Source organism: Solirubrobacter phytolaccae (genome assembly GCF_027587195.1).
GTDB lineage: Bacteria > Actinomycetota > Thermoleophilia > Solirubrobacterales > Solirubrobacteraceae > Solirubrobacter > Solirubrobacter phytolaccae.
The window spans coordinates 1-55,293 of record NZ_JAPDDP010000035.1 but is presented as its reverse complement, the minus strand read 5'-3'; the positions used below and the strand labels follow the sequence as shown (position 1 = coordinate 55,293).

The following is a 55,293-nucleotide window of genomic DNA, read 5'->3' as shown; positions in this document are numbered from 1 at the left end:
GTCACTCGTGTTCGCCGCGCCGGCGTTCGGCGCGCAGAAGAACGTGGAGCTCGTGAAGCAGATCACCGAGGCCAAGAACGCCACGGCGATCAACTTCCTCGAGTACCGCGACGGCTGGCGCGGGAAGCGCACCGTCATGCTCGTAACCGGTCGGTTCGGTCTGAAGTCCTACGACATCGACAACCCGGCCAAGCCGCAGCTGCTCGACGAGCTGTCGGCGGAGCGGCTCAAGCTCGAAGGCGACCCGGACGTCGACTTCGGTCCGCCCGACACGTCGGCCCCGCGCTCGACCTTCTGGCAGAACGAGGACATGGACGTCGACCAGGACCGCAAGCTGGTCCTGCTGTCGCGTGACCCGCGGGCGTACGCGGGCTCGACGACGCGCGAGCCGGGCGAGCCGGACCCGAACGGCGCCACGAACATCGCCGGCGTCTACATCGTCGACGCCAAGGACCCGGAGGCGCTGCGCCTGCTCGCCTTCCAGCAGCTCCCGACCGGCCACACGACCACCTGCGTCAACGGGTGCCGCGCGCTGTGGTCCGGCGGCCCGGCGGCGACGACCACCCAGCAGGCCAACGGGTGGGTCGGCGGCCGGCCGATCATCGTCACCGACCTCAGCGACCCGAAGCGGCCACGCGGCTACCCGCTGCAGCCCGTGGACCTGTTCCGGCGCGACGGCGTGACCGCCTACTCGCACGACGTGCAGGTCGACGACGCCGGCATCGCCTGGGTCTCCGGCGACGGCGGCACGCGCGGCTACTGGACCGACGGCGTGCACTACGACCCGCTCGACCGGCGCCACCGCCACGCCACGGCGCTCAAGCCGATCCCGTACGGCGGCGGCGGGATCGGGCCGGAGCACACGAACGACGAGAACGGCGGCTTCATGCACAACGCGTGGCGGCCGATCGGCAAGGACGCGCCGCGCGACGAGCGCTACCGCAAGGGCGAGCTGCTGCTGATGACCGAGGAGGACTTCGGCCCCGCCACCGAGGCGTGCAGCAAGCAGGGCAAGTTCACGATCGCGTCGATCAAGGGCAGCCTGAACGGCGAGGCGTGGAAGTCGACGCCGACGAACAAGTTCCGCATGCCGGTCGTCGGCTCCTGGTCGCCGTACGGTCAGGAGGGCTCGCGCCCCGCGGGCCAGTACACGCCGCTGGCGAACTTCTGCTCCGCCCACTACTTCGACGTGGACGGCAGCACGGTCACCTACGCCTGGTACGGCGAGGGCACCCGGCTCCTGGACATCTCCGACCCGGCGAACCCGCGTCAGTTCGCGTACTGGCGGCCGGATGACGGGATTGTCTGGGCGTCGTACCTGCGCGACGGCTACATCTACACCGCCGACCGCACGCGCGGCGTCGACATCCTCCGGCTGACGGGCGGCGCGAAGGCCGCGCGGGCGGCCAAGCGGGAGGTCACGGCGCCGTCGCCGTCGGCCAAGCAGCGGGCGTTCATCGCCGCGCAGGCGTCGGAGCTGATCGCCGACCCGGCCACGGCCGGGCTCTGCTTCCTGCCCGCGACGTAGGAGACGCTGCTAGACAGTCAGACCATGAGCGGCCCCTTGACGCGACCCGTCGAACACGACGGAGTGGATGACGAAGTCGCGATCGAGGAGCCGCTCGAGATCCGCGTGGACGGCGCACCGCTGGCCGTCACGATGCGCACGCCCGGCCACGACGAGGAGCTCGCGCTCGGGTTCCTGTACGGCGAAGGCCTGATCGACGGGCCGCGCGCCGCCGGGCCGACCGAGGACTTCGCGGGCAACATCGTCGTCGTCACCGGGCCGCTGACGCGCGATCCGTCCGCCCGCTCCTTCTACACCACGTCGTCCTGCGGCGTGTGCGGGAAGGGCGCGCTGGAGGAGGTCGCGGTCCACGCGCCGGACCTCCCGCCGGGTCCGCGGATCTCCCGCGCGCTGCTCGCCGACCTGCCGGAGCGCCTACGCCAGCCGGGTTTCGACCGCACAGGCGGGCTGCACGCGACCGGGCGGTTCACGCCCGACGGCGAGCTGCTGTGCGTGCGGGAGGACGTCGGGCGCCACAACGCGATGGACAAGGTGATCGGCCGCGCGCTGCTCGACGGCGCGCTCCCGCTGCACGGCGCCGTGCTGTGCGTGAGCGGGCGACTGTCCTTCGAGCTCGTCCAGAAGGCCGCCGTGGCGGGGGCGCCGATCCTCGTCGGGGTCGGCGCGCCCACCTCGCTGGCGGTCTCGCTCGCCGAGGACCGCGGCCTGACGCTCGCGGGCTTCGCGCGCCGCGGCGGCGTGAACGTCTACACGCGGCCGGAGCGAGTGCTCTAGTCCTTGGGGGCGTAGCGGTGGTGCAGGTTCAGCGGGTTGCCGTCCGGGTCGGCGAAGAACGACTGGTGGCAGACGCCGGAGTCGAGGATCTCGCCGCGGAACTCCACCCCAGCCTCCTCCAGCCGCTTGCGCGTGGCGGCCACGTCGTCGACCTGCAGCGCGATCATCGTGGCGCTCGGTGACCACTCGAAGCCGAACGCGTCCGGCTGCATGACCGCGAGCGTGAGGTTGCCGGCCTGGAACTCCGAGCCGGGCATGTTGCCCCACTTCTTCAGGAACGGCAGGCCCAGCGTCTCGCCGTAGAACTTCACGGCGGCGTCGTGGTCCTTGGTCATGATGGCGACGAAGTCCACCCCGGTGATGTCGGTCATGCCGCATATGACTACACACGGCGGCCCGATTCATCGGTCAGGGGTGCAGAACTTCAACGCGATCGCGACGCGTGACCAGTTCCCACACGAGGTCGGCGAGCTCGTCGGGCTGCACGACGGGGAACTCGGTGGTCCCGAGGTCGAGCGCGCCGCTGGTCCAGGCCGTGTGCGCGGCGCTGCTGGCGATCATCGCCGTGATCGCGATCGTGCCGACGTAGACGCCGCTGTCGGCCAGCTCGGCGTTCAGGGTGTGCACGTAGTTGCGGGTCGCGGCCATCGGGAGGCCGGGGCCGCTCATCCCCGGCATGGCGTGGACGGCGCTGGCGCCGTGCCCGACGAGGATCGCGCCGCTCCCGCGCTCGACCAGCTCGGGCAGCACGGCGTGGATGACCTCGATCGGCGTGAGCGTGAGCAGCTCGAGCAGCGACCGCACGTGCTCCGCGCGCAGCTCGCGGGCGGGGACGAACCCCACCTCGGCGTTGACGGGCGCGTAGTAGAGCGTGTCGATCCGGCCGAAGCGCGCGCGGATCGCATCGACCGCGTTGAGCGCCGCGGCCTGGTCGGTCAGGTCCGCGCTGAACGCGGCCGCCTCGATCCCCTCCGCGGCGAGCTCGGCGACGAGCGCCTCCAGCGGGGCAAGTCGCCGAGCGACGAGCGCGACGCGGTAGCCCTCCCGCCCGAAGCGACGAGCGACGGACGCGCCGAGGCCAGGCCCGGCACCGAACACGGCGATAACTTGAGACATGTCTCAACTTGTAGCAGAGAACCTGAGGCTATCCTCAACTTCGTGCTCCGCGCCGACGCGCAACGCAACCTGGATCGGCTCAAGGCCGCGGCCCTCGAGGTCTTCCGCGAGCGCGGCCTCGGCTCCCCGCTGGAGGAGATCGCGAAGCGCGCCGGCGTGAGCGTGGGGACGCTCTACAACCGCTTCGGCTCGCGCGAGGCGCTGATCGACGCGGTCATCCCCGACCTCATGGCGGCCAACGTCGAGCGCATCCGCCTCGACGCGAACGCCGCCACCGACCCCTGGGAACGCGTCGAGCGCTATTTCAACGGCCTGCTGGAGATGCAGATCGCCGACCCGGCCGTCAGCGACGCCGTGGCCCGCGCCTACGAAGGGTCCCCTGACGTGAGCGCCGTCTGCGCCGCCGCCCTCGACGAGGGCGCGCGCCTGCTCGACGCGGTCCGCACGGGCGATCCGTCCTTCACCCGCGACGACCTCGGCGCGCTCCTCGTGGCGAACAGCGCGCTGATCGCGACCGGCGGCGCGGACGCCGCCCGCCGAATCGTCGCCGTGCTGCTCGCCGGCCTGCGCCCCGCCTAGGAGCGACGCGTCACATGTCGGCGGCGATCTCCGCGGCCGACAACGCGCGGTCGTACACGGCGACCTCGTCGATGTGCCCTTCGAACCACTCGTTCCAATAGATCATGTTGCCGCCGATGCGCAGCGGGCTCGAGCTCGTCGGCAGCGTGCCGGTGAGCGCTTGAGCGCCGATCTCGACGCCGTTCTTGAACACCTTGAGCGCGGTGCCGTCGTAGGTGGCAGCGATGTGCGTCCAGGTGTTCGCGGCGATCGTCTGCGAGCCGATGATGCGCTCGACGCCGGAGCTCAGCGGGTCCCCGACCTCGGCCGTCGGGTGCGACGCGCCCTCACTCGCGTACAGCGAGTACGCCTGCCGACTGTTCGCGCCGTCCTCCTTGAAGATCACGGACCGGTACTGCGAGCCCGACAGCGACGTGGGGTACACCCAGGCCTCGAGCGTGAACGTGTCGAGGTCCAGCAGGGTGTCGTCCGGAACGTTCACGTAGTCGTCGGTGCCGTCGAAGGTCGCCGCGCCGCCGTATTTGCCGGAGGCGGTCCAGGCGGCGCCGTTGGTGAGCGTCCCGTCGAGCCCATTGATCGAGTCCGCGGCGGTCGTGCCGCTCGTCTCGTTGAGCGCCCACTTGGCGACCGCGGGCTCGTACTCGTACGGCCCGGCGTCCGGTAGGGCGTCACGGACGCGGCCGTCCTTGTCGAGCGCCGGCGCGTCGCTCGGGTCGGCGGCGTCGATCGCGGGCGACGTCGGCTTGAGCCGATAGTCGTCGTTCGCCGGATCGATCCACTGGTCGGCGAGGCTCGCGATCGAGACGTTGTCGTGGTCATCGCCGCCGGAGCACGCGCCTCCGCCGCGCACCATCGTGTTGTGCACGAACGTCGCGTCGTTGCAGTTGAAGCCCTGGTAGAGCAGGTTGCCGGTGACCAGCGGCTCGGGCGACGCCGTCGGATCCAGCTCGAGACCCTGCTCGAAGGCGTTGTTGCGGAACTGGACGTCGACCCCGCAGCTCTGGACGTACCCGGCGTAGTAGCCCTGCTTGCCGCCGACGGTGATGTCGTCGGAGGCCTCGAACACACTGTTCTCGATCAGGATGTCCGACGGGCAGAGGTCGCTGCCGATCTTCCCGATGCCGAAGTTGTAGACCGCGCAGTTCCACCAGTGGGTGTTGCGGATCGTCATCCCCTGCACCGCGATCAGGAACGCGCACTCGGTGTGGACACTGCCGCTGGTGCGGGTCGCGGTGTGGATGTCCGTGCCGTCGATCAGCACGTCCGTGTTGGCCGTGTTCGCGGGATCCCCGCCGATCTGCCCGGCCATGTTGATGACCTTCGTGTCCGCACGACAGCAGATCTCACCACCGATGATCGCCGTCTGATCGGTGTTCTGGAGGTACAGCCCGCCCACCATGCGGACATCCTCGAAGCGATTGCCGATGGCCTTGTTGTTCGCGATGGTCGAGACGACGCCGACGCCGCCGGTCGTGATCTCGAACCCCTGGAACGTCGTCCAGTCGCCGCCGGCGTCCAGCGCGCTGACCTCGACGTCGCCGCCGCTCTCCCGGAAGACGACCGGCGGACCGGACCGCGTGCCCTCCGGCGTGGACTGGAATCCGTAGCTCCCCGCCGCCACTTCGACGACGTCGCCCGGGGAGGCGGCGGCGTACGCGGCCGAGAACGACCCGCACGGCGTACCCGATGTGCAGGCCGTTCCGGATCCGGACGGCGAGACGTACCACGTGGCGGCGTGCGCGGACGCGGGAGCGACGATGACCAGCAGGAGAACCAGCAGAGCACGGGCGAACATGCACCGATGCCTAACCGACTCACCAGTCGCCGTGTTGATTTTGTTTGCGCCTACTGAGTGCGGAAGCGACGTAGCCGGAGGGCGTTCGTCACCACGCTGACGCTCGAGAACGCCATCGCGGCGCCCGCGATCACCGGGTTGAGCAGGCCGAGCGCCGCCAGCGGGATCGCGGCGACGTTGTAGCCGAACGCCCAGGCGAGGTTCTGCTTGATCGTGCGCAGCGTCGCGCGGGAGAGGCGGATCGCGTCGGGGGCGGCGCGCAGGTCGCCGGAGACGAGCGTGAGGTCGGAGGCCTCGATCGCGACGTCGGTGCCCGTGCCGATCGCCAGGCCGAGGTCGGCCTGGGCGAGCGCGGGCGCGTCGTTGACGCCGTCGCCGACCATCGCCACGACGCGGCCTTCGGCCTGCAGGCGCTTGACGACGTCGGCCTTGTCGGCCGGCATGACCTCGGCGATGACCTCGTCGATCCCGACCTCGGCGGCGACCGCGCGGGCGGTCGCCTCGTTGTCGCCGGTGAGCAGGACGGGGCGGAGGCCGAGCGCGCGCAGCCGCTCGACGGCTTCGCGCGACGTCGGCTTGACCGTGTCCGCGACGGTGAAGACCGCGACCGGGCGACCGTCGATGGCGCCGACGACCGCGGTCCGGCCGGCGGCGGTGGCGGCCGCGAGCGCGTCGGCGAGCGGGCCGGCCGCAAGCGCGGCGGCGGCCGACGAGCCGGGAACGGCGGACGCCGACGAGCCGGGGACGGCGGGGGCCGACGAGCCGGGGGCGACCTGCGCGGCGAACATGCTCGGGCGGCCCGCGGCGACCGCTCGACCCTCGACGACGCCTTCGACGCCCAGGCCCTCGCGGCTGGAGAACGCGACGATCGCCGCGTCGGACTCCGCCGCGGCCGCGATCGCGCGGCCGACCGGGTGCTCGGACGCGCTCTCGAGCGCGCCGATCAGGCGCAGCGCCTCCTCGCGCGCCACGCCGTCGACGGTCACGTCGACGAGCGTCATCCGGCCCGTGGTGACGGTGCCAGTCTTGTCGAGCACGATCGTGTCGACCTTCCGGGTGGACTCGAGCACCTCCGGCCCCTTGATCAGCAGGCCGAGCTGGGCGCCGCGCCCGGTGCCGACCATCAACGCGACCGGCGTGGCCAGGCCCAGGGCACACGGGCAAGCGATGATCAGGACGGCGACGGCCGCGGTGAACGCGAACGTCGCGCTCTCGCCCGTGCCGAGCCAGAAGCCCAGGGTCGCGACGGCCAGCGCGATCACGACCGGGACGAAGACGCCCGCGACGCGATCCGCGAGCCGCTGGACCGGCGCCTTGCCGGACTGCGCATCGGTCACGAGCCGCGCGATCTGCGCCAGAGCCGTGTCGGACCCGACCTTCGACGCGCGCACAACCAGCCGCCCGCCGGCGTTGACGGTCGCGCCGACGACATCGTCGCCCGGCCCCACCTCGACCGGCACGGACTCGCCCGTCAGCAGCGACAGGTCCACGGCGGAGTGGCCTTCGACCACGACGCCGTCAGTGGCGATCTTCTCGCCCGGGCGGACGAGGAAGTCGTCGCCGACCTGGAGCGCGTCCACCGGGACGACGCGGCCGTCGGCCAGGGAGACCTCTTTGGCGCCGAGCTCCAGGAGCGCCTTCAGCGCCGAACCCGCGCTCCGCTTCGCGCGCGCCTCGAAGTAGCGGCCGGCGAGGATGAACGTCGTCACCACCGCGGCGGTCTCGAGGTAGATGTGGTCGGCGCCCTCACCCTGCTCCGGGATGAGGTCGAAGCTCATGCGCATCCCGGCCATGCCCGCCTCGCCGAAGACCAGCGCGTACAGCGACCACAGCCACGCCGCGAGCGTGCCGACGCTGATGAGCGTGTCCATGGTCGCCGTGCCGTGGCGCAGGTTCAGCCACGCGGCCCGGTGGAACGGCCACGCGCCCCACAGCACGACGGGCGAGGCCGCGGTCAGCGCCAGCCACTGCCAGTTGTCGAACTGCAGCGCCGGGATCATCGACACGAGCAGCACGGGCAGCGAGAGCACGGCGCTGAGCAGCAGGCGCTGACGCAGCGCCGCGAGCTCGTCCACGGGCTCCGCCGCATCCGGCTCATCAGCGGGCAGCACCGCGTGGTAGCCCGCGGCCTCGACCGCGCCGACGAGCGCGTCGGGCTCGACCGCCGCCGGGTCGTACTCCACGGTCGCCTTCTCGGTCGCGTAGTTGACCGAGGCGTTGACGCCCTCGAGCTTGTTGAGCTTGCGCTCGATCCGGTTCGCGCACGACGCGCACGTCATGCCGGTGATCGGGAGCTCGATCGTGCTCATCGGACGAGCTCCGCCGTGTGGACACGGCCCTCGTGCTGGAACTGCAGGTAGAGCAGGTAGCGGGTGCCCGGCTCCAGGTCGGCCTCGAAGGACACGCCGTCGTCGTTCGGATGCACGTGCAGGAACGCCAGGTCGCCCTCGCGCAGCGCGACGAGGTGCCCGCCGGCGCCGAGGTACTCCTCGGTCTCGACCGGCGCGCCGCCGCGGGTGATGTCGAACCGCAGCTGCTCACCGTCCGCGCGCATGCGAACGTCATACCCATCGGTGGTATCCGCGCTCGCCGGCGCCGGGAAGCTCCGGTACGTCGCCGCGCCGTCCACGGTCACGTCCGCCGCGAGCGTGTAGGAGGTGCCGTCGTGGTTGAAGTCCGCGAACACGCGGTACGCGCCCGGCTCCGGCAACGTCAAGGGCGTGCGCCACGCCCCGTCCGCGCCCAGCTCGGGATGCAGATGCTGGAAGCCCGTGCCGTCCCGGCGGACGACGATCAGGTGCATGCGGCGCTCGTGCTCGACCTCGAAGTCGCGCACGGCCTCGCCGTCCTCGCCGCGGATCGTGAACACGAGCTCCGGCGAGGTCTCCGCGACCTCCAGCGAGAGCCCGCCCTCGGCGATCGACAGCCCGCGGATCGGGTCGACGGCCCCGTGCTCACCCATACCGGGTTGGGGTATCTCCGAGGCCTGCCGATCCGGGCCGATCACGTCGCCGGCCGCCACGGCCACGCCGAACACGAGCACCAGCAGCGCCGCGAACCCGGCGAGCTTGACGGGCGCACTCATAGCGGCGCCGCGTCGTAGCCGGCCTCGTCGATGGCCTCGACGACCGCCGACGCGTCGATCCCTGCACCATCGACGCGAACGAGCTTCGTGTCGAGGTCCACATCGACCGTGCTCACCCCGGGAACCCGGCCCACCTCACCACTCACCGCGACGACGCAGTGGTTGCAGGACATGCCATCGACGCGGTAGGTGAGGGTGTCGGCCATACCTTCACCATACCACCCGGGGGTATCTGGAGAAACCTAAACGAACCTAAAGGGGTCTGACCCCTTTAGGTGGCTTTAGGTTCGCTCGACGCGCATCGCCTGGGCGAGCGTGCCGCCCAGGACGTGGAGGTTGTCGCCGAAGCGCACGGTCAGCGGGCCGTCGAACGGCTGGCGTTCGAGCACCTCGAGGTCGTCGCCCAGCTTCACGCCGCGCTCGTCCAAGTAGCGGAGCATCGCCGGGTCGGAGTCCGAGACGCGCACGAACCGGCCGCAGTCGCCCGGCTCGAGCTCGGAGAGCCGCAGCGAGTCCTCTTCGACGATCTCCAGCTCCGCGGTCGGGATCGGGTCCCCGTGCGGGTCGTGCGTCGGGTGGCCGAGCACGGCCGCGATCCGCGCCTCCAGGTACTCGGACAGCACGTGCTCGAGCGCCTCGGCCTCCTCGTGCACGCGATCCCACGGCACCCCGAGGTGCTCGGCGAGGTAGGTCTCCAGCAGCCGGTGGTGGCGCATGACCTCCAGCGCCACCCGCTCACCGTCCGGCGTGAGGGCCACGCCCTTGTACCGCACGTGGCGCACGAGCCCGCGCTCGTCGAGCTTCTTGACCATCGCGGAGACCGAAGCCGGCGTGACGCCGAGCCGCTCGGCGAGCGCGTTGGTCGTCGCCGTACCGTCCCCCTGGCGGGCCAGGGAGTAGATCGCCTTCGCGTAGTCCTCGATCGCCTCCGACGGCCGCGCCATGCCTCTAGGTTACGGTTCCGGGTCATGCTCGCCGCTGTCGTACTCGCTTCCGCCTCGATCTTCCACGGCACACCCGCGGAGTTGCCGGCGTTCGTGTCGCTCAGCGCGGGCGGTGGACACTTCTGCGGCGGCAGCCTGATCGCGCCCGACCGCGTGCTTACCGCGGCGCACTGCGTCCAGGGCGCGAGCCCGAGCACGTTCGACGTGATCGTCGGCGGCCGCGAGCGTCCTGCGCGGGGGATCTACTTCTCGCCGCGCTACCGGGTCATCCCGAGCCCGGCCGCGCCCGAGAGCTACAGCGCGTCGGCCGCCGTCCGCGACGCCGCGATCATCGTGCTGCGCGCGCCCGTCACGGACGTGGCGCCGCTCGTCCTCGCCACCACCGCGCCCGCCGACGGCGAGCCGACCACCACGATCGGCCGCGGGATGACGGGGGCGGAGACCGACGTCGCCGACGCCCCGCGCGCCGCGAGCCAGGCCGTGCTCCCGTCGGCGACGTGCAAGGGCTACTTCAAGCGCCTCCTGCACCCGTCCTTCCACCTGTGCACGCAGGACCCGACGCCGAACAAGTCCCAGTCCTGCCCGGGCGACAGCGGCAGCCCGGTGATGGTCACCCGCGACGGCGTGCTGCAGGTCGTGGGCGTGGTCAGCTGGGGCGGCGAGACGCAGCTCAGGGAGTGCGGCGAGGGACCGGCGGACGTCAGCGAGCGCGTCCTGCCGCACCTCGCCCTGATCACCGGCGCCCTCCCGGCGCGTACCGCGCCGTACGCGACCCGCCCGCCACGGGCGACGAGCGCGGGCTGCAACCGCGGGCGCTGGCGGCCGGCGGGCACGAAGCTGAGCGTCCGCAAGGGCCGCGCCAACGGGCGCCGCACGTGCATCGTGACCGCCCGCACGGCGGGCGGCTGGGCGGAGTTCGAGGTCGCCTACACGCGGTGAAGGCGCACGCGCCCGCCGCCGACGGCCTTCGCCGAGTACATCGCGCGGTCGGCGGCGGCCAGCGCCTCGGCGGGCACGTCCCCGGCCTCGACCGCTGAGATGCCGATCGACGCGGTGACGCCGCGCTCGACGCCGTCGAAGACGAACCGCTGCTCGGCCACGAGCGCGGTCAGGTCGGAGGCCACGCGGGTGGCCTCGTCGAGCGGGCAGCGCGGCAGCAGGACGGCGAACTCGTCGCCGCCGAGGCGCGCGAGCACGTCGTCGCGCCGCAGCCGGCGGGCGATCGCGCCGGCGATCACGCGCAGCAGCTCGTCGCCCGCCTCGTGGCCGTGGGCGTCGTTGATGTCCTTGAACCCGTCCAGGTCGAGCATCAGCAGCGCGCCGACCGGCGAGCGCTCGAGCTCGACGTGGAACGCGCGCCGGTTGAGCGTGTCGGTGAGCGGGTCACGCGACGCGAGCCGGCGCAGCTCGGTGATGTCCTGGAACTGGCCGAGCCAGCAGACCGGCCGGCCGTGGCCGTCACGGACGAAGGTGACGCTGGCGAGCACCCAGCGGTGCTCGCCGTCCGGCAGCACGTAGCGCTTCTCGCCCTGGAAGTTGTGCATGTCGCCGCGCAGGATCCGCCACGCCGCGTCGATGTCCGCCTGGCGGTCGTCGGGGTGCGTGAACTCCTGGTCGCGGCGACCGAGCAGCTCGTCCGCGGGCCGCCCGACCAGGCCGCACATCGCCGCGTTGAGGCGGATGAACTCGCCGTCGGTGTTGAACAGCGCCATCCCGACCGCGGCGTGGTCGAACGCGAAGTCCAGGGCCCCGTGGTGCAACCGCTGCAGCTCGCGGAACACGCACAGCAGCGCGCCTCCGTCGAGGGCGCGCACGCTGGCGTCGATCGCGAACGGCGTCCCGTCCTCCCGCACGCCCTCGAGCGCGACCTGCGGGAGGAAGTCGAAGCGACCGAGCTCCGCGACGGCGACGGCGAGCACGTCCGGGTCGGCGACCAGCTCGTCGAGCCCGAGCCCGACCGGGTCGCGCCGGAACATGTCCCGGGCCGGCGGGCTGGCGACGAGCACCTCCCCGTCCGGGGAGAGGATCACCGCCGCCTCGGGCAGCAGCGACAGAGGCAGCAGCGACGATGCAGATGCAAAAGACATGAAGCGCCCCGTGTGATCGACGTTTTCATGCTGACCTTGAGCTGGGTAGCCTCGACTCGATGCTCCGGACCGTAAGCCGTTTGCCGCTCTTCAAGGTCATTGCCGCCCTCCAGCTGGCCCTCCTGGCGCGCCGCCATCTTGGCGCGCTCACACCCACCGAGCGCCGGCGGGCCGCGCACCTCGTGCGCCGCGCGCGGCACCTCACGCCGGCCGAACGCCACGAGCTGATCGACATCGCGTCCAAGCTCGAGCCGCGCGCGTTCGCCGGCGCGGTGGCCGACCGGATGTCGCCCGTGCCGCTCCCGCGCCGGGTTACCGGACGCGGATCGCAGTCGAAGACTGCGCGCTCGCGCTGAGCGAGACGGAGAGCGTGTAGGCGCCGCGCTTGAGCGTCTTGCCGGTCGGCAGCTTGCGCGTGAGCGTGAACTGGTTGCCGCCGCGGTGCGCCTGCTTGGTCCAGGTCGCGAGCGCCTTCGACTTGCCCTTGGCGTGCACGGCGAAGCGCACCTTGGCGGAGCGCGTGAGCTTGAAGGAGACGCGCAGCTTGCCCTTGACCCCGGAGAGCGAGCCGCCGACGTTGACGTCGGTCAGGCGCGGCGACGCGGGCTCCGCGGGCGTCGGCTCGGGCGTGACGACCGGGGTCGGCGTCGCGATCGCGACCGGCGGGGGCGGCGGCGGGGGCGTGACGACCGGCGCGTCGGGCGTCGGCGTGACCGTCGGCGTCGGGGGAGCGACCTCGACGGGCAGCGTGCCGTTGATCGCGGCGACGGCGGCCGCCGTGTCCAGGCGCCCACCCGTGACCGTCGTGCCGACGAGCGCGGGGGTGATGTCCGTGGAGGACGTGAGCGCCCACTTGAGCTGGGCGGCGGTGACGCCGGGCCGGGCGGAGAGCACGTCGGCGGCGGCGCCGGCGACGTGCGGGGAGGCCATCGACGTGCCCTGCGTCGTCGCGTAGGCGTTCGACCCGGTGCTCCAGGTGGAGACGATGCTCACGCCCGGAGCGGAGAGGTCGACGGTGGTCGCGCCGTAGTTGGAGAAGCTCGCGCGGGCGTTGTCGCGGTCGTGCGCGGCGACGCACAGGACGTTGGCCTGCGGCAGCGCGCACGGGAAGCTCGCGATCGCGGGATCGTCGTTGTTGGCGTTCGAGTTGCCGGCGGCGACGACGTACAACGTGTTCGGATGCGCGGCGACGACGCGCTCGAGCACGGTCGAGTAGCCGCCGCCGAGCGAGGCGTTGACGACGGGCAGGCCGAGGTCGCCGGCGTAGTCGAGCGCGCTGGCGATCGTGCTCATGAAGCCGTTGCCGCTGTTGTCGAGCGCGCGGAGCGGGACGACCTTCGCGCCAGGAGCGACGCCGGCGACGCCGCGGCCGTTGTCGGCGAGGGCGGCGATCGTGCCCGTCACGTGCGTGCCGTGGCCGTTGCCGTCCTGCGGCAGGTTGTCGGCGGAGATGAAGTCCCAGCCGCGGAAGTCGTCGATGAGGCCGTTGCCGTCGTCGTCGAGGCCGTTGGTCTCGCGCCCGCCGCCGATCTCGCCCGGGTTGCCCGTGAGCTGGCCGGCGAGGTCGAGGTGGTCGGCGCGCACGCCGGTGTCGACGACGCCGACGGTCACGCCGGCGCCGGTGGTGCTCGTCCAGGCGGCGGGGACGGCGCTGTCGGGCAGGCCCCACAGCGACGCGAAGTACGGGTCGTTCGGCGCGTCCAGGCGGTTGATCGAGACGCGGCGGTCGGGCTCGGCCAGCACGACGTCGTCGTCGGCGCGCAGCTCGGTGACCGCCTCGGCGACGTCACCGTCGCGCGGCTTGACCAGCTCGGCGTGCTCGAGGCCGAGCGGCTTGACGATGCGGACGCCGGCGTCCTCGCGGATGTCGCGGGCGTCGGCGCCCGGCTCGCGGATGACGATGATGTCGCCTTCGCCGGCGTGCGCCGCGGCCGGAGCGGCGAACAGGAAGACGGCGATCAAGGCTGAGACGCGGCGCATCACTCCCCTATCGGCTACCCGGTGCGCAACCTTGAGGAGTGTGTTTCTGCACACATACCGGCATATAAATTTATAGGTCGGTAACCATGGGAGCATGAGCACCGCCGAAACCCTGCGCGCCCTGCTCGACGGCCCCTACACGCAGACCCGCGATCGGGTCCGCTGGTGGCTGTCGCAGCCCGGCAACGAACCCGTCGACGACCTGCCGCTCGAGGAGCACCGCGCTCGTGTGCTCGAGTGGAGCCGCGAGCTCGCCTCCCAGGGCGACACCGCGATCGGCTACCCCGCCGAGTACGGCGGCAAGGACAACCCGGGCGCGGTCGTGGCCGCGTTCGAGACGCTCGCCCTCGGAGACCTGTCGCTGCTCGTCAAGTGCGGCGTGCAGTTCGGCCTGTTCGGCGGCGCGATCCTGCACCTGGGCACCGAGAAGCATCACGCTCGCTACCTGCAGGACGTCGGCTCGATGGAGCTCCCGGGGTGTTACGCGATGACGGAGACCGGTCACGGCTCCAATGTGCAGCATCTGCGCACGACCGCGACCTACGACCCGGACACGCAGGAGTTCGTCGTCAACACGCCCGACGACGACGCGCGCAAGGACTACATCGGCAACGCCGCCCGCGACGGTCGGCTCGCCGTGGTCTTCGCGCAGCTGATCACCGGCGGCGAGTCGCGCGGCGTGCACGCGCTGCTCGTCCCGATCCGTCATGAGGACGGCGAGGTCTGCGACGGCGTGCGGATCGAGGACTGCGGCCCGAAGCTCGGCCTCAACGGCGTCGACAACGGCCGCATCTGGTTCGACAACGTGCGGATCCCGCGCGAGAACCTGCTCGACAAGCTCGCGCAGGTGCACGAGGACGGCACGTACTTCAGCCCGATCGAGAGCTCGACCCGGCGCTTCTTCACCATGCTCGGCACGCTCGTGCAGGGCCGCGTGAGCGTCGGCGGCGCGTCGATCAGCGCCTCGAAGGTCGCGCTCACGATCGCGATCCGCCGCGGGCTGGAGCGCCGCCAGTTCGGCGTCCCGGGCGCCGAGCAGGAAGCGCTGCTGATGGACTACCGCACGCACCAGCGCCGGCTCCTGATCCCGCTCGCGAAGACGTACGCGCTGTCGTTCACGCAGCTGCGGCTGATCAAGGACCTGCACGCGGTGTTCACCGACGAGAACACCCCGGAGCGCGAGCGGCGTGAGCTCGAGACGCTCGCCGCGGGCGTGAAGGCGCTGGCCACCTGGAACGCCACGGACACGATCCAGACCTGCCGCGAGGCGTGCGGCGGCGCGGGCTACCTGCGCTCGTCGCGGTTCGCGGCGCTCAAGGCCGACACCGACGTCTTCACCACGTTCGAGGGCGACAACACGGTCCTGCTGCAGCTGACGGCCAAGAACCTGCTGACGGACTACAAGGACTCGTTCGGCGACCTGAACCCGATCGCGATGGTCCAGTTCGTCGCCGGCCAGGCGCTCAGCGTGCTGAGCGAGCGGACCGCGCTGCGCAAGGTCGCCGACTCGGTGCTCCCGGGCCGCGACGACGACGCCGACCTGCTCGCCCACAAGACGCAGCTGGACCTGTTCCGCTGGCGCCACGAGCACCTGCTCACCGCCGCCGCGCGACGGCTGAAGGGCGGGATGGACGCGGGCAAGGACCCGTTCAGCGTCCTCGTCGACACCCAGGACCACGTGCTCGCGGTCGGTCGCTCGTGGGTGGACCTCGTGATCCTCGAGTCGTTCGTGGCCGCCGCCGAGCAGAATCCGCTCCTCAGCAAGCTGTGCTCGCTGTACGCGCTCTCGACGATCGAGGACGAGCGCGGCTACTACCAGGAGCACGGACGGCTCTCGGGCGCCCGCTCGAAGGCGGTCATCAAGGCCGTCAACACCCTGTGCGGCGAGCTGCGCCCGCACTCACGTGAGCTCGTGGACGCGTTCGGCGTGCCGGAGACCGCGCTCGGCGACGCGCGCGTCGTCGCGAACGAGCAGGAGCGGGTTCCGGCGTGAGAACGCGTCTGCCCCGCGCCGAGCGGGAGCAGCAGACGTTGGACACGGCCCGTGCGCTGTTCGCGGCGCACGGGTACGCGGCCGTGACGATGGACCAGGTCGCGGCCGCGGTCGGCGTCACGAAGCCGCTCCTCTACAACTACTTCGGCAACAAGGAACAGCTGTTCCTGGCGTGCATGAAGCCCGCCGCCGACGCGCTGACCGAGCACGTGGTGAGCGCCGTCTCGGCCGCCGCCAGCGCACCCGAGGCGCTGCGTGACGGCATCCACGCGTTCTTCGCGTTCCTCGACGCGGACAAGGACGCGTGGCGGATGCTGCACGACGACTCGCTGCCGTCGGGCGGGGACATCGCGGTGCGTGCGCGGGAGTACCGCGACGACATGGAGGCGATGGTTACCGCCGCGCTGTCTGAGCGCACGGAGTCGCGCGCCGTCGAGCCGCTCTCGGTGGCCATCTTCGGCGCCGCGGAGGCGCTGGGCCGCTGGTGGCTGCGCTCGGGCGCAATGAGCGCGGAACGCACCGCCGAGCTGTTGATTCGCACGATCGAACCCGGACTGAGGTCACGATGAACACACGTCGCGTCGCCATCGTCGGCGGCAACCGGATCCCGTTCGCGCGGTCGAACGGGCCGTACGCACACGCGTCCGACCAGGACATGCTCACGGCGACCCTGGACGGGCTCGTCGAGCGGTTCGGCCTCGAGGGCGTACGGCTGGACGAGGTCGTCGCCGGCGCCGTCTTGAAGCATTCGCGCGATCGCGATCTCACGCGCGAGGCCGTGCTCGGCTCCAAGCTCGCGCCGGACACGCCCGCCTACGACATCCAACGCGCGTGCGGGACCGGGCTGGAGACCGTGATCGCGGTCGCGAACAAGATCGCCCTGGGCCAGATCGACGTCGGGATCGCCGGCGGCGTGGACACGGCCTCCGACGCGCCGATCGCCGTCAACGAGGACCTGCGGCAGGTGCTGCTCGACCTCAATCGCGCGAAGTCGCTGCCGTCGCGGGCGCGCACGCTGACGCGGCTGCGGCCGGGGCAGGTCGTGCCGGAGGTGCCGCAGAACAGCGAGCCGCGCACCGGACTGTCGATGGGCGAGCACACGGCGCTGATGGCCAAGGAGTGGGGCGTCACGCGCGCCGAGCAGGACGAGCTCGCGGCGCAGTCGCATCAGCGGATGGCGGCGGCGTACGAGCGCGGGTTCTTCGGGGACCTGATCACGCCGTACCTCGGGCTCGAGCGCGACCAGAACCTGCGGCCGGACTCGTCGGTCGAGAAGCTCGCGAAGCTCAAGCCGGTGTTCGGCGGGGCCGACGGCACGATGACCGCCGGCAACTCGACGCCGCTGTCGGACGGCGCCTCCTCCGTGCTGTTGGCGAGCGAGGAGTGGGCCAAGGAGCGCGGCCTGCCGATCCTCGCGTACTTCGCCGACGCGCAGACGGCCGCCGTCGATCACGTGCACAAGGGCGAAGGGCTGCTGATGGCGCCCGCCTACGCGCTGCCGAAGCTGCTCGACCGGGCCGGGATCGGCTTCGGCGACGTGGACCTGTTCGAGATCCACGAGGCGTTCGCCGCGCAGGTGGCGGCGACGCTGAGAGCGTGGCGCGATCCGGTGTTCGCGCGCGAGCGGCTCAGCCAGGACGCGCCGCTGGGCGAGATCCCGTCCGAGAAGCTGAACGTCAACGGTGGGTCCTTGGCCGCCGGGCATCCGTTCGCCGCGACCGGCGGGCGGATCGTCGCCTCGCTGGCGAAGGCGCTGGACGAGCGCGGCTCGGGCCGCGGCGTGATCTCGATCTGCGCGGCGGGCGGCCAGGGCGTCGTCGCGATCCTGGAGAAGTAGACGATGGCCGATCTCTACTCGCAGCTGATGCGGATGCCGGTCACCTCGACGGTCGGCAAGAAGATCGGGCTGCCGCAGCCGGTCGAGCTGGCGCGCGGGTCGTCCGAGGTGGGCGGGCGCGTGCTGCTGGGCGGCGCGGGGCGCGTGGCCGAGGCGGCCGCGCGGGTCCTGAAGGCGATGGGCGCGGACTCCGCGACCGCGCTGGACGACCCGGTGCGCGAGTCCGCCGCCCGGGCCGGCCTGGACGCGGCCGTGTTCAACCCGGAGGCGCCGGCCGATCAGAAGTTCCGCGCGCTCGTGTTCGACGCGACGGGCATCGTCGACTCCGCGGGGCTCGTCGAGCTGCAGCGGTTCTTCTATCCGACGGTGGGACGGCTGCAGCGCAGCGGCCGGGTCGTCGTGCTCGGCGACGGGCGGCGCGCTCTGGAGGGCTTCACGCGGTCGCTCGGCAAGGAGGTCGGGCCGCGCGGCGTCACGGTCAACCTCGTGCACGTCGACGAAGGCGCCGAGGACCAGCTCGCGCCGACGCTGCGGTTCCTCCTCACGCCGCGCTCCGCCTACGTCTCCGGCCAGGTCATCCAGGTCGGCAGCGGTTCGGAGCGGCCCGTCGCGGGCCGGACGGCGTTGGTGACCGGCGGCTCGCGCGGGATCGGCGCGGCGATCGCGGACGTGCTCGAGCGCGAGGGCGCGACAGTCGTCCGGCTCGATCTGAAGGATGCGGACGTCGAGCTCGACATCACGGCGCCCGAGGCTCCGGAGGTGCTGGCGGAGCGCTTCGCGGACGGCCTCGACATCCTCGTCCACAACGCGGGCGTGACCAAGGACCGCACGCTGGCGAAGATGCCCGAGGACCGCTGGCAGTCGCTGATGGAGGTCAACCTGCTCGCGCCGGAGCGTCTGACGGACGCGCTGCTGCCGGTCCTGCGCGACGACGGGCGGATCGTGTGCGTGTCCTCGATGGCCGCGATCGCGGGCAACGCGGGGCAGACGAACTACGCGACGTCCAAGGCGGGGCTGATCGACCTCGTGACGGGGCTTTCGCTGGAACGCGGGATCACCGCGAACGCCGTGGCGCCCGGCTTCATCGAGACCGCGATGACCGCGGCGATGCCCGTCGGCGTGCGGGAGGTCGGCCGCCGGCTGAACTCGCTGCGCCAGGGCGGGCTGCCGGTCGACGTGGCCGAGACCGTCGCGTGGCTGGCGGGCTCCGGCGTCGATCGCAACGTCGTCCGGGTCTGCGGCCAGTCGCTGCTGGGGGCGTGAACATGCTGACGACGTTGAAGGCCGCGCTGCCCGGCCGCGGTTCCGGCTTGCCGGGTGACCTGCTGACGCGCGAGGTGACGGTGGACGCGGACCACCTCGCCGACTACGCGCACCTGTGTGGCTTCACGCTGCGCGACGAGCTCCCGCCGACGTACCCGCACGTGCTCGGCCACCCGCTGCACATGGCGCTGCTGGGGAAGGCGCCGTTCAGCGCGGTGGGCGTGGTGCACATCGCCAACCGGATCGTCCAGCACCGGCCGCTCCTGCTCGGCGAGGACCTGACGATCACCGCCTCGGTGCGGGGCTTCGAGCCGCACCGGCGCGGCAAGACCTTCGACTTCGTCACCGAGGCGCGCGTCCGCGACGAGCTCGTCTGGCAGGGCTTCGCGACGAACCTCAAGCGCGGCGCCGGGGACGAGTCGGTGCCGAAGCCGCCGGCGTTCGAACCGCCTCCCGTCACCGCACAGTGGCGCGTGGCCGACGACCTCGGTCGCCGCTACGCGTCCGTCTCCGGCGACCGCAACCCGATCCACCTGCACCCGATCACCGCCAAGGCGCTCGGCTTCCCGCGCGCGATCGCGCACGGCATGTGGACCAAGGCCCGCTGCCTGGCGTCGCTCCGGCTCCCGGACGCGTTCGCGGTCGAGGTGCGCTTCAAGCAGCCGATCCTGCTGCCGTCGAAGGTGACCTTCGGCGAGGACGGGGACCGCTTCGCCGTCCACGGACACCTCGAGGGTGAGCTCGTGAAGCTCGCGGACTGAAGCACCGGCAGCGGCTGCCGACTACTGGAAGGACTTGAATCCTTCCGGGAGACGCAGCCGCATGCCTGACCTCGCCTCGTTCCTGCGATGCCGCGCGCTGGTCGCGCTCGTCGCGGCCGTCGGGACCGCCGTTGCCGGCGCGCCCGCGGCGGAGGCCGCCGTGCCGCCCACGCAGCTGTACGCATGCGTCGCGGCGAAGTCGAAGACGCTCAACCTGACGACCAAGAACGCCAAGTGCGCCGGCCGCCAGAAGAAGATCACGTGGGTGGTCGAGGGCACGGCCGGCGCGAAGGGCGAGGACGGCAAGGCGGGCGCCAATGGTGACGCCGGCGCTCCGGGCGCCGCGGGCGCGCCGGGCGCCAAGGGTGAGACCGGCACCAAGGGTGAGACCGGCGCGATCGGGCCCGCCGGCTCGCCCGACAGCGCGCAGGACGTGCTCGCCAAGCTGCTGACCGTCGACGGCGCAGGCTCCGCCCTCGACGCCGACCTGCTCGGCGGACTTCCCGCCTCGGGCTACCAGCAGCGCGTGTCCGGCACGTGCGTGGCCGGTTCCTACGTGCGCTCCGTCGCCGCCGACGGCACGGTGACGTGCGAGACGGTCAAAGCCGGGCTCAAGGCCCCGATCACGCTCGCCACGAACGACACCGACGACGCGCTCACGCTCAACGTCCCCGGCACCTCGGGGGCACGGGGGCTGGTCGTCGACAACGACGGCCCGAGCGCCGGCGTCTTCGCCATGACCGCCGGCAACGCGATCTGGGGCATCACCGAGTCCATGTCCAACGCGGCGGTGGTCGGCGACAGCTCGCGCGGCGAGGTCATCGTCGGGCGCCAGAACGGCGCGGTCTGCGAGCAGAACGTCGGCAAGTGCAACGGCCTGGGCGCGATCGTCGGCCGGATGGATGGCGAGGGCGGCTACGGCGTCCGCGGGTTCGTCACCGACCCGAACGGCGGCATCGGCGTGCTCGGTCAGACGGGCATCAGCGGCGGCAAGGGCAACGCGGGCCGCTTCGAGAACACGAACGCCAGCAACCCGAACAACACGCTGGAGGCGGTCACGAACGGCGTCAACGGCACCGCGCTGTTCGTCCAGGGGAACGCCGGAGCGGGTGCGACGGCCGCGGTGTTCAACGGCCGCGTCCAGATCAACGGCGACCTGACCGTCACCGGCACCAAGAGCGGCTTCAAGATCGACGACCCGCGCGCGCCGGCGCAGCGCACGCTCACGCACACGCCGGTCGAGACGGACACGATGACCGTCACCTACAGCGGCAACGTGCGCACCGACGCGAAGGGCCGCGCCACGGTCAAGCTCCCCGAATACGCCGAGACGCTCGCCGCCGACTGGCGCTACCAGCTGACGCCGATCGGCACGTTCGGCCAGGCGATCGTCGAGCGCGAGGTCCGCAAGGGCCGCTTCGTGATCCGCACCGAGCACCCGCGCACGAAGGTCTCCTGGAACGTGATCGGCGTCCGTCGCGACCCGCAGGCAAAGCAGCACGCGATCGACCCGGTCACCACCAAGAGCGCCGACGACCGCGGCAAGTACCTCGACCCGCAGCTCTACGGCCAGCCCGCCTCACGCGCGGTGACCGAGCAGGCCGCACCGACGACCCCGGCCGTCGACAACGTCAAGCTCCCCTCCGAGCGCTAGCCGGGAGGCTCTTGCGAGCTTCTTATAAAGCCGCGAGGGACGGCTTAGCGCGCCGCTAGGAAACGCTCAGCGACGGGGCCGAACATGCTTGGCATGAAGCTTGTGAAGCCCCTCCTCCCCCTCGCCGCCGCCGCGGTGATCGGCGGCGGCGCGGGCGCCGTCGCTACCACCGCTCTGCACGACGACTCCCCCTCCGTCCGGACGGTCGCGACCACGCGCACCGTCGCCGCCACCACGTCCGACTCGTCCACCGCCCTCTCCCCGCACGACGTCTACCAGTCCGCGAAGGACTCCGTCGCCTACATCACGACCGGCTCCGGCACCGGTTCAGGCTTCGTCGTCTCCAACGACGGCTACCTCGTCACCAACGCGCACGTCATCGAGGGCGCGAACGGCCAGATCAAGGCCAAGATCGGTGACGGCAAGACGCTCGACGCCAAGCTCGTGGGCGAGGACGCCTCGACCGACCTCGCGCTGCTGAAGGTCACCGCCTCCAACCTCAAGCCGCTCCAGCTCGCGGACTCCAGCGGCGTCGAAGTCGGCGACGACGCGTACGCGATCGGCAACCCGTTCGGCCTCGACCGCACGCTCACGGTCGGCGTGGTCTCCGCGCTCCAGCGCGAGATCTCCTCGCCCAACGGCTTCTCGATCGACGACGTCATCCAGACCGACGCCGCGATCAACCCCGGCAACTCGGGCGGCCCGCTGTTCAACGCGGCCGGCCAGGTGATCGGCGTCAACTCGCAGATCGAGTCCACGGGCTCGAGCTCGTCCGGCGGCCAGGCCGGCAACGTCGGCATCGGCTTCGCGATCCCCTCGAACACGGTCAAGACCGTCGTCGAGCAGCTGCGCGCGAGCGGCAAGGTCAGCCACGCCTACCTCGGCGTGCAGTCCGGTGACGCGCAGGGCGCGGGCGCCCAGGTCGGCGCGGTCACCGCGGGCGGCCCGGCGGCGACCGGCGGCCTGCAGGTCGGCGACGTCATCACGTCGCTCGGCGGCAAGGCCGTCGAGGACAGCTCCTCGCTCTCCTCGCTGGTCGACGAGCACAAGGCCGGCGACTCGGTCGAGGTGCAGATCACGCGCTCCGGCAAGCAGCAGACGCTGACGGTCAAGCTCGGCGAGCGTCCCACCACCACTACGTCTTCCGCCCAGGAGGAGCAGCAGCAGCAGCCCCAGGAGGAGGTGCCCGGCTTCGGCGGCGGTTGGTAGCCCGCTGCCGTGGGAGGAGCGTTGAAGGGCCGGCGTCCGCGCCGGCCCTTCGCGCGTTAAGCCGCGGCGAGGAGCTCGGCTTCGGCCGCTCCCTCGAGCATCGCGCCCGCGACGACGCCGAAGGCCTCGGTCCAGGCCTCGGTGTACTCGATCCGCCAGTCGCCGCCGGCGAGCTCGGCCATCGCGCCGATCAGCGTCGAGCCGACCACGGCGTAGTGCGCCTCCTCGGCGCCGTAGGCGACGTGGCGCGCGCCCAGCTCGCGCAGCCGCGGGAGCACCGCGTCCAGGTTGCGCAGGCTGCGGCGCAGGAGCACGAGCGCGGAGAGCAGCATCTGGCGCTGGCGGGCCATGTCGGCGTGCGCGAACAGCGGCTGCACCGCCGGGGCCGTCGCGAACAGGCGGGCGTAGAAGAGCTCCATGAGCTCGTCGCCGCGCGGCGCGACGAGATCGAAGCTCCCTTCAAGGGCGTTGAGGTCCATGCCGAGGAGCTTCCGGGACCGGCGGCCCCGCCGATATGGAGCCAGCACACCGGATGGATGGCGGACAACCGCCATGCGCGGTTCGGTGCGGAGCGCCGCGCCCGTGTCGGCGGGCGCGGCCCCGCCGATGTGAGGAGGAACGGCAGTTGCATGATCCACGACCGGATGCATACATGCGCGCCGCCCGTCGCTGGATCGCGTGGCCAGGCAATTCTTCGCTTTTCGGCCGGTTCGGGTTCTGACTCGGCTGGGTCGATCCCGTAGCGTTGCCGGCGTGCAGCTGCCGTTCTCGTTCCCGTCGCCGCTCCGGACCGAGCGGCTCGTCCTGCGGTTCATGACCGTCAGCGACATCGACGACGTCCACGCCTACCAGTCGCGTGAGGACGTCTGCCGGTACATGACCTACGAGCCGCGCGATCGGCCGACCGTCGCCGAGAAGGTCACCCAGTACGCCGACGCGCACGTGCTCGCCGGCGACGGCGACTACTGGCAGATCGCGGCGACGCTCGACGGCCGCGTGATCGGCGACGTGTACTTCACGATCAAGAGCGTCGAGCAGCAGACGGCCGAGATCGGCTGGAGCCTGCACCCGGACTTCCAGGGGCGCGGCTATATGAGCGAGGCGGCCGGCGCGATGCTCGCGCTCGCGTTCGACCAGGTCGGGCTGCGCCGGATCATCGCCGTGCTCGACCCGCGCAACGACGGCTCGACCGCGCTGTGCCGCCGGCTGGGCCTGCGTGAAGAGGCGCACTTCGTCGAGGACGAGTGGTTCAAGGGCGAGTGGGCGGACACCGGGATCTACGCGATCCTCGCCCGTGAGTGGGCTAGCCGCGGCTGAAGCGGTCGAGCACGGTCGACACGACCGGCTCGTTGCAGTCGGCGCACGTGCGGTCGAGCAGCTGCGTGGGGCGCGAGAGCGAGGTGCCCCCCAACCCGCAGGACGGGCAATGGAAGACCGTCTCCACGAAGCCGGCGGCGAGCAAGGACTGGGTCACGTCAGCCATCGCGGTCGACCGTAGCGCGGAAGCTGAAGCTTGTCCTCTCCAACTGGACAGGTGTCAGACCTCAGTAGGATGCCGGACGAAAGCTGTAAAGGTACCTTGACGAAGGGGTTCGGGATGGCGACGCTGCGGGTCGGAGCATTGATGGTGGCGCTCTTCGTGGGCGTGGTGGCGATCGCCCAGGCGCGGCAGCTGCCGCTGCTGGCGAACGTGGACGTGCGCGACAACGTGTACGCGCCCGCCGAGTCCACCGTGGCGGTCGGCGGGGCGGTCCGGTTCGACTACGCCGAGGGCGACGAGGTCCACAACGTGAACTTCGCGAACCGGAGCGTCACCTGCACGCAGCTCGCGGGCCGTCGCACCGGCCCGACCGGCAGCGTCCTCCCCGCCAGCTCCGAGGGCCCGGGCTGGACCGGCACCTGCACGTTCCCCGGTCCCGGCGTGTACCGCTTCATCTGCGACGACCACAACGGCATGGACGGCAAGGTCACCGTCGCCAACCCGGACGGCACGCTCCCGGTCGAGGCGACCCCGACGCCGACCCCGACCGCCACTCCGCTGCCCGGCGCCGCTACGCCCACGCCGCCCCCGGGCGGCGGCCCCGCGGACACGACCGCCCCGCCGACCTCCGGCGCCACCGCCCCGAAGCTGACGCTGGCCGCGACCCAGCGCGGCATCGCGGTCGCCGGCTCGATCAAGGGCGGCTCGACCAGCGCCACCGTGACGGTCGAGACCCTCGCCGCCCTGAAGGCCAAGGCCAAGCCGGTCCGCGTCGGCCGCGCGAGCTACACCGTCGCCCCGGGCGCCACGAAGAAGTTCACGCTCCCGCTGAGCGCGAAGGGCAAGAGCGCCCTGCGCAAGCTCGGCAAGCTCAAGGTCACTCTGCGCTTCACCGTCGCCGGCAAGACCGAGACCCGCGCCGTCACCCTCCGCCCGGCCAAGCAGGCCAAGGCCTCCGTCGCCCAGAAGGCCGCCACCGTCCAGGTCGGCGACAACGTCTTCTCCCCCAAGACGGCGACGATCGCGGCCGGCGGCACCGTCACCTGGCGCTGGGTCGGGAAGAAGGGCCACGACGTCGTCGGCTCCAACTTCAAGACCGCCGTCAAGAAGAGCGGCACCTACAAGCGCAAGTTCCCCAAGAAGGGCAGCTTCCAGTACGTCTGCACGCTCCATCGCGGCATGACGGGCACGATCCGCGTCAAGTAGTCGTCGCGACCGGAGGCTCGTTGACGGACTGCGCGCCCGCCGCGCAGTCCGCGCAGCGCACCTCACGGCGCGGGTTGCGGATGCCCGTGAGGCCGAGCGCGCCGCCCAGCGCGAGCAGCGTCGCGCAGATCGCGACGGCCGTGTGGAAGCCGTCGAGGCCGAACGTGCCGTCCGGGCCGGAGGAGACGGACGCCACGACCGCGCCGACGGCGGCGATGCAGAGCAGCGAGGCGACCCGGGCGATGGCGTTGTTGACGGCGGAGGCGATGCCGGCGTTGTGCTCGTCGGCGTCGGCCAGGACGGTCGCGGTCAAGGGCGTGACGGTGGCGGTCAGGCCCAGGGAGAACAGGAGCAGGGCCGGGAAGAGGTCGGTCCAGTAGGCGACGGTCTCGTCCAGGCGGAGCATCAGGGCGATGCCGACCGCGCTGACCAGCGGGCCGCAGCCCATGAACAGGCGCGGGCCGAGCTTGTCGGCCAACGCGCCAAAGCGGCGCGACAGCGTGAACATGACCAGCGTCGTCGGGATCGTCGCGACGCCGGCCTGGAGCGCCGTGTAGCCCGCGACCTGCTGCAGGAAGAGCGTGAGGAAGAAGAACAGCGCGCCGAGGCCGCCGTACATGGCGAACGTCTGCAGGTTGCCGAACAGGAAGTTGCGGCGCGCGAACAGCTCCAGCGGGAGCATCGGAGCGGGGGTGCGGCGCTCGTGCCAGATGAACACCGCGAGCAGGGCCACGCCGATCGGCGCCGCGAACCACAGGGACGGGTTGATCAGGGCGAGCACCGGGCCGGCGAGGCCGAACGTCGTCAGGACGGCGCCGAGCCAGTCCAGGCGCACGCCGCGCCGGCGTGTCGAGGGCGGCACCGCCATCGACACGAGCATCAGCGTCGCGAGCACGAACGGGACGTTGATGGCGAAGATCCAGCGCCAGGTCAGCGTGTCGACGAGCCAGCCGCCGGCGAGCGGGCCGATGACCATCGCGATCCCCGACCAGGCGGTCCAGGAGCCGATCGCCGCGCCGCGCTCGTCGGGCGGGAAGGCGGCGATGATGACGGCCAGCGCGCTCGGCGTCAGCAGCGCGCCGAACACGCCCTGCAGCGCGCGGCCGGCCACGAGCACCTCGATCGAGGGCGCGACCGCGCACAGCACGCTCACCACGCCGAACCCGCCGACGCCGACGGAGAACACGCGCCGCTCGCCGTAGATGTCGCCGAGGGAGCCCGCCACGAGGATCAGCGACCCGAGCGTGAGCAGGTAGGCGTTCGAGACCCACTGCTGGCCCGCGAGCCCGCCGCCGAGGTCCTCGCGGATCGCCGGGAGCGCGACGTTGACCACGGTCGAGTCCAGGCCCGCGACGAACGAGCCCATGATCGCGGCGACGAGCGCGAGCTGCTTGCGCGAGCGCGTCACCGCTCCAGCACCTGCTCACGCGGGACCGCGGCCGCCGCGTGGCGCTGCAGCGTCGCCAGCGGTAACGGCACGCCGCTCCCGAAGAGCACGACGTTCCCCGGGGAGCGCTCGCGCAGCACGCCCGGCGGGGCGACCCACGCCACGTGCGCGAACACGGCGCGCATGAGCTCGTCGTGCACGCGCACCTCCTCCAGCGGAGGCACGTCGATCACGTTGAGCGCGTACACGCCCGCCGGCCGCAGCACCCGTCGCACCTGCTCCACAAATCCGGCCACGGACAAGGAACCTGGCACATGGGGTCCGTCGAAGGCATCGCCGATCACCAAGTCGGCGCACTTGTCGGCCCGCCCGGCGATCAGCTCGGCCGCGTCGCCGACCTTCACGCGCAGCCGCGGGAACGCCCGCAGGCCAAGGTGTTCGCGGGCCAGCGCGACCACGCCCGCGTCGATCTCCCACACGGTCTGGTTCGAGCGCGGTCGCGTCGCCTCGACGTAGCGGGGAAGCGCGCACGCGCCGCCGCCGACGTGCAGCACGTCGATCGACGACCCCGCGGGCCGGAAGGCGTCGATCAGATCGGCGATCCGGCGCATGTAGCCGAACGTGAGCTTCGTCGGGTCGCGGAGGTCGACCACGCCCGCCTCGCGCCCGTCGAGGAACAACGTCCGCGACGACGCGCCGTTGGCGATGACCTCGGCCTGGGCGAACGCGGTGCGGACCGCGACGGGCGCCGGAGCCGGCCGGCCGCGCCGCTCCCGCCCGCGCCGGTTCACCGTGGGGCCAGCTCGCTCGAGTCCGCGATCTGGAGCTTGCGACGCGCGCGCTCGTAGAAGCCCTGCGCGTGCAGGCGCAGGATCCGCGCGGGGGTCGCGCTGATGGAGAACTCGATGCAGTCGCGCTCGCGCAGCTCGGCCACGCGCTGGCCGTCGGCTTCCAGCAGCAGCGGCGCGGACCGCTCCAGCACGTGGACGCGCAGCGTCTCCTCGGGGTGCAGGAACACGGCGCGGTCGAACGCGGCGTGCGGCGCGACCGGCGTGACCAGCAACCCCCGGTGGCGCGGCGAGACGATCGGCCCGCCGGCCGCGAACGAGTACGCGGTGGAGCCGGTCGGCGTCGCGATCACGAGCGCGTCGGCCGTGTAGCGGGCGAAGATCTCGCCCTCGACCTCGACGGCCAGCGCGGCCGGGCCGTGGCCCGGGATGCGCGACAGCGCCGAGTCGTTGAAGGAGCTGATCTCCATCGGGAAGCACGTGCCGCTGACGGTCATCACGGCGCGCTCCTCGAGCCAGTGCTCACCGCGATCGATCCGGTCCAGCGCGTCCGCGAGCTGGTCGAGGTTGACCTCCGCCAGGAACGCCAGCCGGCCGAGGTTGACGCCCAGCACCGGGACCTGGTGCGCGGTGGCGGCCTTCAGCGCCCGCAGGATCGTGCCGTCGCCGCCCAGGCCGATCACGAGCGCGGCGTCGATCGCGAGCTCCTCGTCGGGCACGGTGCGCACGGAGGACGGGACGAGGTCCGTCGCCTCCTCGAGCGTGCGCACCTCCATCCCGCGCCGGTCCGCCCAGCGGACGATCCGGTCCACGTGCTCCCGGCTGTCGCGTCGCGGATGCAGCACGACGCCGATCGCGACCCCCTTCACGAGTCGTCGCGGTGGACGGTGTCCGGGGCGAAGGCGGGTAGGCAGACGGCGATGTACTCGGCGCCTTCGGGCGTCGAGTAGCGGATCCACTCTCCGGCGCGCGTGAGCACGCCCTGGCCGGCGGCGACCTCCAGCGAGCCGCCTTCGTGCTCGACCACGATGCGGCCGTTGAGCACCACGGTGTACTCGTCGAAGTCCGGGCGCTGCCCGGGCTCGACCCAGCCGGCCGGAGAGCGCATGTGGGCCACGCTCACACGGTCCTCGCCGGTGTTCACCCGACCGACGTATTCGTCGATGAGCTTGGGCTTGGTGCCCGCCGCCTCGACACGCGACGGGGCCTCGATCAACTCGGGCATGAGCCCGAGAGTCTAGGCTCCGGAGACAAAATGAGCGCGACCGACGAGTTCCTGATCAACAACCAGGCCTATGCGATCCGGTTCGACAGCGGCCACCTGCCGACGCCGCCACGCAAGAAGGTCGCGGTCGTCACGTGCATGGACTCGCGCATGGACATCTTCGCCCTCCTGGGACTCAGCAACGGCGAGGCGCACATCATCCGCAACGCCGGCGGCGTCGTCACCGACGATGTGATCCGCTCGCTCGCGATCTCCCAGCGCAAGCTCTTCACGCGCGAGATCATCGTGATCCACCACACCGAGTGCGGGATGCTGACGTTCACCGACGACGAGTTCCGCGAGAACCTGCGCCAGGAGACCGGGATGAAGCCGCCGTGGTCACCGGAGTCCTTCTCCGACCTCGACGCCGAGGTCCGCAACTCGCTCAACCGGATCCGCAACAGCGCGTTCATCCAGCACAAGCAGGCGCGCGGGTTCGTCTACGACGTGGACACCGGCAGGCTGCGCGAGGTCTTGTAGCCCGCGCGCAGGCCGCCGTAGCGCACGACGAGCACGACCAGGCCGATCAGCGTCGGCGGCCCGAAGACGATCACGCGGCTGAGGATGAGGATGCCCGAGGCCGCGCTGCCCGCGATGCCGGCGGCCTTCAGGCCCAGCACCATCGCGCCGTCGTAGGTGCCGGCCGCGGCCGGGGCGGCGGGGATCCCGGTCGCGAGCGCCGCGAAGGCGACGATGAGCGCCGCGTCCTGGGGCATAATCGTCAGGCCGACCGAGCGCGCGATGGCCAGCAGGATCGCCGCCTCGGCGGCCCAGATCGCCAGCGACCAGCCGACGATCGGCACGCCGGAGCGGTGCGCGAACAGCCGCAGCGAGCGCCCCAACGGCCGCACGATCTCCGCGAAGCGGTCGAAGCGGCCCGCCCGGCGCAGGTAGACGTAGACCGCCAGCGCGCCGAACCCGGCGACGATCGCCGCGCCGACGAGCGCGGCGGTGCCCGCTCCGGCCGGCGAGTCCGCGAGGCCGAGGCTCAGCACCGCGAACACCGCGGCCAGCACGACCGCGTCCACGAGCCGCTCGGCGACGACGGTGCCGAGGATGTCCCGGCGCCGCGAGGTCGACCGTTGACCGAGCAGCGCGATCCGCAGCACCTCGCCGCCGCGCGCGGGCAGCACGTTGTTGCCCATCGACGCGACCGCGGTCAGCGCCAGCGCGTCCGTGCGCGTGTGGTCGATCTGCGCGACGGCCATGATCCGGTGCCAGCGCCAGCCGCGCAGGCCCAGCGCCGCCAGCGAGAGCGCGAGCGCCAGCCCGAGCCAGGCGAAGCCGGACGCGGTCGACGGCAGCTCGGGCGCGGGCTGGTGGGTCATCCAGTAGACGACCGCGCCGACGGCGATGGCCGACACCACCACGCCGAGCCAGCGTGAGACGTGGGTCATCGGGCCATCAGCTGCGAGCCAGCTCGCGCGCGGGAACCTGCCGCTCCGGCGGCTCGACCGGCGACTGCACTTGGCGGATTCGCCCGCCGGCGCACGCGGAGATGAGCACCGCGATCCACGTCACGGTCGCGAGCGTCACGTGGACCCACACCAGCCCGGGCGGCAGGTGCAGCTGCCACTGGACGATGCCGACGGCGCCCTGGCAGGCCAGCAGCAGGCAGACCACGGTCGTCGTGCGCCGGATCAGCGGGTCGTCGTCCCGGCGGCGCACGATCACCCACACGGCGACGCTCAGGAGCCCGAGGATCGCACCCATCGTCGAGTGGCGCTCGATCGCCCAGTTGAGCGTCTCGCCGGGCCCCTGCCACGTGATCCGCTCGACGACGTCGCCGGTGCCCGCGCCGCCGGCGTGCGGGCCCGCGGCCGTGACGATCGTGCCGCCCGTGAGCGACACGAAGCCCGGCAGCACCAGCAGGCGGACGGACCACGTGCTCACGCGATCACGCGCGAGCGGCCGCGTGCCGGACTCGAACGTCGCCCGCCACGCCAGCGCCACGTTCGCCACCAGCAGCAACATCGACAGCAGGAAGTGCATGATCACCCAGCCGGGCGCCAGGTCGAAGATGACCGTCAGGCCGCCCCAGACGGCCTGCGCGGCCACGCCGACCGGCAGCAGGGCCGCGATCAGCAGCAGGTCACGCCGGAACGGGCGACGGCGCCACGCCGTCCACACCGCGAGCAGGCACGGGATCGCGACGACGCTCGTCATCAGGCGATTGCCGAACTCGATCAGCGCGTGGTAGCTCAGCTCGGGCGTGAGGCTCGTGCCGTTGCAGCGCGGCCAGTCCGAGCAGCCGAGGCCGGAGCCCGTGAGCCGCACGGCGGCGCCGGAGAACACGATGATCGCGCAGACGGCGAGCGCCACGTACGCGACGATCCGGAACTCGCGCGGCGTGAACGTGCGACGAAAGAGGCCCATCCGGCGACCCATTGTGGCAACCGCGGTCAGGCGGTGGCCACCACTGCGTACGAGGACTCCGAGAACCGGTCACGCTCGGCGTCACGGCCCCCGGCGAGATGGCACACGAACGCGCCCGCGAAGCCCGCGTCCGCGGCGAGCGCCAGCGTGACCTCCGGGAAGACGGGGTGTTGGTGGGTCAGGTCGACCCAGAAGGTCTTGAGCGCGTGCCCGGCGTGCGGGTTGACCGTCTCGGCGACGAACAGCCCGCCGGGACGCAGCGCGCGCTTGGCGGCCGCGAACAGGCGCAGCAACGCCTCCCGCGGGAGGTGCTCGATCACCTGCATCGACACGATCGCGCCGACCGACGCCGGCTCGAGTCCTTCCACGTACGCGACGCCGTCACCGACGACCACGTCGAGCCCGCGCTCGGCGGCGCGGGCGGCCATGCCCGCGTCGAGGTCCACGCCGCGCGCCTCGATCCCCGCGTCGCGCAGCACCTCGAGCAGCTCGCCGCGGCCGCAGCCCACGTCGAGCACCGGGCCGTGGCCGGCCATCAGCTCGGCGTACGGCTCCGCGAGCGAGCGCACCCGCTCGTGCGAGCCGCGGAAGATGTCCTCGAAGGCCCGATAGGCCTCCTCGTCGGGCACGCCCTCGCCCGCTGCAGCGCGGAACCCGAACACACGCCCGGCGACCGGGTGCGCGAAGTACTCGAACGGATCGCCGGCCATGAACGGGATCGCGCGCGCGGCGGTCAGCAGCTGCGCGAGCTCCTGAGCCATGCGCTCCTGATCGGGCGCCCGCCGGTGCCGGTCCGCCGTCTCCAGCCGCACCCGCAGCTCCTCCAGGCGCGCGTCGCGCTGCGCCGACATGCGGCGCTCCCGGGCCCACGCCGCGCGTTCGGCGTCGAGCTCGAGCGACAGACGCCGGATGCTCTCCACGAGGGTCTCATCGAGCGCGCGCTCGGACGTGGTGTACGGCTTGAGCGCGCGGAAGACGCCCCGGCGCACGAGCCCGCGCGCGCCACCCGCGGCACCGCCCGAAAGGTCGAAGCCCAGCCGACCCGGCAGGTCCGGATGCGGCCACCGCTCGTCCGGCTGCGCACGGCCGGCCCGCAGCGCGGAGACGCGCAGCAGCCGTGCCCGCGCACGCTCGCCGATCGCCTTCGTGTTGAGCGACGCGAGCACGTCGCGCCGCGCGCGGTCGCCGCGGGCTCGCGCGGCGTCCTGGTCGTCGAAGACCTCGCGCATGAGCGCCGCGGCATGCTCGAGCGACGGCTCGGCCCAGTGCGCGTTCGCCGGGTAGTGCTCCGCGTCCGGCCCGACCTCCGTCAGCTCCCAGTCCACCAGGTAGGAGTTCGACGGCGTCATGAAGTCCGTGTTGGCCGAGAACCCCGTGGCGATCACGGGCTTGCCGAGCGCCATCGACTCCGCGAGCGTCAGCCCGAAGCCCTCGGCGCGGTGCAGCGAGACGTAGCAGTCGGCCCGGGTGAACAGGGCCGCGAGCTCGTTCGGCTCCAGGCTCTGATCGACCATCACGATGTCCGGCCGATCGCCGATCGCGTAGCGCAGCCGCTCGCGCTCCTGCACGCGGTAGTCCGCGTTGATCGTCTTCAGCAGCAGCGTCGGCCCCTCGCCGGGGGCGAACGCCTGCTTGAACGCCTCCACCAGCCCGAGCGGGTTCTTGCGCTCGAGCGTGGAGAAGAAGTCGAACACGAACAGGAAGACGAAGCCGTCCGGCACCGCGAACGGCACCGTCGCCCCGGCCGGGTCCGGCGCTTCGACCGGCAGCGGCATGACCACGATCGGGACGTTCGACGCCCGCGCGAGGTTGTCGGCGATGTAGGTCGAGTACACCCACAGTTCGTCCACGAGCCCGAACGCGCGATCCCAGCGCTCGGGGATGTAGTCCGTCTCCCACGCCCACGAGGCGATCGTGTAGCGGCCGTCCATCTCCTCGCCGAGCGCCTCGACGAGCTCCGGCGTCTGGTCGGCGTTGACGCACAGGAAGTTGACTTCGGGCTCCTCGCCCACGGGGAGGGCGACGTCCGTGAACGTGCGCTCCTGCGGCCGCGGCGGCGCCTTGCGCTCCAGCCCGTCGGACGGCGGGTCGACCGCGAGCGTGCGGGTGGCGACCGCCACCCCGGCGGACTGCAGCGCGGCGGTGTACGCGCGCCCGGCCTGGCCGAGCCCGAGCGTGCCGCGCAGGTAGCCCGCGACGAGCACGCTCGGGACGCGGTGCTCGGGCTTCGCGGCCCAGTCGGGCGGGGACGGCAGCAGCGCGGTCTGCAGCTTGAGCTCCTCGCGGCCGTGCACCCACAGCCAGCCGAGGAACCCCTCGGCGTCAGGCCCGTCGAGGTCGGGGTAGGCGGAGCGCACGTCGGCGCGTTCCTTCCAGACGTCGTAGCTGTAGCGGTTCAACCCAGCCGCGGCGCCCTGGGGCGCCGGTGCCGTCAACCACTCGGCGAACGCGTCTGCACCCGTCGGTGAGATGACATCGCCCATCCGCTCGCCGGCGTCCTCAGCCTCGGCGCGCAGACGCTGGAGCCGTGCGTCGTAGACGAGCCCGTTCGGCAGGTCGTCGGGGTTGACGGAGAGATGGTCGAGACGGAGCCAGCCGGCGATGCGCAGCGCCTCGGCGCGGCGCCGCACCAGCGTCGAGAGCACCGGGTCGTCGAGCACCAGCGTGCGCGAGCCGTGCTCGGACAGCCACCACGGGCGATCGGGCCGGAAGCCCGCCCAGCGCAGGAGCCGCACGGGCCGTCCGGCGGCCGTCAGCTCGTCCTCGCCCTGCGCGAGCGGGCGCTCGTGCAGGTTCCAGTGCGAGACGTCGTAGCCGGGGTCCCCGAGGCGGGTGAGCCCCTCGAAGACGCGTTCGGCGCTGCTGAGCGGGCTCGCGGCGAGCCGTGTCGCGTCGGCCGGCGACTCGAGCTTCGCAGCCGCCTCCGCAGCCTCGAACGCCCGATCCCGCCACCACGTCACGAACGCCTGGCCGACCTCGTCGCCGCGGATCGCGACGAGCTCGTCGTCGATCTCGCCCGCATCCACGAGATCGGCCCCGTCGGGGCGCTTGCCGTCCTGCGGGAGCCGTCCGTCCAAGCGCGGCACGAGCACGGCCGAATGGCTCTGAAGCGCGGCTTCGAGCGCGTCGAGCGGACCGTACAGCTCGGCGTCCGGGGCGAGCACGAGCACGCGGTCGGCGCCGCGGGCGAAGAGCTCGGCGGCCAGCAGCGGGCGCAACAGCCCGGCCAGTGCCGGCGCGGGCGCGCGTTCGAGCAGGCCACGCAAGGGGAACTCGAGGTTCCCCGGCACGAGCACCTCGAACGGCTCCGCCCCCTCATGCAGCTCGGGCCGCAGGCCGGGCATGAGCAGCACGGTCAGCGCCCACCCTGGCTGCTGACGCTCGAGCGTCTGCGCCAGCACCCGTGCCTCCGCGAGGCCGTTTCCACGGGCGACGACGGCGACATGCATCACGAGGGCACCTCCACGGGGCCGAACAGACTTTGCAGGGCGGGGCTCGCGTGCCAGCCGGCCGCGATCCGTTCCCATGAGAAGCGGGTCTCGACGTGATCGCGCGCGGTGGCGACCCGCGTTTCGGTGATCGCGAAGGGTTCGTCGTGGAGTGCCGCGAGCACCGTCGGCAGCTCCTCGGGTTCAGCGGGCAGGTAGTGCGTGCCCGGCTCCACGTCGAATCCGCGGGCGCCGAACGTGGACGAGACCAGCGGAACGCCCCCGAGCGCGTAGTCGAGCATCTTGAGGTTGGAACCCGAGCCGGATCGCATCGGGTTGAGCGCAACATCGGCGAGGCCCAGCAGGCTGCCCAGGAACGCGTCGTCGACGACGCCGCACAGGTCGATGTTCCCCGGAATGCCGTAGTCGGCGAACGCGAGCCCTGCGCTGCCGCACACCAGCACGCGCACGCCCGCCTCGTCCAGCTCCTCGGCGATCTGCAGCAGGTCGCGGATGGCCACGAGGTTGGGCTCATGCCAGGAACCGACGAACAGGGCCGTCATCCGGTCCTGGAGACCCAGCTCGCGGACCCGCGCGCGCCGGCGAGCGAGCGACGTGAACGGGATGGTCGCCGGGTCGGCGCCGTTCGGGACCTCGAGCACGCGCTCGGGCGCGACCCCGTAGAGCTCGCCCAGCCGCGCCCCGTCGCGGGCGGCGCACACCAGCACGTGGTGCGCGACCGCGCAGCACGCCGCTTCGACCTCTCGGACCTGCTGCGCCAGCTCGGGACCGTCCGGAGTCTCGGCGTACATCGCGCCCTTGAGGTCGGCCTCGACGTCCTGGGCCTCGTAGATGACCGGCAGCCCGAGCGGCTCGAGCACCGGAAGCGCGTACGGATGGCAGGCGACGACCGCCTGGGCGTCCGCCGCGCACGCGGCGACGGCCTCGGCGTACGCGGGAGTGCGTGCGTGGTTGAGCGCCAGCCCGACATCGCCGATGGGCACGCCGACGAGCTGGTTCAGCCGCCAGTCGGCGCTCTCGTGCTCGGGCGTCCGGGGAACGCGCAGCTCGCGCACGCCGGGGGCCGGGTCGATCCAGCCGTCGCGGTCCGTGCGCCCGACGAGCGAGACGATCTCGATCTCGACACCGAGCCGCGCGAGCGCGCCGTAGAGCCCGGCGACGCGTGACTGGCCGCCGCCCTTGGGCGGATGGACGCCGAAGCTGGTCGCGACGACGAGCTTGGGCTTCACGCGAGCAGGTCCTTCAGCACGGCGTCCCAGCTCACGCGCTGCCCGGCCTCGAGCCCGGCCGCGCCCATCCGCTTGATCGCGCGCCGGTCGCCCCACAGGCTGTCGATCGCCGCGCCGAGTGCCTCGGCCGACGGCTCCACGACGAGCCCGGTGACGCCGTCGCGCACGAGCTCCGTGGTCCCGCCCGAGTCCGTGCACGTGATCACTGGCTTGCCTGAGAGCATCGCCTCGAGCGTGATGTATCCGTAGTCCTCGAAATAGGGCACGAAGACGACGGCCTTCGCGCCCGCGTACAGGTCAACGAGCGCGGCGTCCGAGACGCGCCCGCAGAACGTGATCCGCGGGTCGTCCGCGGCCTGCGCACGCAGGTGCTCGTCCAGCGGTCCGCCGCCCGCGATCCGCAGCTCGACGTCGCGCTTGACGTGCGCCATCGCCTCCACGATCAGGCCGACGCGCTTGGCGTTGTCCAGCCGGCTGGCGGTGAACAGGTACTTGCCGCGCCCCTCGTGCAGGCCCCGCAGGCCGGTCGGCGGGTGGCCGACGAAGACGTCACGGTCGGGCGGGAAGTGGTCGGGCCGCTGACGCACGGCGTCGGCGATCGCGCCGTAGCCGTGGATCGCCGACGACGCCAGGCCGATGTCGTCGAGCCAGTGCACGACTTCGCGGATGAACGAGCCCGGGAACGCGAACAGGTCGTCGGGCAGCCCGGCCGCGCCGCGCAGCTCCTCGAGGCGCCCGAAGAACTCCTCCAGCGCTGCACGGTCTCCGGAACGAGCGGCCATGAACGCACGCAGCTCCTGCACGGGCGCCACCTCGGTCGGGTGACGGTCGGGCAGCTGCAGGAAGTGGTAGGTGTCGTAGAGGCCGCGCAGCTTGTGGAGCATGTAGACCACGTGCCGCGGGTGAGAGACCATCCAGGCGGGGTACTTCGAGCTGATCACGAGGTCGAACCCCGTCAGGTCCAACTCGGCGAAGCGGCGATAGCTGTCCACCAGCTCCCAGAACGTCAGCTCCGGGGTCGGCAGCTTGATCAGCTCGGCCTGATGCGGCGTGTGCGCGTTGATGTGGTCCTGGAGGCCACGCCAGAGGTTCTCCGCTCCACCGATCACGTACGGGATCGGGCAGGGCGCGACGATCGCGATGTCCATCAGTCCACGTGCCCCAGCGTCGGCGAGTGGAACACGTGCAGCCGCAGGAGGATGTAGGTGGCGGTGGTGAGCGCGACGGTCGCGACCGCGTACACGATCCGCTCGTCGACACCGATCAGCGACGGCACGAAGGTCGTGATGAGCAGCGAGAGCGCGAGCTGGATCACGCCGATCGTGATGTAGCGCCCGGCCTGCTGGCGCCAGGCGAGCGCGAAGCCCTCGGCACTCGCGAACGCGAACCAGCGTTGGCCGGAGAAGTGCACCAACAACGCCGCCGGGTACGCGATCACCATCGCGAGCTGGATTGCCAGCCCGGCCGTGGCGAGCCCGAGCGACAGCACGAAGTAGGTGACGGCGGCCAGCCCGCCGACGATCGCGAAGCGCAGCGGTTCGGCGCGCGGCGCCATCAGCACCCGGAGAAGCTTCATCGCTGCAGGAAGACGCTCGTCTCGGCGAGCGCCTCCGGCGTGCCGATCTCGAAGAAGCGCTCGGTCGCCTCGTAACCTGCCAGCTCGCCGCGGCGCGACAACTCGGCGTACACGTCCGCGAGATCGGCCGGCTCGCCTTCGACCGACGTGAACCCGCGCTCGCTCACGACGGCCAGGCCGTAGTCGATCCACTCGGCCTGCGGCGAGGGAGTGTGCTTGTCGTAGCCCACGAGGCGGCCGTCGAAGGTGGCGTTGCTCGTGTCCCACCGGCCCTGGTTGCGGAGCACGGTCATCGTCGCCGGCAGGCCGCTCGCGCGGTGGACGCGCACGACGTCGGCGTAGTCGATGCGCAGGTACGTGTCGCCGTACAGGACCAGGAACTCCGGACCGAGTTGCGGCAGCGCCTGGCGCACCGCGCCGGCCGTGCCGATCCGCTCCGGCCCGTCGAAGGAATACCCCACCTCGAGGCCGAACTCAGCGCCGTCGCCGATCGCGTCGACGATCGTCTCGCCGAGGTAGGCGACGCAGAGCACGATCTGCTGCGCCCCGTGGCGGCGCAGCAGGCGAAGCTGGTGGAACAGGAAGGGCTCGCCGGCCACCTCGACGAGCGGCTTGGGCACCGCGCGAACGTGCTCGCCGAGACGGCTACCGATCCCGCCGGCCAGGATGCAGACGGTGGGCAGGGACACGACTTCAGGCGCGCTCGTTGGCGATCTCGGCCTCGGCCTCGCGGTGCCCCTGGGGTTCGACGCCGAACGCCGACTCCACGATGTACTTGGGGCGTCGCTTGACCTCGTCGTAGATCCGGCCCACGTACTCGCCCATGATCCCGAGGCTGAGCAGCTGGATGCCGCTGAACAGGCAGATGATGAAGACGATCGTCGGGTTGCCCGTCGGGAAGTCCACGCCGAAGATCTTCAGCGCCAGGTACAGGACGCCGATGAAGACGGCGAACGCGGACAGGAAGATGCCGCCGATCGAGATGAGATGCAACGGGTACCGCGAGAAGCTCACGATGCCGTTGAGCCCGATCACGAGCGAGCCCATGAAGCGGTTGTACTTGCTGTCGCCGGCCGCGCGTGCGTCGCGGTCGTAGAGCACGGCGGTCTGGCGGAAGCCGACCACGGCCACGAGCCCGCGCAGGAAGCCGTGGGCCTCGTCGAGCGCGACCACCGCGTCGATGACCCGGCGCGACATCAGCCGGAAGTCTCCTGTGTTCTCCGGGATCTCGACGTCGGCCACGCGCTTGATCACGCGGTAGCCGAGCGCGGCGACGATGCGCTTCGGCAGCGTTTCGCCCTCGCGCGTGCGGCGCTGCCCGTACACGACGTCGAAGCCCTCACGCCACTTGGCGATCATGTCCACGATCACCTCGGGGGGATCCTGCAGATCGCAGTCGATGACCACGGCGGCATCGCCGGTCGCGGCCTCGAGGCCCGCGATCGTCGCGGCAGGCTGACCGAAGCGCCGGGAGAAGCGCAGCATCTTCACGCGCGAGTCCAGCTCGCGCAGCGCGAGGATCCGCTCCTCCGTGCGATCCGGCGACGGATCGACGGCGAAGATGATCTCCCAGTCCACGCCCGTCGGAGCGAGGACCTCGCTCATGCGGTGGTACAACCGCTCGACGTTGTCCTCCTCCTTGTAGGCGGGGACGATGATCGACAGGAGCTCGTCGTTCATGCGGGCCTCCGGAAGACCGCGAGCGAGCGGATGCCGAACGGGATGGTCTTGCCGCGCGTGAGCAGACGCCGCTCGATCGCGCTGGCCGCGTCGCCGAGGCGCGAGCCCTGCGTGCGCTCGATGCTGCGCTCCACGAGCTCTTGGCGCTGCGCCTCCGTGAGGTTGCGGTGCCGGCGACGGTTGATCTTCTTGGTCAGCCAGAAGGGCGGGAACACGATCGAGCCCAGGTACGCGTCCTGCAGCACCTCGAGGCCGGCGGCCTCGCCCTTGCGCGCCAGCTCGTGGCGGGCGTAGCGGCGCTCGTGACCGAGATGCTCGTCGTAGGCGTCGTACACGCCGGGCCCAGCGGGCACCACGACCGCAGCGACGCCACCGGGGCGCAGGATCCGGTGCATCTCGCGCAGCGCGCCCTCGTCGTCGGCGACGTGTTCGAGCACGTTGGCGGACACGATCGCATCCGCGGCAGCGTCCTCGATCGGCAACGCGAGGCAGTCGGCGAGCAGCAGCGGAGCGTCGGGGACCTCGGCGTACGCACGCCGGAGCCCTTCCGGGACCAGGTCGATGCCGACCGTGGTCGCCGCCGGCTGCGCCTGGCGCAGATCGGCCAGCAGATAGCCCGACGAGCACCCGACGTCGAAGATCAGCGCGCCCGGCTTCAGAGCCTCGCGGATGCCGCGCATGAGGGCCCAGCGCGTCAGCACGTCGATGAAGTGGGTTCGGCTGCTCTCCTCATGGAGCTCCTCGAGCTCGGCCGACCAGTTCAGGTCGGCCACCTGCTCGTAGGACAAGAACGGCTGGAGGGCGCCATCGATGCGCCAACCGCGATCGAATTCCGGGACGGCGTCCAGCCCGGCGGGCGGACGCAGGGCCGCGAGCGCGCTCATCGCTGCACCGCCGAGAAGAACTGGTCGTCGATGCGGCGCAGCGTCGCGAGGTCCGGCTCGGCCGCCAGCCGAGCGCGGAACGTCGCGTCCTCCCAGGGGTCCCACTGCGCGGACAGCAGCTTGCCGCTGATGGCACTCGCCTCCTCGGAGAGTAGGAACGCGGTCAGCTCGGCCGCGCGCTCCGCGGGCACCCCGCCCGCCTCGATGTCGCGTTGCGTGCGCTCGAAATACGCCTCACCGACCACGTCGGGCCCCGCGGCGAGCGTGGCCGCGTGGATCCGGGTGGCGACGAACCCCGGGGCGACGGCGTTCGCGCGCACGCCGGAGACCGACAGGTTCTCCGTGAGTCGCACGACCGCGGCCTTGGAGGCGGCGTAAGCGTCGTAGCGCGCGAGCGGGCCGGTCGCGCCGCCCCCCGAGAACGTCACGACCGCGCCGCCGGCCTCGCGCAGCGCGGGCAGGCAGTGATGCACGGCCAGCAGGGTACCGAGCAGGTTGATCTGCACCGCTTCGCCGAACGCGCGCGGGTCGTAGCTGCCGGGCTCGCCGATGGGGCCGAGGACGCCGGCGGCGGTGACCACGCCGCGGACCCCGCTCCAGTCGTGGCGCTCCCAGGCGTCGGCGTCACCGACGTCCAGCGCGACCGCCCGATGACGCTCGCCGGGCAACCCGGCGAGCGCGGCGTCGAGGTCGGACTGGGTGCGCGCGACGAGCGTGACCGCCTCGCCGCGACGCGCGAGCTCGGTCGCGCAGGCGAGCCCGATCCCGGTGCTGCCGCCCGTGACGAGGACGCTCATCCGCCCACCTCGGCACGCATGTCGTCGTAGCCGCCGGCGGCGTAGGCCGCCTCGACCGTCTGCCAGGCGTAGCGCGCGTCGGCCAGCCCGCCGATGATCAACGACTCGTCGCCGGCCGCGATCGCGGCGCTGAAGTTCGCCCACTCCGCCTGCCACGACGGATCCTCGGGCGAGTAGTCGATCTCCTCGACGTCGGGCGGCCCGAGCTCGGGCTTCATCGCGAAGATGCGCAGCTTCTGCGGGCCGTACGAGCGGACCAGGCCCTCGACGTGGAACTTCGCCGTTCTGCAGTAGACCTCGAGCGAGAACAGGTTCTTCCACTCGGTCCAGCTGACGTGCAGCGTCGCCCACGGCGCCGTGCGGGAGTTCGCCTCGCCGAGCAGCAGCGCCGCGTTGTCGTCCACGCTCGTGTCCCAGAACTGCGTGCGCAGCAGTGCGGAGTGCAGCGGCAGCGGCCCGAGGATCCAGTGCGTGAGGTCGATCAGGTGCATGCCCTGGTCGATCAGCTCACCGCCGCCGGAACGGGCCGGCTCGGCGCGCCACTCGCGGTCGTAGCCCACGCGGCCGCCGTGGCCGTAGCGGCCGCGGACGTGCAGGACCTCGCCCCAGCGGCCCGAGTGGACTTCCTCGGCGACACGCGCGAGGCCGGGATGGAACCGATGGTTGAAGCCGACCTTGACGAGCTTGCCGGTGCGCTCGGCCGCGGCGGCCAGCGCCTCGACCTGCGCGACGGAGACGCCCGCGGGCTTCTCCACGAGCACGTGCGCGCCGGCCTCCAGGGCCTGCACCCCGAGCGCGGACAGCTGGTCGTGCGAGGTGGCGATGACGACGACGTCCGGCTCGAGCGCGAGCAGCGCCTCGTAGGAGTCGACGGCCGGGCCGAGCCGCTCCGCGGCCTCGCGCACGACGTCGTAGGTGCCGACGACCACGTCGTCGGCCGCGAGCGCCTCCGCTCGCTTGCCACCGATCAGGCCGCAGCCCGCGATCGCGACGCGCAACGGAGCGCTCACGCGTAGACGGTGCCCGAGCACCCCTGGAACTCGAAGTCGAACGGGAGCTCGGGCGCTCCCGCCGCCGCCATCGCCTGGCGGACGTCCTCGGGCTTGTGCACGTAGACGAGCAGGAACCCGCCGCCGCCGGCACCCACGAGCTTGCCGCCCACGGCGCCGGCGCGCCGCGCCAGCGTGTACAGCGTGTCGATGCGCTCGTTGACCATGCCCGGAGAGCGCTGGCGCTTGTTCTCCCAGTGCACGTGCATCAGCTCGCCGTACGCGTCGAGGTCGCCGGACAGCAGGAGATCGCGGCTCTGGTAGCCGATCTCCTTCGTGCGGTCCAGGTTCGCGAGCATCTCGTCGTCGGCGGCCTCGGTGCGCTTGACCTGGTCCGAGAGGACCTTCGACGCGCTGCGCGCCTCGCCCGTGTAGAAGAGCAGGAAGTTGTTGCGCAGGTTCGTCAGCGTCGCCGGCGCGAGCTCGAGCGGCTCGACGTCGACGGAGCCGTCCGGGTTGAACGTGTACGAGCAGATCCCGCCGTGCGCGGACACGTACTGGTCCTGCTTGCCGACGGGCTCCTTGAGGATGTCGATCTCGATCTCGCACGCCTGCTCGGCCAGCCGGCCGGGCGTCGTGGCCATGCCCTTGGCCAGCGCGAGCGCCTTGAGCACGTTGACCGTGAACGAGCCCGAGGAGCCCATGCCCGTGCCCGCGGGCACGTCGGCGACCGACGCGATCTCCAGCGGCGCGCCGTTCCAGTGCCGGCACAGCGTCTCGCGCAGGATCGGATGGCGGATCTCGGAGGCGTGATCCACCTCTTCGAACTCGGAGTACTTCATCCGGTAGCGGCGCTGGAACACCGTGTGCGTCGTCAAGTAGATGTACTTGTCGATCGCGCCGCTGATCAGGAAGCCGCCGCGGCGCTCGTAGTACGACGGCAGGTCGGTGCCCCCGCCGCCCAGGCTCAGGCGCAACGGGGCACGGGAGAAGATGACGCTCATGCGGGGCTTGTCTCCAGGACGATCTCGGGATGGGCCTCGAACCAGTCCAGCGTGCGGTCGATGGCCTCGCCGAGCGTCAGCTGCGGCTTCCAGCCGAGCGCCCGGATCTTCGTGCAGTCGAGTTGGATCAGCGGGCTGTCACCGATCCAGCCGCGGGCGCCGCCCGCATGCTCGATCTCCGGCGTGACGCCCATGCGCGCCGTGATGCGCGCCACCGAGTCGTCGACGACGAGGGTCTCGTCGCTCCCGAGGTTGTAGACCTCGAAGCCGGGCCCGTCCTGCGCGGCGAGGCCGGTGAGGATGCCGTTCACGCAGTCCTGCACGTAGAGGTAGGACTTCTCCTGACGCCCGTCCCCGAGCACGCGCAGCTTCGACGGATCGCGCTTGAGCGCGCGGTAGAAGTCGAAGACGTGCCCGTGCGTGTAGCGCTCGCCGAGGATCGAGACGAAGCGGTAGACGACGCCGGTGAACCCGTAGCCGTGGCAGTAGGCGGAGATGAGCCCTTCGCCGGCCGCCTTGGACGCGCCGTACAGCGACGTCTGGATCGGGAAGGCCTCGGTCTCGGGCGTCGGGAACGTCGTCGGCTCGCCGTACGCCGAGCCCGTCGACGAGAAGACGATGCGCTTCGCGCCGGCCGCGCGCATCGCCTCGAGCACGTTCGACGTCGCGATCGTGTTCTGCTCGAGGTCTCGCTGGGGGTGGTCGAGGCCGAAGCGCACGTCGGCGTTGGCCTGCAGGTGGAAGACCGTGTCCACGCCGTCCATCGCGCGCGAGAGCGCTTCGGGGTCGAGCACGTCGCCCTCGACGAGGGACGCGTTGGGACGCTCGAGCAGGTCGGCGACGAACGCGCGGTAGCCCGTGCGGAAGTCGTCGAGCACGACGACCTCGACACCGTCCGCCGCGAGTCGATCGGCCAGCGTGCTGCCGATGAACCCGGCTCCGCCGGTGACAAGCGCTCTATGCATGGGACCTCAGAGGGTGAATCCCGCGGCGATCGCGTCGCGGCGGAACATCTGGACGGTTTCCAACGAGAACTGCTCGAGGTTCTTGCCCAGCGAGTCCAGCTTCTTCAGGAGGTCGTGCGTCATCGTGATGATGTGGCAGCCGACCTGATCGGCCTGCACGACGTTCAGGACCTCGCGCGGGCTGGCCCAGATGAGCTCCGAGCGTGGCGCGTCGGCCATGATCTCCACCGAACGGGCCATGATCGGCAGCGGGTCCACGCCCGCGTCGGCGATCCGGCCGGCGAACACCGAGATGTAGCTCGGCGCGCCCTGCGCGACCGCCGCGGTGATGAGCTCCACCTGCGCGGTCGTGAACAGCGCGGTCACGTTGACCTGCACGCCGTCCTCGGACAGCTCGCGCACCAGCGGCGCGAGCGACTCACCGCTCGTCGTCGTCACCGGGATCTTGACGTAGACGTTCTTCCCCCAGCCGGCGATCTTGCGCGCCTGGCGGCGGATCTCGGCTTCGTCGTCGGCGAACACCTCGAACGAGATGGGGTGCGTGGTGATCCGCTCGAGAAGACGCTCGGCGAAGTCGGCGTACTCGGTCAGGCCCGCTTTCCACATCAGCGTGGGGTTCGTCGTGAACCCGCTGATCTTGGGGTCGGCGGCCAGCCGCAGGATGCCGTCGAGATCAGCGCCGTCGGCGAAGATCCGGGTTGAGATCCGGTCGAACACCGATGACAGGCTAGCGGAGGGTCAGGACACCCCGACCTGGGTCAATCATCCTGCACGGTCACCTGGACGGTCGCCACGGGACCGAACGTCCCCGACCCTTCGCCCGCCATCTCGAGCTGCAGCTCGTAGCGTCCGGGCCGCGGTGCGGGGATGCTGACGGCGGTGTGCGCGACCCCGCCGGGCGGGAGCACGCGGGTCCGCGCCGGGATCACCGAGACCTCGGTGATGGGACCGACGGTGCGCCCCACCGGCCGGCCGCCGGACAGCCGCTTGAAACGGGCCTCGAGGTTGACCGCGCCGGGTGATTCGCCCGAGGGCAGCCACGCGCTGGTCCCCGTGTTGGTGATCGCGACGCCGAAGAGGACCGGCACGCCCTTGCTCGCCGCCGTCAGCGTGGTCGCGTTGGGGGCGAGCGTCGCGTCGAGTCCTTCGCCGGTCACGCTCGTCGGGCCCGTCCACCGCCGCTCGAGCTCGTAGCGGTCGTTGACGGGCGTCAGGAAGCTGCCGGACACCAGCGCGCTGCGCGGCACCAGCGTCCACGGCTGCGTCGGCTCGTTCACGCCGAAGTAGGACACGCTCTGCATCGTCACCGCGTGATCGCGCAGGAAGTAGATCGCCCACATCGTCTCCCACCACGGGACGATGTCGACGTTGATCCCGCCGGCCTGCTCGACGACCGGGTTCACCTCCAGGTTGGAGACGTTGCGATCCACGTAGATGAACGTCAGCTCACCCGGCGCCGCCGACTGGAACGGCGCGAGCGGCCGTGTGCGCACCATGCCGCCGTAAGCGAGCAGGACGAGCGCGAGCCCGGCGAGCGCGCCGCACGAGCCCGCCACGACCCACCGGGCGGGGCGCGAGCGCCACAGGCTCGCGATCCCCATGCACAGCACCATGAACACGAGCGCGGCGTAGAGCGGTTGGAAGTACGTGATCCACTTCCACTGCCGGTAGCTTGCGCCCTCGATCAGATACAGCACGAGGTAGCTGAGCAGGATCAGCGCGACCATCACGCCCGCGAACAGCGCCACGCGCCCGTGGGTGCGCCGGAGCGCGAACAGGGCGGCGAGCACGGCGCCGAGCAGCACCACCGAGAGCACGATGTCGAGCGTGCCCGAGGGCGCGAACTTCCCGTCCATCGCGCCCGCGATCTCGAACGGGGTGAACCCCGGGAGCGCGAACCCGGCCTGCACCGAGCTGAGCATGCGCCCGCGGTCGACCCCCAGCTTGACCATCTCGGGCACGATGAGGGCGCCGAGCAGCAGGCCGGCGGTGAGCACGCCGGCGACCTTGGGCACGGCGGTCCGGAACGCGCGCCCGCTCGCCGCGACCCCGGCCAACCCGACGAAGGCCAGCGTCGGCGGGAGCATGTGGAAGTAGTGGGAGAGGAAGACGACCACGACGACCGCCACGGCCCCGCTCAGCCGCGCGCCGGCCCGCCAGCTCACCACGTCGCGCGCGCGCAGCGCGGCGACGCACAGGATCGGGATCAGGGCCGCGGCCATCACCTGACCGAGGAAGTAGTGCCCGACGACGTACAGCCCCAGGAAGCTGACGCTCGCGGCCACGGACGCGAACCCGGCCTGCAGCGGCGCCTTCGGGAACAGCTCGTTGAGCAGCCGGGCGAGCGTCGTCGCCGACAGCAGCAGGAAGATGAGGATGACCGGCAGCGCGAGCTTCCACACGCCCACGCCGGTCACCGCCGACGAGGCGCCCAGCAGGACGGTCGAGCCGAACGCGTCCCACTTGGACCGGTCGCCGATGCCACCGATCTGCCCGCCGTCGTCGAAGCCGCGCTCGGCGAGGTGCTGGCCGACGATCGAGTACGAGGCGACGTCGAGGTTGCCGAGGGACGCCGGCGTGTGCGTCCCGAGGTTGAACACCTGCCAGTACATCGCGACGAACGCGATCAGGGTGCCCGCGATCGCGATCAGCACCGTGGTGTCCTGGAACCGCGGCCGCGGCACGCCGCGTCGCAGGAGCGCGAAGCCGCTGCCGAGCGCGCCCAGCACCAGCAGCACGATCATCGGCCCGCGCAGCCCGTCGTGGCCCGTGACGATCCAGTACCAGCCGACGATCTGGACGACGGCGAGCCCGACGACGACGCTCGGCACGGGGGAGCGCCCTTCAGGACCATCGAGGAGCAAGGCGCGGATCGGGAATCCGATGACCGCGAGCCCGCCACTCAGGACCGCCGTGGCAATGAGGAGGTCCACGAGAATGGTGAGGCCTTCAGGCATGCGGCGACGAGGGTAGCGGCGGTTCAGGCGGCCGCGACGATGGCGGCGGCGGCCTCCGCGAGGTCCGCGGCGCGCACGTCCGGGGCCACGAGATCCGAACGTCGGTGCGCGGACCCGGGGTGCTCCACGAGGGCGGTGCGCACGCCCGCGCGCTCGCCGGCGCCGACGTCGGAGTCCGAGTCGCCGACGATCCAGCTCGCCGCGAGGTCGAGGTCCAGCTCGCGCGCGGCCTGCAGGAGCATCCCGGCCGCGGGTTTGCGGCAGTCGCACGGCCCGCTCAGCTCCGGGACCGTGCCGGCCGGGTGATGCAGGCACGTGTACCAGCCGTCCAGCTCGACGGCGGCGTCTGCGAGCACCTCGCGCACGCGCGAGTTGACGGCCATCAGCGCGGCCACGGTCGCCGTGCCCTTGGCCGCGGCGGGCTGGTTGGTCACCACCACGAGCGCGAACCCCGCCGCGCGGAGCGCCCGCGCGCCCTCGACCGCGCCGGTCGAGAGGTGCACGTCCTCGGGGTGATACGGCGACTCCGGAGGCCCGTCACCGTCGGGCACCGGGTCGTTCAACACGCCGTCGCGATCCAGGAAGATCGCCGCGCGGCTCACCGCGTCGCGGCCTCCACGCTCTCCCACTTGCCGGCCGCGGCGGCCAGGTCGGGGTGCGTGATGACCCCGTGCCAGACGAGCGCCTGCAGCGACTCGACGAGCGGCGTCTTGAGCGCGGGCGGCGCGTCGACGACGATCACCACGTCGCCGAGCTGGGCCGTCGTGCCCGTGGCGCTGCCGACGACGCCGCAGATCAGCGCGCCGACCTCCTTGGCGTGCTCGACCGCGCGCACCAGGTTCATCGACACGTTGTGCTCGCGGGAGCCGCCGCCGACGGAGAAGACGAGGATCGCGTCACGTTCCGACAGGCGCGAGGTCTTCAGGTACTCGATGTAGCTGGTGTCCCAGCCCTCGTCGTTCGTGCGCGCGGTCAGCTCGGACACGTTGTCCGACGGCGCGTAGCTCTCGAGCGCGCACAGCTTGCGGAAGTCGTTGACCGCGTGCGAGGCGTGCCCGGCGCCGCCGCCGACGCCGAGGATGAACAGGCGTCCGCCACCGTCGCGCACGGCGGCGAGCCGCTGCGCCATCGCGTCCACGCGGTCGCGGGGCACCGAACGCGAGAGCTCCGCGGCGGCCTCGAAGTAGGTGTCGGCGAAGTCGGACATGGGCGACGACCCTAGCGAGGCGCCCAGCCGACCGGGTGCGCGGACGTGTGGATCCGACGGTCGAGTGCGCGGGCCAGAACGGGCCACGGAAGTGCCCGGTCCAGCGGCGAGACGGTGCGGCGCTTGAGGTTCTTGAGCGCCTTGAAGCGGATGATGTCCGTCCAGCCCGGCCCGAAGCCCGGGCGCTCGGGACGCAGGCCGGCGCGCTCCATCGCCGTCACCAGCGTTCGGGGCTCGAAGAACGACACGTGGATCTCGGGGATCACGTAGTTCCACTCGTTGAGCTTCTCGCGGTGCGGCTCGGCGTTGCCCGTGGTCAGGAACAGCAGCCCACCCGGCCGCAGCAGCGCGGCCATCCGGCGCAGCTCCTCGACCGGGTCGAGCACGTGCTCGAGGACCTCGATCGCGGTCACCACGTCGTACCGGCCGGCGTGCTCGTCGAGCTCGTCGACGATCGGCACCTCGCGCTCGCGCAGGCGCGGCACGCTCCAGCCCTGCTCGAAGCCGACCGCGTCGACACCGCGACCGCGCAGGTAGGTGACGAGCCCGCCCGTGCCGCACCCGTAGTCGAGCCAGCGCGTCGCGGCGCCGACCGGCGTCAGCGCGTGCACCCGCGCGGCGATCCCGCGCCACTCGTAGCGACGGATCGTGCGGTCCACGTGCTCCATCTCGAAGACGTAGTCGACGAGCGGATCGGCCCCCTCGCCCGCGTAGTACGCGTCGGAGTAGATCTCGCCGTAGTCCGTCCACGGATCGGCGATGAACCCGTAGCCGCAGGTGCCGCAGCGGCGGACGTGGAACGTCCGCCCACGCAGGCGCCCGGTCACCACCCCAACGGGTTCGGTGGCCGAGCCGCACACCTTGCAGGTCTCGTCGATCGCGTTCACCGGCCCGACGGTAGCGGGCCAGGCCCCGGACTATCCTGCTGCGCTCGATGAGCGCCTTCGCCATGATCGTCGCGCTCGCCTGCATGCTCGGCGGCAGCTGGTTGGTCGGACGGGCGGCGCTCGTGCTGGCCGACGCCCGCGCGCTCGGCGGCCTCGAGCTCGCGTTCGGGCTCAGCCTGCTGCTGCTCGTCGCGGTGCTGGGCGTGCGCCTCCCCGGCCACGGGACGAGCGCCGCGGTGGTGCTCGTGACGACCGTGCTCGTAGCTGCCTGGATCGCCCGCCGCGACCTCGTGATGCCGGATCGCGCGGTGCTGGTCGCGATGGGCCTCGTCGCGGTCGCCGGCGTGCTGCCGTTCCTCGCCGAAGGCCGGTTCGGCATCCTCGGCGTCGGCAAGCTCGACGACGTCGGCTCGCACTGGGCGCTGGCGGACTCGCTCCGGCTGAACATCGCCCTGCCGCTGACCGGGGCGCTGAACAGCTATCCGATCGCGCCGCACGCCCTCGCCGCCGGCCTGGTGAGCCTGCTCGGAAGCGACGACCCGGCCGTGTTCACCGCGCTGATGCTCGTCACCGTGATCGCGATGGGCGCCGTCGCCGCGACGGCGATCACGGACGGACCGGCGTGGATGCGCGGCCTGTGCGCCGCCGCGGCCGCCTTCGGCTTCCTGCCCGCGGCGTACTTCGGCCAGTTCGCGTTCAAGGACTTGATCGCCGCGCTGTTCACGTTCGCGTTCGCCGTCGCGCTGGAGCGCGTCGCGGCCGATCGCGACTGGCGCCGGGGGACGGTGGCGCTGCTGGCGCTGCTCGCCGCCGGGGCCTTCGGCACGCTCGGCGCGCCCGGGCCGGCCTGGCTCGTGGGCACGCTCGGCGTGTGGCTGGTGGCCACGGCGGTCGCCACCCGGTGGCGGCCGAACGGCGCCGACGTCAAGCGCGTCGTCGTCCTCGGCGCGACCGCCGTCGGCGTGCTGATCGCGCTGAGCCTGCCGCAGATCGACCGGCTCGTCACCTTCAACGCGGCCGAGAACGCGGCCGGCGGCGGCGACCAGAAGGCGTTCCTCGGCAACCTCTGGGGCTACCTACCGCTGCGCCAGGTGCTCGGGGTCTGGCCGTCGGGCGACTTCCGCCTCGAACCGTCGAACATGGCGCTCGTGAACGGTCTCGCCATCGTGTTCACGATCGGGATCGTCGCGGCGCTCGTCAGCGACGCGCGCAAGCGCCGCTTCGCGCTCGGCTCGGCGTTCATCGCAGCGCTCGTTATCTACCTCGCCACCCGTCAGATCCAGGGCCCGTACGTGACGGCGAAGGCGATGGTCATCCTCGCCCCGCTCGCCGTCTGCGTGCTGTTGCGCGGGCTGCTGTCGGTCCGCGTCCCAACCCTGCGGATCGCGGCGTACGGGGCCGGGGCCGTGGCCGCGGCGCTGATGCTGTGGAGCTCGAGCCTCGCCCTGCGCAGCTCGAACGTCGGCTCGCTGTCCCCCGCGCTCGACCTGCGGACGTTCTCGCCCGCGATCGAGGACCGCGAGGTGCTTTTCATCGGCTACGACAACTTCGTCGCCTGGGAGCTGATCGACGCGCGTGTCGCGATGGTCGCGCAGTACTCGATCAACCCCGCGTTCCCGATCGAGTTCCGCAAGCGGATCGGCAGCGGCGTGCCCGTGGACCCGGACGCGGTGACACCCGCGACGTACGCCAAGGCCGAGCTGGCGATCACGTCGAGCACGGGCTACATCAGCCGCCTGCCGGGCGACTGGACGCCGATTCAGCGATCGTCCTTCTACACGCTGTGGAAGCGCAACGGACCCGTGCCGGACAAGCAGCTGATCGAGGCGGAAGGGCTCCCAGGCTCGAAGCTGCAGTGCCGCCGTGGCGTGCCGTCGATCGGCGCCGACGCGCAGGCGCTCGTGCGACGGGAGCCGATCGGCTCGCCCGGCCCGCAGTGGCGCTACCTCGACGGCACGGCGCCCGTGACGAACCCGAACAGCACGTTCGCGGAGGTCCCGCCGGGCGCGACCGTCCGTCAGCGGCTCACGCTGGCGCCCGGCGAATGGGACCTCTCGCTCCAGTACTCCGGTAGCCGCAACATCCAAGTCGACGCGGAAGGGTTCTCGCGCACGCTGCCGTCGAACCTGGAGACCTACGGCGCGCTGTGGCCCGTCGGCAGGGTCCGCGCCACCGGTGAACCGACCGACGTGTACGTGACCGTCGCCGACAAGACGCCGATCGGCCGCCAGGGCGGCGCCGCTCTCGGCACGATCGTCGCCACGCGCGACGACGCGGACCGGACGCTGCCCGCCGAGGAGGCGTGCGGCATGTACCTCGACGGCTACATCACCCCCTGACGTTCATCGGCGCCGCCTAACATGCGTGCGCCGATGCCCATCCCCTTGCAGGAGCTTGCCGGCCGCGTTCCCCAGCGCTGGCGTCGCCGGGTCCCCATGGGTCTGCGCAACCGGCTCGTCGACCGCTTCGGCCATCCGCCCAAGCCGTTCGACCCGCTCGCATTCCCGACGCGCGTGAACCTCGGCTCCGGCTGGGACAACCGCCCCGGCTACCTGAACGTGGATCTGCACGACTTCCACAGCCCGGATCTCGTCGGCGACGTCCGCGCGCTCACGGCCCTACCGAGCGGGCGCTACGAGGAGGTCATCGCGCAGGACATCCTCGAACACCTGGAGCGCGACGACGTGCCCGTGGCGCTGAAGGAGTGGCGCCGGCTCCTGGCCCCGGGCGGGCGGCTGTGGCTGCGCGTCCCGGACCTGGAGGCGCTGCTGCGCTGGCTGCAGCAGGACGACACCGCCGAGCGCCACCGCGAGATCATGCACTTCCTGTTCGGCACGCAGGCCTACAACGGTGACTACCACCACGCCGGGTTCACGGGCCTGCTGCTCAGCGACGAGCTGCACCGTGCCGGGTTCGAGCGGGTCGAGCTCGAGATCCGCGACGATTGGCTGTGGGAGGGCGAGGGGTTCGCCCGCACCGACGGCGCGGGGCCGCCCGTGGCCGCGGTCTGGAACACCGGCTTCTACCGCCGCGAGCACGGCGCGGACGGCTCGAGCTGGCGCTGGGCGGCCGGCGAGGCGGAGCTGCTGCTGTACGCCGACGCGGCCACCCCGTACACGCTGGAGCTCACGCTCGAGACGGGTTCGGTGCAGGTCACCGGCGTCGGGATCGACCGCGCGCTGAGCCCCGGCGCGCACGCGCTGGACCTCGAGCTGGCGACCGGCGCGAACCGCCTGCGGTTCGTCGCCACCGAGCTCCAGGACCTGCCTGAGGACGCGCGCGAGCTCGGGTTCCGGCTCGGATGACGTTGCTAGCGTTGGCCGCTTGCCGACCGTGATCGACGCCATGCCCGGAAAGGACTCGGCGGCCGCGTCGACGGGCCACCCGGCGGTGGTCATCGACTCGGTCTCCAAGACGTTCCGGCTCCCGCACCAGCGCTACTCCACGCTCAAGGAGCGCGCGCTGCACCCGTTCCGCTCGCGCGTGTTCGACGAGCTCAAGGCCGTGCAGGACATCTCGGTGCAGATCGCCCCGGGTGAGTTCTTCGGCATCGTCGGCCGCAACGGCTCGGGCAAGAGCACGCTGCTCAAGTGCCTCGCCGGGATCTACCGCGTCGACACGGGCTCGATCACGATCGACGGGCGGCTGTCGCCGTTCATCGAGCTGGGCGTCGGGTTCAACATGGACCTGACGGCGCGCGAGAACGTGATCATCAACGCGACGATGCTCGGGCTCACGCCCAAGCAGGCGCGTGAGCGGTTCGACGACATCATCGCCTTCGCCGGGCTCGAGGAGTTCATCGACCTCAAGCTCAAGAACTACTCGTCGGGCATGGCCGTCCGGCTCGCGTTCTCGATCGGGATCGAGGTCGACGCCGACGTGCTGCTCGTCGACGAGGTGCTCGCGGTCGGCGACGCCGCCTTCCAGCACAAGTGCTATCAGCAGTTCGAGCGCCTCAAGAGCGAGGGCAAGACGATCATCTTCGTCACCCACGACATGTCGGCCGTGGAGCGCTTCTGCGACCGCGCGATGCTCGTCGAGAAGGGCAAGATGGTCACGCTGGGCGCACCTCGCGAGGTCGCGCGCGCCTACAACCAGCTCAACTTCGCCGGGGTCGTGCACGAGGCCGTCGAGGAGCGCCGCCACGGCGACCGCAAGTCCGCCGAGATCACGCGGACGTGGTTCGAGAACGAGTCCTGGCAGCATGTGAGCACGCTCTCGCAGGGCGAGTTCTGCTTCGGGCTTTTCGAAGTCAAGTTCCTCGAGGACATGCAGGACCCGATCGTCGGATGGGCGCTGCACACGCAGTCCGGGCAGACCGTGATGGCCGCCTCCTCGCAGTTCGAACGCGGGGAGACCGGCGCCTTTAAGGCGGGCGAGACCGTCGTGGTCAAGATCGGGTTCTCGTTCCGCTTCTCGGCCGGCCAGTACTCGCTCAGCCCGGTGGTCGCGCGGGCCGGCAACGCGGCCGACATCGTGGACGAGCGCGAGCACGCGGCGACGCTGCTCGTGTTCGCGACGCGCAGCACGGGCGGGCTCGTCGATCTCGATCAGGTCCTGGAGATCAAGCGCGCATGAGTGCCATCACGGTTCGCAACGCGAGCGGCAACGAGCGCAGCGCCACGATCCGCCGCACGTGGACCCTCGCCTGGGTGCTCGCGGTCACCGAGTGGAAGCTGCGGTTCTACGGCTCCTTCCTCGGCTACCTGTGGTCGCTCGCGCGCCCGTTCGCCCTCTTCGGCGTGATCTACCTCGTGTTCAGCGAGTTCGCCAAGCTCGGCGACGACGTGCCGCACTACGCGGTCTACATCCTCTTCGCGATCGTGCTCTTCACGTTCTTCGGCGAGATCGCGGGCGGCTCGGTGCAGTCGCTCGTCGCCCGCGAGAGCCTGTTGCGAAAAGTACGCTTCCCACGGCTCGTCATCCCGTTGTCGATCGTGCTCGGCGCGCTGTTCAACGTCGGCATGACGCTCGTGGCCGTGCTGATCTTCGCGCTGCTCAACGGCGTCTATCCGATGTGGACGTGGATCGAGCTGCCGTTCCTGGTCGGCGCGCTGCTGATCTTCGCCGCCGGGCTCGGGATGCTGCTCGGCTCGCTGTTCGTCCGCTTCCGCGACATCGCGCCGATCTGGGACGTCGTCCAGCAGGCGCTCTTCTACGGCTCGCCGATCCTGTACGTCGCCACGATGGTGCCGGAGGAGTACCGCGACGTGTACCTGATCAACCCGATCGCGGCCGTGCTGACGCAGATGCGGCACGCGATGGTGGATCACAACGCGCCGTCGATCTTCGACGCCGTGGGCGAGCCGTGGCACCTGCTGATCACCGCCGTGATCGTGTTCGGATCGTTCGCGCTGGGCCTCTGGGTCTTCCAGCGCGAGGCGCCGAACATCGCCGAGAACCTTTAGATCCGTTCTGCTTCACTGCTGCGGCATGCAGCTGCGGAAGCGCCAGAAAAGCGCACCTTCACCGGCCGCCGATCCCGTTCAGGCGCTGAATCAGACGTGGTCCAAGTACGCCCGTGAATGGGCCGATCGACCGGATCTCAACCTCGGCACGAAGGTGCTCGGCGAGGAGTGGGGTGGGCCCGAGTTCGCGGAGCGGATCATCACCGAGGTCGCGGCCCCGTTCCTCGGCGACGTCGACGTGCTCGAGCTCGGCTGCGGCGGCGGCAAGTTCAGCGCCCATCTGCGCGAGCGCACCCGTCACCTGACGTGCGCGGACATCTCGTCCGACATGCTCGCCCGCACGAAGGCGCACGTCGGTGAAGGTCCCGACGTCAGCTACCTGCAGCTCAACGGCCGCGACTTCGAGGGCGTGGCCGACACCAGCATCGACTTCATCTACAGCTACGACGTGCTGCTGCACCTGCAGCCGCAGAACGTCTTCAGCTACCTGCTCAGCGCGCGCCGGATCCTGCGTCCGGGCGGCGTGATCCTGATCCACGCGATCAACCTCGACTCGCCCGGCGGCTCGTACCACTTCGAGGTCCAGTACGTGCAGGACACGTGGAGCCGGCCGTTCGACGACCCGCACCGCCTCGGGCACATCTACTACATGAGCGAGGACCAGCTGGGCGCGCTCGCGCAGCTCGGCCGCTACTCGATGCATCGCGTCGTCAGCGACTGGCCGGCCGTGGGCGACCCGATGTGGCCCGTGACGAGCGGGCGCGACATCTTCGGCTTCCTACGCCGCGAGCCGGCGCTCCACGAGGTCGAGGGCGTGCGCGTCGTCAAGACGCCCGACGAGCGCCTGTTCGCGCTCGTGGACGGCAAGCGGCGTGCGTTCACGATGCGGGAGATCTTCGACCAGGCCGGCTTCACGGACGCCGACCTGGAGCCGATCGACGCCGCCGAGCTCGAGGCGATCCCGGAGGATCAGCCCGTCTCGCGCTGGGAGCTCTAACTGGAGGTTCTCGTCCATCCGGCGCCGGCGGACGACACCGTCGCGCACCTGCGCGCGCTCGGCCTCGCGGCGCGCGCCGTGGACGATCTGCGCGCGGCGGCCGGCGACGTGCTCGTCGTGCGCGCCGGCGCGCGACTCGGGCCGGGCTTCGCGGAGCG

The 55,293-nt window shown here is 71.7% G+C and carries 53 protein-coding genes (1 of these 53 only partly in view); 20 read left to right on the top strand and 33 right to left on the bottom strand.

Annotated elements, in window-relative coordinates; genetic code table 11:
• Both OJ997_RS19070 and fdhD read left to right on the top strand, forming a co-directional pair.
• Nucleotides 1–1,528, top strand: the 3' portion of a protein-coding gene (locus tag OJ997_RS19070; RefSeq protein WP_270026790.1) for an LVIVD repeat-containing protein. Its footprint begins 38 nt before the window's first position; only the last 1,528 of its 1,566 coding nucleotides appear in the window; the start codon falls outside the window, past its left edge; the stop codon is at nucleotides 1,526–1,528.
• Nucleotides 1,529–1,552: 24 nt separating this feature from the next.
• Nucleotides 1,553–2,302 carry a formate dehydrogenase accessory sulfurtransferase FdhD gene (fdhD, locus tag OJ997_RS19065; protein ID WP_272599962.1) on the top strand — a complete coding sequence of 250 codons (750 nt, stop codon included), beginning with the start codon at nucleotides 1,553–1,555 and terminating at the stop codon, nucleotides 2,300–2,302.
• On the opposite strand, the gene OJ997_RS19060 is transcribed toward fdhD, so the two are convergent.
• Complete coding sequence (locus tag OJ997_RS19060) at nucleotides 2,299–2,673, bottom strand: VOC family protein (protein WP_270026788.1); 375 nt, start codon at nucleotides 2,671–2,673, stop codon at nucleotides 2,299–2,301. The genes fdhD and OJ997_RS19060 overlap by 4 nt on opposite strands.
• A 37-nt stretch (nucleotides 2,674–2,710) precedes the next feature.
• Complete coding sequence (locus OJ997_RS19055) at nucleotides 2,711–3,418, bottom strand: SDR family NAD(P)-dependent oxidoreductase (protein ID WP_270026787.1); 708 nt, start codon at nucleotides 3,416–3,418, stop codon at nucleotides 2,711–2,713.
• A gap of 42 nt (nucleotides 3,419–3,460) precedes the next feature.
• Here OJ997_RS19055 and OJ997_RS19050 point away from each other — a divergent pair, with 42 nt between their 5' ends.
• Entirely contained in the window at nucleotides 3,461–3,997 is a 537-nt protein-coding gene (locus tag OJ997_RS19050) for a TetR/AcrR family transcriptional regulator (protein ID WP_270026786.1), read from the top strand.
• Between the two features lie 10 nt (nucleotides 3,998–4,007).
• Here the strand turns inward: OJ997_RS19050 and OJ997_RS19045 are convergent, their stop codons facing one another.
• From OJ997_RS19045 to OJ997_RS19025, 5 genes are all read right to left on the bottom strand, one after another.
• A complete protein-coding gene (locus OJ997_RS19045) occupies nucleotides 4,008–5,792 on the bottom strand; it encodes a LamG domain-containing protein (RefSeq protein WP_270026785.1) in 1,785 nt (594 codons plus the stop codon).
• 50 nt (nucleotides 5,793–5,842) lie between these two features.
• Entirely contained in the window at nucleotides 5,843–8,101 is a 2,259-nt protein-coding gene (locus tag OJ997_RS19040) for a heavy metal translocating P-type ATPase (protein WP_270026784.1), read from the bottom strand.
• Complete coding sequence (locus OJ997_RS19035; protein ID WP_270026783.1) at nucleotides 8,098–8,877, bottom strand: DUF8832 domain-containing protein; 780 nt, start codon at nucleotides 8,875–8,877, stop codon at nucleotides 8,098–8,100. Before OJ997_RS19035 ends, OJ997_RS19040 begins: the two co-directional genes overlap by 4 nt.
• On the bottom strand, nucleotides 8,874–9,083 hold the full coding sequence (locus tag OJ997_RS19030; protein WP_270026782.1) for a heavy-metal-associated domain-containing protein: 210 nt from the start codon (nucleotides 9,081–9,083) through the stop codon (nucleotides 8,874–8,876). The genes OJ997_RS19035 and OJ997_RS19030 overlap by 4 nt, the downstream gene beginning before the upstream one ends.
• A 75-nt stretch (nucleotides 9,084–9,158) precedes the next feature.
• Nucleotides 9,159–9,821 carry a metal-dependent transcriptional regulator gene (locus tag OJ997_RS19025; RefSeq protein WP_270026781.1) on the bottom strand — a complete coding sequence of 221 codons (663 nt, stop codon included), beginning with the start codon at nucleotides 9,819–9,821 and terminating at the stop codon, nucleotides 9,159–9,161.
• A 24-nt stretch (nucleotides 9,822–9,845) separates the two neighbouring features.
• Between OJ997_RS19025 and OJ997_RS19020 the strand changes: the two genes are divergently transcribed.
• Nucleotides 9,846–10,760 carry a S1 family peptidase gene (locus OJ997_RS19020; RefSeq protein WP_270026780.1) on the top strand — a complete coding sequence of 305 codons (915 nt, stop codon included), beginning with the start codon at nucleotides 9,846–9,848 and terminating at the stop codon, nucleotides 10,758–10,760.
• Here the strand turns inward: OJ997_RS19020 and OJ997_RS19015 are convergent.
• Nucleotides 10,748–11,908, bottom strand: a complete 1,161-nt coding sequence (locus tag OJ997_RS19015) for a sensor domain-containing diguanylate cyclase (RefSeq protein WP_270026778.1) — start codon at nucleotides 11,906–11,908, stop codon at nucleotides 10,748–10,750. The two genes, OJ997_RS19020 and OJ997_RS19015, sit on opposite strands and share 13 nt — an antisense overlap.
• A gap of 59 nt (nucleotides 11,909–11,967) precedes the next feature.
• On the opposite strand from OJ997_RS19015, the gene OJ997_RS19010 reads away from it, so the two are divergent.
• Nucleotides 11,968–12,264 carry a hypothetical protein gene (locus OJ997_RS19010; protein ID WP_270026777.1) on the top strand — a complete coding sequence of 99 codons (297 nt, stop codon included), beginning with the start codon at nucleotides 11,968–11,970 and terminating at the stop codon, nucleotides 12,262–12,264.
• Here the strand turns inward: OJ997_RS19010 and OJ997_RS19005 are convergent.
• Entirely contained in the window at nucleotides 12,221–13,888 is a 1,668-nt protein-coding gene (locus OJ997_RS19005) for a S8 family peptidase (RefSeq protein WP_270026776.1), read from the bottom strand. The genes OJ997_RS19010 and OJ997_RS19005 overlap by 44 nt on opposite strands.
• A 94-nt stretch (nucleotides 13,889–13,982) precedes the next feature.
• Between OJ997_RS19005 and OJ997_RS19000 the strand changes: the two genes are divergently transcribed.
• The 7 genes from OJ997_RS19000 (at nucleotide 13,983) to OJ997_RS18970 (ending at nucleotide 22,605) form a co-directional block, all read left to right on the top strand.
• Nucleotides 13,983–15,881, top strand: a complete 1,899-nt coding sequence (locus tag OJ997_RS19000; RefSeq protein WP_270026775.1) for an acyl-CoA dehydrogenase family protein — start codon at nucleotides 13,983–13,985, stop codon at nucleotides 15,879–15,881.
• The gene (locus OJ997_RS18995; RefSeq protein WP_270026774.1) at nucleotides 15,878–16,450 is read left to right on the top strand and encodes a TetR/AcrR family transcriptional regulator; all 573 of its coding nucleotides are present in this window, start codon (nucleotides 15,878–15,880) and stop codon (nucleotides 16,448–16,450) included. Before OJ997_RS19000 ends, OJ997_RS18995 begins: the two co-directional genes overlap by 4 nt.
• Nucleotides 16,447–17,718, top strand: a complete 1,272-nt coding sequence (locus OJ997_RS18990) for an acetyl-CoA C-acetyltransferase (RefSeq protein WP_270026773.1) — start codon at nucleotides 16,447–16,449, stop codon at nucleotides 17,716–17,718. Before OJ997_RS18995 ends, OJ997_RS18990 begins: the two co-directional genes overlap by 4 nt.
• A gap of 3 nt (nucleotides 17,719–17,721) precedes the next feature.
• Nucleotides 17,722–18,981 (top strand): 3-oxoacyl-ACP reductase, encoded by a 1,260-nt coding sequence (locus OJ997_RS18985; protein ID WP_270026772.1) that lies wholly within the window; start codon nucleotides 17,722–17,724, stop codon nucleotides 18,979–18,981.
• A gap of 2 nt (nucleotides 18,982–18,983) precedes the next feature.
• Nucleotides 18,984–19,742 carry a MaoC/PaaZ C-terminal domain-containing protein gene (locus OJ997_RS18980; protein WP_270026771.1) on the top strand — a complete coding sequence of 253 codons (759 nt, stop codon included), beginning with the start codon at nucleotides 18,984–18,986 and terminating at the stop codon, nucleotides 19,740–19,742.
• A 61-nt stretch (nucleotides 19,743–19,803) separates the two neighbouring features.
• A complete protein-coding gene (locus OJ997_RS18975) occupies nucleotides 19,804–21,396 on the top strand; it encodes a hypothetical protein (RefSeq protein WP_270026770.1) in 1,593 nt (530 codons plus the stop codon).
• Nucleotides 21,397–21,489: 93 nt separating this feature from the next.
• Nucleotides 21,490–22,605, top strand: a complete 1,116-nt coding sequence (locus OJ997_RS18970) for a S1C family serine protease (protein WP_270026769.1) — start codon at nucleotides 21,490–21,492, stop codon at nucleotides 22,603–22,605.
• A gap of 56 nt (nucleotides 22,606–22,661) precedes the next feature.
• On the opposite strand, the gene OJ997_RS18965 is transcribed toward OJ997_RS18970, so the two are convergent.
• On the bottom strand, nucleotides 22,662–23,084 hold the full coding sequence (locus OJ997_RS18965; RefSeq protein ID WP_270026768.1) for a globin domain-containing protein: 423 nt from the start codon (nucleotides 23,082–23,084) through the stop codon (nucleotides 22,662–22,664).
• Nucleotides 23,085–23,358: 274 nt separating this feature from the next.
• Here OJ997_RS18965 and OJ997_RS18960 point away from each other — a divergent pair, with 274 nt between their 5' ends.
• Nucleotides 23,359–23,922 carry a GNAT family N-acetyltransferase gene (locus OJ997_RS18960; protein ID WP_270026767.1) on the top strand — a complete coding sequence of 188 codons (564 nt, stop codon included), beginning with the start codon at nucleotides 23,359–23,361 and terminating at the stop codon, nucleotides 23,920–23,922.
• Here the strand turns inward: OJ997_RS18960 and OJ997_RS18955 are convergent.
• Entirely contained in the window at nucleotides 23,909–24,088 is a 180-nt protein-coding gene (locus OJ997_RS18955; protein ID WP_270026766.1) for a hypothetical protein, read from the bottom strand. The two genes, OJ997_RS18960 and OJ997_RS18955, sit on opposite strands and share 14 nt — an antisense overlap.
• A gap of 96 nt (nucleotides 24,089–24,184) precedes the next feature.
• Between OJ997_RS18955 and OJ997_RS18950 the strand changes: the two genes are divergently transcribed.
• Complete coding sequence (locus OJ997_RS18950) at nucleotides 24,185–25,291, top strand: cupredoxin domain-containing protein (RefSeq protein ID WP_270026765.1); 1,107 nt, start codon at nucleotides 24,185–24,187, stop codon at nucleotides 25,289–25,291.
• On the opposite strand, the gene OJ997_RS18945 is transcribed toward OJ997_RS18950, so the two are convergent.
• Genes OJ997_RS18945 through OJ997_RS18930 form a run of 4 tightly spaced genes read right to left on the bottom strand, consistent with a single transcriptional unit; the run spans nucleotide 25,284 to nucleotide 28,691 of the window.
• A complete protein-coding gene (locus tag OJ997_RS18945; RefSeq protein WP_270026764.1) occupies nucleotides 25,284–26,699 on the bottom strand; it encodes an MFS transporter in 1,416 nt (471 codons plus the stop codon). The two genes, OJ997_RS18950 and OJ997_RS18945, sit on opposite strands and share 8 nt — an antisense overlap.
• Nucleotides 26,696–27,469: a spermidine synthase gene (locus OJ997_RS18940; protein ID WP_270026763.1), complete on the bottom strand. Its 774-nt coding sequence runs from the start codon at nucleotides 27,467–27,469 to the stop codon at nucleotides 26,696–26,698. Before OJ997_RS18940 ends, OJ997_RS18945 begins: the two co-directional genes overlap by 4 nt.
• Nucleotides 27,466–28,335, bottom strand: a complete 870-nt coding sequence (locus OJ997_RS18935) for an NAD(+)/NADH kinase (RefSeq protein WP_270026762.1) — start codon at nucleotides 28,333–28,335, stop codon at nucleotides 27,466–27,468. The genes OJ997_RS18940 and OJ997_RS18935 overlap by 4 nt, the downstream gene beginning before the upstream one ends.
• Nucleotides 28,332–28,691, bottom strand: coding sequence for a cupin domain-containing protein (locus OJ997_RS18930; RefSeq protein WP_270026761.1), 360 nt, complete (start codon nucleotides 28,689–28,691; stop codon nucleotides 28,332–28,334). Before OJ997_RS18930 ends, OJ997_RS18935 begins: the two co-directional genes overlap by 4 nt.
• A gap of 30 nt (nucleotides 28,692–28,721) precedes the next feature.
• Here OJ997_RS18930 and OJ997_RS18925 point away from each other — a divergent pair, with 30 nt between their 5' ends.
• Nucleotides 28,722–29,210, top strand: coding sequence for a beta-class carbonic anhydrase (locus tag OJ997_RS18925; RefSeq protein WP_270026760.1), 489 nt, complete (start codon nucleotides 28,722–28,724; stop codon nucleotides 29,208–29,210).
• On the opposite strand, the gene OJ997_RS18920 is transcribed toward OJ997_RS18925, so the two are convergent.
• Genes OJ997_RS18920 through OJ997_RS18835 form a run of 18 tightly spaced genes read right to left on the bottom strand, consistent with a single transcriptional unit; the run spans nucleotide 29,171 to nucleotide 48,730 of the window.
• Nucleotides 29,171–30,127, bottom strand: a complete 957-nt coding sequence (locus tag OJ997_RS18920; RefSeq protein WP_270026759.1) for a lysylphosphatidylglycerol synthase transmembrane domain-containing protein — start codon at nucleotides 30,125–30,127, stop codon at nucleotides 29,171–29,173. The two genes, OJ997_RS18925 and OJ997_RS18920, sit on opposite strands and share 40 nt — an antisense overlap.
• A gap of 7 nt (nucleotides 30,128–30,134) precedes the next feature.
• Nucleotides 30,135–31,106, bottom strand: coding sequence for a COX15/CtaA family protein (locus OJ997_RS18915; RefSeq protein ID WP_270026758.1), 972 nt, complete (start codon nucleotides 31,104–31,106; stop codon nucleotides 30,135–30,137).
• A gap of 26 nt (nucleotides 31,107–31,132) precedes the next feature.
• Nucleotides 31,133–34,555, bottom strand: coding sequence for a methyltransferase domain-containing protein (locus OJ997_RS18910; RefSeq protein WP_270026757.1), 3,423 nt, complete (start codon nucleotides 34,553–34,555; stop codon nucleotides 31,133–31,135).
• On the bottom strand, nucleotides 34,555–35,784 hold the full coding sequence (locus OJ997_RS18905; RefSeq protein ID WP_270026756.1) for a glycosyltransferase family 4 protein: 1,230 nt from the start codon (nucleotides 35,782–35,784) through the stop codon (nucleotides 34,555–34,557). Before OJ997_RS18905 ends, OJ997_RS18910 begins: the two co-directional genes overlap by 1 nt.
• Nucleotides 35,781–36,932: a glycosyltransferase family 4 protein gene (locus OJ997_RS18900; protein WP_270026755.1), complete on the bottom strand. Its 1,152-nt coding sequence runs from the start codon at nucleotides 36,930–36,932 to the stop codon at nucleotides 35,781–35,783. The genes OJ997_RS18905 and OJ997_RS18900 overlap by 4 nt, the downstream gene beginning before the upstream one ends.
• A complete protein-coding gene (locus OJ997_RS18895; RefSeq protein WP_270026754.1) occupies nucleotides 36,932–37,360 on the bottom strand; it encodes a GtrA family protein in 429 nt (142 codons plus the stop codon). Before OJ997_RS18895 ends, OJ997_RS18900 begins: the two co-directional genes overlap by 1 nt.
• Nucleotides 37,357–38,049 (bottom strand): sugar phosphate nucleotidyltransferase, encoded by a 693-nt coding sequence (locus OJ997_RS18890; RefSeq protein WP_270026753.1) that lies wholly within the window; start codon nucleotides 38,047–38,049, stop codon nucleotides 37,357–37,359. Before OJ997_RS18890 ends, OJ997_RS18895 begins: the two co-directional genes overlap by 4 nt.
• A 4-nt stretch (nucleotides 38,050–38,053) precedes the next feature.
• Nucleotides 38,054–39,040: a glycosyltransferase family 2 protein gene (locus OJ997_RS18885; RefSeq protein ID WP_270026752.1), complete on the bottom strand. Its 987-nt coding sequence runs from the start codon at nucleotides 39,038–39,040 to the stop codon at nucleotides 38,054–38,056.
• Entirely contained in the window at nucleotides 39,037–39,924 is an 888-nt protein-coding gene (locus OJ997_RS18880) for a class I SAM-dependent methyltransferase (protein ID WP_270026751.1), read from the bottom strand. Before OJ997_RS18880 ends, OJ997_RS18885 begins: the two co-directional genes overlap by 4 nt.
• Nucleotides 39,921–40,721, bottom strand: coding sequence for an SDR family NAD(P)-dependent oxidoreductase (locus OJ997_RS18875; protein WP_270026750.1), 801 nt, complete (start codon nucleotides 40,719–40,721; stop codon nucleotides 39,921–39,923). The genes OJ997_RS18880 and OJ997_RS18875 overlap by 4 nt, the downstream gene beginning before the upstream one ends.
• Nucleotides 40,718–41,731 (bottom strand): Gfo/Idh/MocA family protein, encoded by a 1,014-nt coding sequence (locus OJ997_RS18870; RefSeq protein WP_270026749.1) that lies wholly within the window; start codon nucleotides 41,729–41,731, stop codon nucleotides 40,718–40,720. The genes OJ997_RS18875 and OJ997_RS18870 overlap by 4 nt, the downstream gene beginning before the upstream one ends.
• The gene (locus tag OJ997_RS18865) at nucleotides 41,728–42,714 is read right to left on the bottom strand and encodes a GHMP family kinase ATP-binding protein (RefSeq protein WP_270026748.1); all 987 of its coding nucleotides are present in this window, start codon (nucleotides 42,712–42,714) and stop codon (nucleotides 41,728–41,730) included. Before OJ997_RS18865 ends, OJ997_RS18870 begins: the two co-directional genes overlap by 4 nt.
• Nucleotides 42,711–43,679, bottom strand: a complete 969-nt coding sequence (locus OJ997_RS18860) for an SDR family NAD(P)-dependent oxidoreductase (protein ID WP_270026747.1) — start codon at nucleotides 43,677–43,679, stop codon at nucleotides 42,711–42,713. The genes OJ997_RS18865 and OJ997_RS18860 overlap by 4 nt, the downstream gene beginning before the upstream one ends.
• A gap of 6 nt (nucleotides 43,680–43,685) precedes the next feature.
• Nucleotides 43,686–44,396 carry a transaldolase gene (locus OJ997_RS18855; RefSeq protein ID WP_270026746.1) on the bottom strand — a complete coding sequence of 237 codons (711 nt, stop codon included), beginning with the start codon at nucleotides 44,394–44,396 and terminating at the stop codon, nucleotides 43,686–43,688.
• Between the two features lie 41 nt (nucleotides 44,397–44,437).
• On the bottom strand, nucleotides 44,438–46,636 hold the full coding sequence (locus OJ997_RS18850) for a hypothetical protein (RefSeq protein WP_270026745.1): 2,199 nt from the start codon (nucleotides 46,634–46,636) through the stop codon (nucleotides 44,438–44,440).
• A gap of 23 nt (nucleotides 46,637–46,659) precedes the next feature.
• The gene (locus OJ997_RS18845; RefSeq protein ID WP_270026744.1) at nucleotides 46,660–47,238 is read right to left on the bottom strand and encodes a D-glycero-alpha-D-manno-heptose-1,7-bisphosphate 7-phosphatase; all 579 of its coding nucleotides are present in this window, start codon (nucleotides 47,236–47,238) and stop codon (nucleotides 46,660–46,662) included.
• Nucleotides 47,235–47,843, bottom strand: coding sequence for an SIS domain-containing protein (locus OJ997_RS18840; protein WP_270026743.1), 609 nt, complete (start codon nucleotides 47,841–47,843; stop codon nucleotides 47,235–47,237). The genes OJ997_RS18845 and OJ997_RS18840 overlap by 4 nt, the downstream gene beginning before the upstream one ends.
• 11 nt (nucleotides 47,844–47,854) lie before the next feature.
• Entirely contained in the window at nucleotides 47,855–48,730 is an 876-nt protein-coding gene (locus tag OJ997_RS18835) for a class I SAM-dependent methyltransferase (RefSeq protein ID WP_270026742.1), read from the bottom strand.
• 47 nt (nucleotides 48,731–48,777) lie between these two features.
• On the opposite strand from OJ997_RS18835, the gene OJ997_RS18830 reads away from it, so the two are divergent.
• The 5 genes from OJ997_RS18830 to OJ997_RS18810 are packed head-to-tail and all read left to right on the top strand — an operon-like array spanning nucleotide 48,778 to nucleotide 55,135.
• On the top strand, nucleotides 48,778–51,069 hold the full coding sequence (locus tag OJ997_RS18830; protein WP_270026741.1) for a hypothetical protein: 2,292 nt from the start codon (nucleotides 48,778–48,780) through the stop codon (nucleotides 51,067–51,069).
• Nucleotides 51,070–51,102: 33 nt separating this feature from the next.
• Nucleotides 51,103–52,035, top strand: a complete 933-nt coding sequence (locus OJ997_RS18825) for a class I SAM-dependent methyltransferase (RefSeq protein WP_270026740.1) — start codon at nucleotides 51,103–51,105, stop codon at nucleotides 52,033–52,035.
• Between the two features lie 28 nt (nucleotides 52,036–52,063).
• A complete protein-coding gene (locus OJ997_RS18820) occupies nucleotides 52,064–53,308 on the top strand; it encodes an ABC transporter ATP-binding protein (protein ID WP_270026809.1) in 1,245 nt (414 codons plus the stop codon).
• Complete coding sequence (locus tag OJ997_RS18815; protein WP_270026739.1) at nucleotides 53,305–54,138, top strand: ABC transporter permease; 834 nt, start codon at nucleotides 53,305–53,307, stop codon at nucleotides 54,136–54,138. The genes OJ997_RS18820 and OJ997_RS18815 overlap by 4 nt, the downstream gene beginning before the upstream one ends.
• 25 nt (nucleotides 54,139–54,163) lie before the next feature.
• Entirely contained in the window at nucleotides 54,164–55,135 is a 972-nt protein-coding gene (locus OJ997_RS18810) for a class I SAM-dependent methyltransferase (protein ID WP_270026738.1), read from the top strand.
• Nucleotides 55,136–55,293 lie beyond the last annotated feature (158 nt).

What these genes read in the sequence shown, in the direction of transcription:
- fdhD (WP_272599962.1), top strand. Translation starts at nt 1,553, where the DNA reads ATGAGCGGCCCCTTGACGCGACCCGTCGAACACGACGGAGTGGATGAC.
- OJ997_RS19060 (WP_270026788.1), bottom strand. Translation starts at nt 2,673, where the DNA reads ATGACCGACATCACCGGGGTGGACTTCGTCGCCATCATGACCAAGGAC.
- OJ997_RS19055 (WP_270026787.1), bottom strand. Translation starts at nt 3,418, where the DNA reads ATGTCTCAAGTTATCGCCGTGTTCGGTGCCGGGCCTGGCCTCGGCGCG.
- OJ997_RS19045 (WP_270026785.1), bottom strand. Translation starts at nt 5,792, where the DNA reads ATGTTCGCCCGTGCTCTGCTGGTTCTCCTGCTGGTCATCGTCGCTCCC.
- OJ997_RS19040 (WP_270026784.1), bottom strand. Translation starts at nt 8,101, where the DNA reads ATGAGCACGATCGAGCTCCCGATCACCGGCATGACGTGCGCGTCGTGC.
- OJ997_RS19035 (WP_270026783.1), bottom strand. Translation starts at nt 8,877, where the DNA reads ATGAGTGCGCCCGTCAAGCTCGCCGGGTTCGCGGCGCTGCTGGTGCTC.
- OJ997_RS19030 (WP_270026782.1), bottom strand. Translation starts at nt 9,083, where the DNA reads ATGGCCGACACCCTCACCTACCGCGTCGATGGCATGTCCTGCAACCAC.
- OJ997_RS19025 (WP_270026781.1), bottom strand. Translation starts at nt 9,821, where the DNA reads ATGGCGCGGCCGTCGGAGGCGATCGAGGACTACGCGAAGGCGATCTAC.
- OJ997_RS19020 (WP_270026780.1), top strand. Translation starts at nt 9,846, where the DNA reads ATGCTCGCCGCTGTCGTACTCGCTTCCGCCTCGATCTTCCACGGCACA.
- OJ997_RS19015 (WP_270026778.1), bottom strand. Translation starts at nt 11,908, where the DNA reads ATGTCTTTTGCATCTGCATCGTCGCTGCTGCCTCTGTCGCTGCTGCCC.
- OJ997_RS19010 (WP_270026777.1), top strand. Translation starts at nt 11,968, where the DNA reads ATGCTCCGGACCGTAAGCCGTTTGCCGCTCTTCAAGGTCATTGCCGCC.
- OJ997_RS19005 (WP_270026776.1), bottom strand. Translation starts at nt 13,888, where the DNA reads ATGCGCCGCGTCTCAGCCTTGATCGCCGTCTTCCTGTTCGCCGCTCCG.
- OJ997_RS19000 (WP_270026775.1), top strand. Translation starts at nt 13,983, where the DNA reads ATGAGCACCGCCGAAACCCTGCGCGCCCTGCTCGACGGCCCCTACACG.
- OJ997_RS18990 (WP_270026773.1), top strand. Translation starts at nt 16,447, where the DNA reads ATGAACACACGTCGCGTCGCCATCGTCGGCGGCAACCGGATCCCGTTC.
- OJ997_RS18985 (WP_270026772.1), top strand. Translation starts at nt 17,722, where the DNA reads ATGGCCGATCTCTACTCGCAGCTGATGCGGATGCCGGTCACCTCGACG.
- OJ997_RS18980 (WP_270026771.1), top strand. Translation starts at nt 18,984, where the DNA reads ATGCTGACGACGTTGAAGGCCGCGCTGCCCGGCCGCGGTTCCGGCTTG.
- OJ997_RS18975 (WP_270026770.1), top strand. Translation starts at nt 19,804, where the DNA reads ATGCCTGACCTCGCCTCGTTCCTGCGATGCCGCGCGCTGGTCGCGCTC.
- OJ997_RS18970 (WP_270026769.1), top strand. Translation starts at nt 21,490, where the DNA reads ATGAAGCTTGTGAAGCCCCTCCTCCCCCTCGCCGCCGCCGCGGTGATC.
- OJ997_RS18965 (WP_270026768.1), bottom strand. Translation starts at nt 23,084, where the DNA reads ATGGACCTCAACGCCCTTGAAGGGAGCTTCGATCTCGTCGCGCCGCGC.
- OJ997_RS18955 (WP_270026766.1), bottom strand. Translation starts at nt 24,088, where the DNA reads ATGGCTGACGTGACCCAGTCCTTGCTCGCCGCCGGCTTCGTGGAGACG.
- OJ997_RS18930 (WP_270026761.1), bottom strand. Translation starts at nt 28,691, where the DNA reads ATGCCCGAGTTGATCGAGGCCCCGTCGCGTGTCGAGGCGGCGGGCACC.
- OJ997_RS18925 (WP_270026760.1), top strand. Translation starts at nt 28,722, where the DNA reads ATGAGCGCGACCGACGAGTTCCTGATCAACAACCAGGCCTATGCGATC.
- OJ997_RS18920 (WP_270026759.1), bottom strand. Translation starts at nt 30,127, where the DNA reads ATGACCCACGTCTCACGCTGGCTCGGCGTGGTGGTGTCGGCCATCGCC.
- OJ997_RS18915 (WP_270026758.1), bottom strand. Translation starts at nt 31,106, where the DNA reads ATGGGCCTCTTTCGTCGCACGTTCACGCCGCGCGAGTTCCGGATCGTC.
- OJ997_RS18910 (WP_270026757.1), bottom strand. Translation starts at nt 34,555, where the DNA reads ATGCATGTCGCCGTCGTCGCCCGTGGAAACGGCCTCGCGGAGGCACGG.
- OJ997_RS18900 (WP_270026755.1), bottom strand. Translation starts at nt 36,932, where the DNA reads ATGGACATCGCGATCGTCGCGCCCTGCCCGATCCCGTACGTGATCGGT.
- OJ997_RS18895 (WP_270026754.1), bottom strand. Translation starts at nt 37,360, where the DNA reads ATGAAGCTTCTCCGGGTGCTGATGGCGCCGCGCGCCGAACCGCTGCGC.
- OJ997_RS18885 (WP_270026752.1), bottom strand. Translation starts at nt 39,040, where the DNA reads ATGAACGACGAGCTCCTGTCGATCATCGTCCCCGCCTACAAGGAGGAG.
- OJ997_RS18880 (WP_270026751.1), bottom strand. Translation starts at nt 39,924, where the DNA reads ATGAGCGCGCTCGCGGCCCTGCGTCCGCCCGCCGGGCTGGACGCCGTC.
- OJ997_RS18875 (WP_270026750.1), bottom strand. Translation starts at nt 40,721, where the DNA reads ATGAGCGTCCTCGTCACGGGCGGCAGCACCGGGATCGGGCTCGCCTGC.
- OJ997_RS18865 (WP_270026748.1), bottom strand. Translation starts at nt 42,714, where the DNA reads ATGAGCGTCATCTTCTCCCGTGCCCCGTTGCGCCTGAGCCTGGGCGGC.
- OJ997_RS18860 (WP_270026747.1), bottom strand. Translation starts at nt 43,679, where the DNA reads ATGCATAGAGCGCTTGTCACCGGCGGAGCCGGGTTCATCGGCAGCACG.
- OJ997_RS18850 (WP_270026745.1), bottom strand. Translation starts at nt 46,636, where the DNA reads ATGCCTGAAGGCCTCACCATTCTCGTGGACCTCCTCATTGCCACGGCG.
- OJ997_RS18840 (WP_270026743.1), bottom strand. Translation starts at nt 47,843, where the DNA reads ATGTCCGACTTCGCCGACACCTACTTCGAGGCCGCCGCGGAGCTCTCG.
- OJ997_RS18830 (WP_270026741.1), top strand. Translation starts at nt 48,778, where the DNA reads ATGAGCGCCTTCGCCATGATCGTCGCGCTCGCCTGCATGCTCGGCGGC.
- OJ997_RS18825 (WP_270026740.1), top strand. Translation starts at nt 51,103, where the DNA reads ATGCCCATCCCCTTGCAGGAGCTTGCCGGCCGCGTTCCCCAGCGCTGG.
- OJ997_RS18815 (WP_270026739.1), top strand. Translation starts at nt 53,305, where the DNA reads ATGAGTGCCATCACGGTTCGCAACGCGAGCGGCAACGAGCGCAGCGCC.
- OJ997_RS18810 (WP_270026738.1), top strand. Translation starts at nt 54,164, where the DNA reads ATGCAGCTGCGGAAGCGCCAGAAAAGCGCACCTTCACCGGCCGCCGAT.